Source organism: Nonomuraea sp. JJY05, assembly GCF_043496855.1.
GTDB lineage: Bacteria > Actinomycetota > Actinomycetes > Streptosporangiales > Streptosporangiaceae > Nonomuraea.
In genome coordinates, this window is the sequence record NZ_JBIEIS010000001.1 from 377595 (window position 1) to 433634 (window position 56040).

At 72.5% G+C, this 56040-nt stretch carries 50 protein-coding genes (2 of these 50 running past the window's edge); 30 read left to right on the forward strand and 20 right to left on the reverse strand.

Features of this window, described 5'->3' with window-relative positions:
- The 4 genes in view from ACFKCF_RS01765 to ACFKCF_RS01780 are tightly spaced (at most 49 nt apart) and all read left to right on the forward strand, a layout consistent with a single transcriptional unit that may run on beyond the window.
- Window positions 1-1002, forward strand: the 3' portion of a protein-coding gene (locus tag ACFKCF_RS01765) for an FAD-dependent oxidoreductase (RefSeq protein ID WP_394489861.1). The gene continues 648 nt to the left of window position 1, outside the view; the window shows 1002 of its 1650 coding nt (coding positions 649-1650); its start codon lies off the left edge, out of view; its stop codon occupies window positions 1000-1002.
- The gene (locus tag ACFKCF_RS01770; RefSeq protein ID WP_394489863.1) at window positions 999-2429 is read left to right on the forward strand and encodes an ATP-binding protein; all 1431 of its coding nucleotides are present in this window, start codon (window positions 999-1001) and stop codon (window positions 2427-2429) included. The genes ACFKCF_RS01765 and ACFKCF_RS01770 overlap by 4 nt, the downstream gene beginning before the upstream one ends.
- Before the next feature lie 49 nt (window positions 2430-2478).
- Window positions 2479-4044 (forward strand): AbgT family transporter, encoded by a 1566-nt coding sequence (locus tag ACFKCF_RS01775; protein ID WP_394489865.1) that lies wholly within the window; start codon window positions 2479-2481, stop codon window positions 4042-4044.
- Window positions 4045-4054: 10 nt separating this feature from the next.
- Window positions 4055-5188, forward strand: coding sequence for a M20 family metallopeptidase (locus ACFKCF_RS01780; RefSeq protein WP_394489867.1), 1134 nt, complete (start codon window positions 4055-4057; stop codon window positions 5186-5188).
- Between the two features lie 637 nt (window positions 5189-5825).
- Here ACFKCF_RS01780 and ACFKCF_RS01785 read toward each other — a convergent pair.
- Window positions 5826-6848: an ROK family transcriptional regulator gene (locus ACFKCF_RS01785; protein ID WP_394489869.1), complete on the reverse strand. Its 1023-nt coding sequence runs from the start codon at window positions 6846-6848 to the stop codon at window positions 5826-5828.
- Window positions 6849-6921: 73 nt separating this feature from the next.
- Here ACFKCF_RS01785 and ACFKCF_RS01790 point away from each other — a divergent pair, with 73 nt between their 5' ends.
- The 6 genes from ACFKCF_RS01790 (at window position 6922) to ACFKCF_RS01815 (ending at window position 13362) form a co-directional block, all read left to right on the forward strand.
- The gene (locus ACFKCF_RS01790; protein ID WP_394489871.1) at window positions 6922-8097 is read left to right on the forward strand and encodes an MFS transporter; all 1176 of its coding nucleotides are present in this window, start codon (window positions 6922-6924) and stop codon (window positions 8095-8097) included.
- 156 nt (window positions 8098-8253) lie between these two features.
- Window positions 8254-9171 (forward strand): aminoglycoside phosphotransferase family protein, encoded by a 918-nt coding sequence (locus ACFKCF_RS01795; protein ID WP_394489873.1) that lies wholly within the window; start codon window positions 8254-8256, stop codon window positions 9169-9171.
- A gap of 509 nt (window positions 9172-9680) precedes the next feature.
- Window positions 9681-9824, forward strand: coding sequence for a hypothetical protein (locus ACFKCF_RS01800; protein WP_394489875.1), 144 nt, complete (start codon window positions 9681-9683; stop codon window positions 9822-9824).
- Window positions 9825-9863: 39 nt separating this feature from the next.
- On the forward strand, window positions 9864-10388 hold the full coding sequence (locus ACFKCF_RS01805) for an NUDIX hydrolase (RefSeq protein ID WP_394489877.1): 525 nt from the start codon (window positions 9864-9866) through the stop codon (window positions 10386-10388).
- Window positions 10389-10804: 416 nt separating this feature from the next.
- The gene (locus tag ACFKCF_RS01810; protein ID WP_394489879.1) at window positions 10805-11860 is read left to right on the forward strand and encodes an LLM class flavin-dependent oxidoreductase; all 1056 of its coding nucleotides are present in this window, start codon (window positions 10805-10807) and stop codon (window positions 11858-11860) included.
- Window positions 11861-11877: 17 nt separating this feature from the next.
- Window positions 11878-13362, forward strand: coding sequence for an AMP-binding protein (locus ACFKCF_RS01815; RefSeq protein ID WP_394489881.1), 1485 nt, complete (start codon window positions 11878-11880; stop codon window positions 13360-13362).
- A gap of 281 nt (window positions 13363-13643) precedes the next feature.
- On the opposite strand, the gene ACFKCF_RS01820 is transcribed toward ACFKCF_RS01815, so the two are convergent.
- On the reverse strand, window positions 13644-14186 hold the full coding sequence (locus ACFKCF_RS01820; RefSeq protein WP_394489883.1) for a TetR family transcriptional regulator: 543 nt from the start codon (window positions 14184-14186) through the stop codon (window positions 13644-13646).
- Between ACFKCF_RS01820 and ACFKCF_RS01825 the strand changes: the two genes are divergently transcribed.
- Entirely contained in the window at window positions 14142-14975 is an 834-nt protein-coding gene (locus ACFKCF_RS01825; protein ID WP_394489885.1) for a cytochrome P450, read from the forward strand. The two genes, ACFKCF_RS01820 and ACFKCF_RS01825, sit on opposite strands and share 45 nt — an antisense overlap.
- Before the next feature lie 72 nt (window positions 14976-15047).
- On the opposite strand, the gene ACFKCF_RS01830 is transcribed toward ACFKCF_RS01825, so the two are convergent.
- Window positions 15048-15956, reverse strand: coding sequence for a cyclase family protein (locus tag ACFKCF_RS01830; protein WP_394489887.1), 909 nt, complete (start codon window positions 15954-15956; stop codon window positions 15048-15050).
- A 39-nt stretch (window positions 15957-15995) separates the two neighbouring features.
- Between ACFKCF_RS01830 and ACFKCF_RS01835 the strand changes: the two genes are divergently transcribed.
- Window positions 15996-17153: a serine hydrolase domain-containing protein gene (locus tag ACFKCF_RS01835; protein ID WP_394489889.1), complete on the forward strand. Its 1158-nt coding sequence runs from the start codon at window positions 15996-15998 to the stop codon at window positions 17151-17153.
- Between the two features lie 15 nt (window positions 17154-17168).
- Here the strand turns inward: ACFKCF_RS01835 and ACFKCF_RS01840 are convergent, their stop codons facing one another.
- Both ACFKCF_RS01840 and ACFKCF_RS01845 read right to left on the reverse strand, forming a co-directional pair.
- Window positions 17169-17906, reverse strand: coding sequence for an SDR family NAD(P)-dependent oxidoreductase (locus ACFKCF_RS01840; RefSeq protein WP_394490031.1), 738 nt, complete (start codon window positions 17904-17906; stop codon window positions 17169-17171).
- Window positions 17906-18511, reverse strand: coding sequence for an isochorismatase family cysteine hydrolase (locus ACFKCF_RS01845; protein ID WP_394489891.1), 606 nt, complete (start codon window positions 18509-18511; stop codon window positions 17906-17908). Before ACFKCF_RS01845 ends, ACFKCF_RS01840 begins: the two co-directional genes overlap by 1 nt.
- A gap of 167 nt (window positions 18512-18678) precedes the next feature.
- Between ACFKCF_RS01845 and ACFKCF_RS01850 the strand changes: the two genes are divergently transcribed.
- The 7 genes from ACFKCF_RS01850 to ACFKCF_RS01880 all read left to right on the forward strand — a co-directional run bounded on the left by ACFKCF_RS01850 (window position 18679) and on the right by ACFKCF_RS01880 (window position 27569).
- Window positions 18679-20400 carry a protein kinase gene (locus tag ACFKCF_RS01850; protein ID WP_394489893.1) on the forward strand — a complete coding sequence of 574 codons (1722 nt, stop codon included), beginning with the start codon at window positions 18679-18681 and terminating at the stop codon, window positions 20398-20400.
- A 65-nt stretch (window positions 20401-20465) separates the two neighbouring features.
- Window positions 20466-20828, forward strand: a complete 363-nt coding sequence (locus ACFKCF_RS01855) for a Zn-ribbon domain-containing OB-fold protein (RefSeq protein WP_394489895.1) — start codon at window positions 20466-20468, stop codon at window positions 20826-20828.
- A complete protein-coding gene (locus ACFKCF_RS01860) occupies window positions 20825-21148 on the forward strand; it encodes a VOC family protein (protein WP_394489897.1) in 324 nt (107 codons plus the stop codon). The genes ACFKCF_RS01855 and ACFKCF_RS01860 overlap by 4 nt, the downstream gene beginning before the upstream one ends.
- A gap of 15 nt (window positions 21149-21163) precedes the next feature.
- The gene (locus tag ACFKCF_RS01865; protein WP_394489899.1) at window positions 21164-22672 is read left to right on the forward strand and encodes a class I adenylate-forming enzyme family protein; all 1509 of its coding nucleotides are present in this window, start codon (window positions 21164-21166) and stop codon (window positions 22670-22672) included.
- Complete coding sequence (locus tag ACFKCF_RS01870) at window positions 22669-24684, forward strand: acetate--CoA ligase family protein (protein ID WP_394489901.1); 2016 nt, start codon at window positions 22669-22671, stop codon at window positions 24682-24684. The genes ACFKCF_RS01865 and ACFKCF_RS01870 overlap by 4 nt, the downstream gene beginning before the upstream one ends.
- Complete coding sequence (locus ACFKCF_RS01875) at window positions 24671-25420, forward strand: glucose 1-dehydrogenase (protein ID WP_394489903.1); 750 nt, start codon at window positions 24671-24673, stop codon at window positions 25418-25420. Before ACFKCF_RS01870 ends, ACFKCF_RS01875 begins: the two co-directional genes overlap by 14 nt.
- Window positions 25421-25697: 277 nt before the next feature.
- Window positions 25698-27569: a CHAP domain-containing protein gene (locus ACFKCF_RS01880; RefSeq protein WP_394489905.1), complete on the forward strand. Its 1872-nt coding sequence runs from the start codon at window positions 25698-25700 to the stop codon at window positions 27567-27569.
- Window positions 27570-27600: 31 nt separating this feature from the next.
- On the opposite strand, the gene ACFKCF_RS01885 is transcribed toward ACFKCF_RS01880, so the two are convergent.
- From ACFKCF_RS01885 to ACFKCF_RS01895, 3 genes are read right to left on the reverse strand one after another with little or no spacing between them, the layout of a single operon-like run.
- Complete coding sequence (locus ACFKCF_RS01885) at window positions 27601-28422, reverse strand: TIGR03619 family F420-dependent LLM class oxidoreductase (protein WP_394489907.1); 822 nt, start codon at window positions 28420-28422, stop codon at window positions 27601-27603.
- A complete protein-coding gene (locus ACFKCF_RS01890; protein ID WP_394489909.1) occupies window positions 28419-29393 on the reverse strand; it encodes an acyl-CoA dehydrogenase family protein in 975 nt (324 codons plus the stop codon). The genes ACFKCF_RS01885 and ACFKCF_RS01890 overlap by 4 nt, the downstream gene beginning before the upstream one ends.
- Entirely contained in the window at window positions 29390-30493 is a 1104-nt protein-coding gene (locus tag ACFKCF_RS01895; RefSeq protein ID WP_394489911.1) for an acyl-CoA dehydrogenase family protein, read from the reverse strand. Before ACFKCF_RS01895 ends, ACFKCF_RS01890 begins: the two co-directional genes overlap by 4 nt.
- Before the next feature lie 62 nt (window positions 30494-30555).
- On the opposite strand from ACFKCF_RS01895, the gene ACFKCF_RS01900 reads away from it, so the two are divergent.
- Entirely contained in the window at window positions 30556-31599 is a 1044-nt protein-coding gene (locus tag ACFKCF_RS01900; RefSeq protein WP_394489913.1) for a helix-turn-helix domain-containing protein, read from the forward strand.
- 46 nt (window positions 31600-31645) lie between these two features.
- Here the strand turns inward: ACFKCF_RS01900 and ACFKCF_RS01905 are convergent, their stop codons facing one another.
- A complete protein-coding gene (locus ACFKCF_RS01905) occupies window positions 31646-32611 on the reverse strand; it encodes an alpha/beta hydrolase (RefSeq protein WP_394489915.1) in 966 nt (321 codons plus the stop codon).
- A gap of 85 nt (window positions 32612-32696) precedes the next feature.
- Window positions 32697-33365, reverse strand: a complete 669-nt coding sequence (locus ACFKCF_RS01910; RefSeq protein ID WP_394489917.1) for a type 1 glutamine amidotransferase domain-containing protein — start codon at window positions 33363-33365, stop codon at window positions 32697-32699.
- Window positions 33366-33438: 73 nt separating this feature from the next.
- Here ACFKCF_RS01910 and ACFKCF_RS01915 point away from each other — a divergent pair, with 73 nt between their 5' ends.
- Window positions 33439-34320, forward strand: a complete 882-nt coding sequence (locus ACFKCF_RS01915) for a LysR family transcriptional regulator (protein WP_394489919.1) — start codon at window positions 33439-33441, stop codon at window positions 34318-34320.
- Here ACFKCF_RS01915 and ACFKCF_RS01920 read toward each other — a convergent pair.
- Window positions 34317-35117 carry a helix-turn-helix transcriptional regulator gene (locus ACFKCF_RS01920; protein ID WP_394489921.1) on the reverse strand — a complete coding sequence of 267 codons (801 nt, stop codon included), beginning with the start codon at window positions 35115-35117 and terminating at the stop codon, window positions 34317-34319. The two genes, ACFKCF_RS01915 and ACFKCF_RS01920, sit on opposite strands and share 4 nt — an antisense overlap.
- A 97-nt stretch (window positions 35118-35214) precedes the next feature.
- Here ACFKCF_RS01920 and ACFKCF_RS01925 point away from each other — a divergent pair, with 97 nt between their 5' ends.
- Window positions 35215-35937 (forward strand): dienelactone hydrolase family protein, encoded by a 723-nt coding sequence (locus ACFKCF_RS01925; protein ID WP_394489923.1) that lies wholly within the window; start codon window positions 35215-35217, stop codon window positions 35935-35937.
- Here ACFKCF_RS01925 and ACFKCF_RS01930 read toward each other — a convergent pair.
- The 3 genes from ACFKCF_RS01930 to ACFKCF_RS01940 are packed head-to-tail and all read right to left on the reverse strand — an operon-like array spanning window position 35929 to window position 40560.
- Window positions 35929-36669, reverse strand: coding sequence for an ABC transporter ATP-binding protein (locus tag ACFKCF_RS01930; RefSeq protein WP_394489925.1), 741 nt, complete (start codon window positions 36667-36669; stop codon window positions 35929-35931). The genes ACFKCF_RS01925 and ACFKCF_RS01930 overlap by 9 nt on opposite strands.
- A gap of 1 nt (window position 36670) precedes the next feature.
- Complete coding sequence (locus ACFKCF_RS01935; protein ID WP_394489927.1) at window positions 36671-39325, reverse strand: ATP-binding cassette domain-containing protein; 2655 nt, start codon at window positions 39323-39325, stop codon at window positions 36671-36673.
- A complete protein-coding gene (locus ACFKCF_RS01940) occupies window positions 39322-40560 on the reverse strand; it encodes an ABC transporter substrate-binding protein (protein WP_394489929.1) in 1239 nt (412 codons plus the stop codon). Before ACFKCF_RS01940 ends, ACFKCF_RS01935 begins: the two co-directional genes overlap by 4 nt.
- Before the next feature lie 133 nt (window positions 40561-40693).
- On the opposite strand from ACFKCF_RS01940, the gene ACFKCF_RS01945 reads away from it, so the two are divergent.
- Both ACFKCF_RS01945 and ACFKCF_RS01950 read left to right on the forward strand, forming a co-directional pair.
- Window positions 40694-41782 carry an alcohol dehydrogenase catalytic domain-containing protein gene (locus ACFKCF_RS01945; RefSeq protein WP_394489931.1) on the forward strand — a complete coding sequence of 363 codons (1089 nt, stop codon included), beginning with the start codon at window positions 40694-40696 and terminating at the stop codon, window positions 41780-41782.
- Between the two features lie 42 nt (window positions 41783-41824).
- Entirely contained in the window at window positions 41825-42157 is a 333-nt protein-coding gene (locus tag ACFKCF_RS01950; protein WP_394489933.1) for a hypothetical protein, read from the forward strand.
- A 7-nt stretch (window positions 42158-42164) separates the two neighbouring features.
- Here ACFKCF_RS01950 and ACFKCF_RS01955 read toward each other — a convergent pair whose 3' ends face one another.
- A complete protein-coding gene (locus ACFKCF_RS01955) occupies window positions 42165-44381 on the reverse strand; it encodes an MMPL family transporter (protein WP_394489935.1) in 2217 nt (738 codons plus the stop codon).
- Window positions 44382-44476: 95 nt separating this feature from the next.
- Here ACFKCF_RS01955 and ACFKCF_RS01960 point away from each other — a divergent pair, with 95 nt between their 5' ends.
- Window positions 44477-45001 (forward strand): TetR family transcriptional regulator, encoded by a 525-nt coding sequence (locus tag ACFKCF_RS01960; protein ID WP_394489937.1) that lies wholly within the window; start codon window positions 44477-44479, stop codon window positions 44999-45001.
- On the opposite strand, the gene ACFKCF_RS01965 is transcribed toward ACFKCF_RS01960, so the two are convergent.
- Entirely contained in the window at window positions 44998-46095 is a 1098-nt protein-coding gene (locus ACFKCF_RS01965) for an ROK family transcriptional regulator (RefSeq protein ID WP_394489939.1), read from the reverse strand. The two genes, ACFKCF_RS01960 and ACFKCF_RS01965, sit on opposite strands and share 4 nt — an antisense overlap.
- 99 nt (window positions 46096-46194) lie before the next feature.
- Between ACFKCF_RS01965 and ACFKCF_RS01970 the strand changes: the two genes are divergently transcribed.
- Window positions 46195-47427, forward strand: coding sequence for a Gfo/Idh/MocA family protein (locus tag ACFKCF_RS01970; RefSeq protein WP_394489941.1), 1233 nt, complete (start codon window positions 46195-46197; stop codon window positions 47425-47427).
- A gap of 19 nt (window positions 47428-47446) precedes the next feature.
- Here ACFKCF_RS01970 and ACFKCF_RS01975 read toward each other — a convergent pair whose 3' ends face one another.
- The 3 genes from ACFKCF_RS01975 to ACFKCF_RS01985 form a co-directional block, all read right to left on the reverse strand.
- Window positions 47447-49468, reverse strand: a complete 2022-nt coding sequence (locus ACFKCF_RS01975) for a PASTA domain-containing protein (protein WP_394489943.1) — start codon at window positions 49466-49468, stop codon at window positions 47447-47449.
- Between the two features lie 107 nt (window positions 49469-49575).
- The gene (locus ACFKCF_RS01980) at window positions 49576-51021 is read right to left on the reverse strand and encodes a serine/threonine-protein kinase (protein WP_394489945.1); all 1446 of its coding nucleotides are present in this window, start codon (window positions 51019-51021) and stop codon (window positions 49576-49578) included.
- A gap of 9 nt (window positions 51022-51030) precedes the next feature.
- A complete protein-coding gene (locus tag ACFKCF_RS01985; RefSeq protein ID WP_394489947.1) occupies window positions 51031-51852 on the reverse strand; it encodes a TIGR03619 family F420-dependent LLM class oxidoreductase in 822 nt (273 codons plus the stop codon).
- Window positions 51853-51940: 88 nt separating this feature from the next.
- On the opposite strand from ACFKCF_RS01985, the gene ACFKCF_RS01990 reads away from it, so the two are divergent.
- Window positions 51941-53188, forward strand: coding sequence for an LLM class flavin-dependent oxidoreductase (locus tag ACFKCF_RS01990; protein ID WP_394489949.1), 1248 nt, complete (start codon window positions 51941-51943; stop codon window positions 53186-53188).
- Window positions 53185-54054, forward strand: a complete 870-nt coding sequence (locus ACFKCF_RS01995) for a TIGR03619 family F420-dependent LLM class oxidoreductase (RefSeq protein ID WP_394489951.1) — start codon at window positions 53185-53187, stop codon at window positions 54052-54054. Before ACFKCF_RS01990 ends, ACFKCF_RS01995 begins: the two co-directional genes overlap by 4 nt.
- A 187-nt stretch (window positions 54055-54241) precedes the next feature.
- Here ACFKCF_RS01995 and ACFKCF_RS02000 read toward each other — a convergent pair whose 3' ends face one another.
- Entirely contained in the window at window positions 54242-54706 is a 465-nt protein-coding gene (locus tag ACFKCF_RS02000; RefSeq protein WP_394489953.1) for a MarR family winged helix-turn-helix transcriptional regulator, read from the reverse strand.
- Window positions 54707-54760: 54 nt separating this feature from the next.
- Here ACFKCF_RS02000 and ACFKCF_RS02005 point away from each other — a divergent pair, with 54 nt between their 5' ends.
- Together ACFKCF_RS02005 and ACFKCF_RS02010 are read left to right on the forward strand one after the other, a co-directional pair.
- Window positions 54761-55930: an FAD-dependent oxidoreductase gene (locus ACFKCF_RS02005; protein WP_394489955.1), complete on the forward strand. Its 1170-nt coding sequence runs from the start codon at window positions 54761-54763 to the stop codon at window positions 55928-55930.
- A gap of 41 nt (window positions 55931-55971) precedes the next feature.
- Window positions 55972-56040, forward strand: partial view of a HipA family kinase gene (locus ACFKCF_RS02010; RefSeq protein WP_394489957.1) — the 5' portion only. Its footprint extends 762 nt past the window's final position; only the first 69 of its 831 coding nucleotides appear in the window; the start codon lies at window positions 55972-55974; its stop codon lies beyond the right edge, outside the window.

The following is a 56040-nucleotide window of genomic DNA, read 5'->3' on the forward strand; positions in this document are numbered from 1 at the left end:
CTGTCGACCACGCCGGCCACCGACTTCTACGACCTGATCGTGGTGGGCGGCGGGCCCGCCGGGCTCGGCGCGGCCGTCTACGGCGCCTCCGAGGGGTTGAAGACCGTGCTGGTCGAGGCCTACTCCTCGGGCGGCCAGGCGGGGCAGAGCTCCAGGATCGAGAACTACCTGGGCTTCCCCGACGGCGTCTCCGGGCAGCAGCTCGCGGACCGCGCGCGCAGGCAGGCGCTGAAGTTCGGGGCGGAGCTGCTGACCGCGCGCAAGGTGATCTCGCTGGAGCCGCGCGGGCAGGCTCGGGTGATCGGGTTCAAGGACGGCGGGGAGATCGCCGCGCATGCGGTGATACTCGCGACCGGCGTCACCTACCGCCGGCTGGACGCGCCGGGGCTCGACGAGTTCACCGGCCGGGGCGTCTTCTACGGCGCCGCCCTGACCGAGGCGCCGTCCTGCCAGGACACCGACGTCTTCATCGTCGGCGCGGCCAACTCGGCCGGGCAGGCGGCCGTCTACCTGTCGGGATTCGCGAGCAAGGTCAATTTGTTGGTAAGGGGTGACGGTTTGGAGAAGTCCATGTCGCACTACCTCATCGAGCAGATCGCCGCCATCCCCAACATCGAGGTGCACCTCCAGACGGAGGTCGTCGGTGGCGAAGGCGACGACCACCTGGAGCGGCTGACGCTCTCGACCAAGGGCGAGCAGCGCACGGTCGACGCGCAGTGGCTGTTCGTGTTCATCGGGGCCGAGCCGTACACGTCGTGGCTGGGCGAGACGGTCGAGCGTGACGAGAAGGGGTTCGTGCTGACCGGGCCCGACCTGGTGCAGGGCGGGAAGCGGCCGCGTAACTGGCCGCTGCGGCGCGAGCCGTACTTCCTGGAGACGAACGTGCCCGGGGTGCTGGCCGCGGGTGACGTACGCGCCGACTCGATCAAGAGAGTGGCCTCCGCCGTCGGCGAGGGCGCGATGGCCGTCGCGCTCGTGCATCGCTACCTGGAGAAGCAATGACCAACATCGACATCGATGAACTGCGCAAACTCTTCCTCTTCGAGCGGCTCAACGACGAACAGCTCACCAAGCTGGCCAACAGCGGGGCGGTGCGCACGTTCGGCCAGGACGAGGTGATCCTCCAGCAGGGCGACCCGGCCGAGTGCTTCGCGGTGCTGCTCGAGGGCGAGATCCAGATGATCAGCGAGACGGTCAGCGCCGGGACCGTGGCGATGCCCCGTACGTCGCAGCCCGGCGTCTACGGCGGCGCCACCAGCGCCTACCTCGGTGACCGGGCGCCGCAGACGTACCAGCACACGCTGCGGACGACCGCGCCGACGCGGATGTTCATGCTGCCGGCCAAGAAGTTCGCCTACATCGTGGCCGAGTGGTTCCCGATGGCGATGCACCTGCTCGACGGCATGCTGTCGGGCGGGCGGATGCAGCGGGAGATCATTGACCGGCGCCAGCGGCTCACCGCGCTCGGCACGATCACGGCCGGGCTCACGCACGAGCTGAACAACCCGGCCGCCGCGGCGGTGCGCGCCGCGAGCGAGCTCCGCTCGCTGATCAAGACCTCGCGGCTCCAGCTCGCCCAGCTCGCCGAGGAGGGCATCCCGCCGGAGAAGCTGCGCACGCTGATCGAGTGGCAGGAGTCCTGCACCGCCGCCCTGGGCAAGCTCCCTCAGCGCAGCCCGCTGGAGATGTCCGACGCCGAGGACGAGCTGGGCGACGCGCTGGACGAGCTGGGCGTCGAGGACGCGTGGGACCTGGCTCCCGCGCTGGTCACCGCCGGGTTCACCCCTGAGGCACTGGAGAAGATCCGCGGCAAGGTGGGCGAGGACCGCGCTCCCGCCGCCGTGCAGTGGCTGGCCAAGGCGATCGAGATCTCCCAGATGCTCAACGAGGTGACCGAGGCCACCGAGCGCATCACGTCGCTGATCGGCTCGGCCAAGCAGTACTCGCAGATGGACCGGGCGCCGTTCCAGCAGGCCGACGTGCACGACCTGCTCGACAGCACGGTCGCGATCTTCCGCGGCAAGATCCCCCCGGGCATCACTGTGGTCACCGACTACGACCGCACGCTGCCCCCCATCCCCTGCTACGCGGGCGAGCTCAACCAGGTCTGGACGAACCTCATCCACAACGCGCTCGACGCGATGGGCGAGGAGGGCACGCTCACCATCCGCACGGCGCACGACGAGGACGAGGCCATCGTCGAGATCGGCGACACCGGGCCCGGCGTGCCCGAGGCGATCAAGGACCGGATCTTCGAGCCCTTCTTCACGACGAAGAGCGTGGGTCAGGGCACCGGTCTCGGCCTGGACATCTCGTACCGGATCGTGGCCGGGCGGCACGGCGGGGAGATCAAGGTGCGCTCGGTTCCGGGCGAGACCTGGTTCGAGGTACGGCTGCCGCTCCGGGAGCCCGTCGCCGCCGTCTCTTGACCTGACTCTTGTCAGGATGCTTCCTTACCGCGTGTAATGGTTGACCGAAATGCGGGAAGGAGGCGTGCTCGTGAGCGCGTCCGAGACGGTGTCAGGTTCGCGGTCCCTGAACGCGCTCCTGCGGGTGCTGGGCGGGATCGAGCGGCTGGGCAACAGGCTGCCCCATCCGTTCTGGCTGTTCGTCATCCTGGCCGCGTTACTGGCGCTGGTCAGCTGGGGTCTGGCGGCGGCGGGGGTGTCGGCGGTCAACCCCGCGACGGGCAAGACCGTCGTGGCCAAGAACCTGCTGTCCGCCGACGGCGTCCGGATGATGGTCGGCGACGCGGTCACGAACTACACCTCGTTCCCGCCGCTCGGCACGATCCTGGTCGTCATGCTCGGCGTCGCGGTCGCCGAGCGGTCGGGGCTGCTGGCCGCCGTCCTGCGCTCCGGGGTGTCGCGGGTGTCGCCGAAGTGGGTGACGTTCGCGCTGGCGTTCACGGGCATGGTGGCGCACGTGGCCTCCGACGCCGCGTACGTCGTGCTCATCCCGCTCGGCGCGCTGGCCTTCCGCGCGGTGGGACGCAGCCCGATCCTGGGGATCGTGGTGGCGTTCGTGTCGATCTCGGCGGGCTACGACGCCAGCCCGCTGATCACGCCGACCGACGCCATCCTGTCGGGGCTCACCACGGCCGCCGCGCACACCGTCGATCCCGCCTACACGGTCACGCCGCTGGCCAACTACTTCTTCTCGCTGGCCTCCTCCCTCGTGCTGGCCGCCACGATCACCCTGGTCACCGAGCGCGTGCTGGCGCGCCGGGTCGAGTCGATGCCCATCGACCCCGACACCTCCGAGGACGATCTGGGCACGCTGGAGCTCAGCGCCCCCGAGCGGAAGGGCCTGCGGGCGGCGGCGATCGCGCTCGTGGTGTACGTGGCCGCCGTGGTGGCGGCCGTCCTGCCCGCCGGGTCGCCGCTGCGCGGCAAGGACGGCGGCATCGTGCAGTCACCGCTGCTCACCTCCATCGCGATCTTCCTCGCGCTGGCGTTCCTGGCCGTCGGGTGGGCGTACGGGAGGGCCGCCGGGACGATCAGCGGCAGCCGGGACATCCCCGGCTTCATGGCCCACGGGTTCCGCGAGATGGCGCCGATCCTGGTGCTGTTCTTCGCGATCTCGCAGTTCCTGGCGTACTTCAAGTGGACCGGCATCGGCGAGATCATCGCGATCGACGGCGCCGGCCTGCTGAGGTCGGCCGGGGTGAGCGGGCCCGTGGTGTTCCTGGGCATCCTGGTCGTGGTCACCCTGATCAACCTGCTGGTGACCAGCGGGTCCGCGCAGTGGGCGCTCGTCGGCCCCATCTTCGTGCCGATGCTGATGCTGCTGAGCATCCCGCCCGAATACACCCAGGCCCTCTACCGCATCGCCGACTCGTGCACCAACGCGATCACGCCGATGAGCCCGTACTTCGTGATGGCGCTCGGCTTCCTGCAGCGCTACCGGCGCTCGGCCGGGATCGGCACGCTGGCCTCGATGACCATCCCGCTCTCGTTCACCCTGCTCGTCGTCTGGACGCTGCTGTTCTTCGCGTTCTGGTGGCTCGGCATCCCGCTCGGGCCCGGAGCGCCCACTCCCTAGAAAGGACCTCGTGTTGATCACCGACTGGGCCCGGCAGGCCCTCCCGGCCATGCTCGACGACCTCAAGGCCGCGGTGGAGCTGGAAACCCACAGCTACGACAAGGCCATGCTGGTCAAGGGGCTGCGCGAGATCCGCCGCCGGGCCGTCGAACGCCTCGGGACACCGGACGAGGAGGTCCTGCACGACGGCGGGTCGTACGGCGACATCCTGGAGCTGACCTATCAGGGCACCGCGCCCGGCACCGTGCTCCTGCTCAGCCACTACGACACCGTCTGGCCGACGGGGACGCTGGCCGGATGGCCGTTCGCGGTGGTGGACGGCAAGGCGACGGGGCCCGGCGCGTTCGACATGAAGAGCGGCCTCGTCCAGTCGATCTGGGCCCTGCGCGGGCTGCGCGAGCTCGGACTGCCGCATCCGAGCGTGCGCTACCTCTTCAACGGGGACGAGGAGATCGGCAGCCCCGCCTCACGGGCGCACATCGAGGCGGCCAGCGCGGACACGCTGGCGACCCTGGTCTTCGAGGCCTCCCAGGACGGCGCGCTCAAGACCGCCAGGAAGGGCGTGGGGCTGTTCAACGTGAGCGTGACCGGGGTGGAGGCGCACGCGGGGCTCGACCCGTACGCGGGGGCGAGCGCCATCCACGCCCTGGCCGAGATCGTCACCACCCTGGCCCGGGCCGGCTCCCGCGAGCGCGGCACCACCGTGAACGTCGGCCTGATCAGCGGCGGCACCGGACGCAACGTGACCGCCGGGGACGCGAGCTGCGGCATCGACGTACGCGTCACGGACCCGGCCGAGATGGGACGGATCGACGACGTCTTCGCCGGCCTGAGCGCGTCCGACCCTCGGGTGACCATCTCGGCCACCGGGGAGTGGAACCGCCCGCCCATGGCGCCGAACGCGGCCTCCCAGCGGCTGTTCAAGGAGGCGCAGGAGGTGGCGGCCGGGTTCGGATGGCTGCTGGACGAGGCGTCGGTGGGGGGCGCCAGCGACGGGAACTTCGTCTCGGCGCTGGGCCGGCCGGTGCTGGACGGGATGGGGGCGGTGGGGGACGGGGCGCATGCTCGGCACGAGCACGTGCTGGTGGAGCACATCTCGGAGCGCACGGCACTGACGATGGGCCTGATCACCGCCCTCGCCTGACGCCCCCACGGCTCCCCAACGGGACCCGGCCTCGGAACGGGCCCCCTGCGGCTCCCCAACGGGACCCGGCCCTCGGGACGGGAACCCCCAGCGACTCCCCAACGAGACACGGTCCCGGGACCGGCACCCCCTGCGACTCCCCAAGCGACCCGGCCTCGGGACCGGCACCCCCTGCGACTCCCCAAGCGACCCGGCCTCGGGACGGGCACTCGCTGCGACACCCCAACGGGACATGGCCTCGGGACGAGCACCCCCTGCGACTCCCCGAGGGCACGCAGCCCGCCCATGCAACGGGTCACTGATCCACCGTCACGCGCCCTCGGCCGGGGCCTCCGCCCGGACCTCCAGCGCCCGCTCGACAGCCGCCTTGTCCTGCACCTCAGGATGGGGGCAGCAGCCCCTCCGAGCGGGGCGAAGTCGGCGGGACAGCCCCTGCGAGTGGGGCGCGGCAAGCCCTCCGAGCGGGGCGCGGTCGGCGCGGCAGCCCGTCCGAGTGGGGCGCGGTCGGCGCGGCAGGCCCTGCGAGCGGGGCGCGGTCGGCGCGGTGCGGCAACGGCCCGCGCGGCGAACGCGGCCCAAGCCTGCGCCCGCGGTCCGGCCATCAGGCGGGATCTGGCGGCGGGACGTGGCGGTGGCGTCAGCCGAAGACGCGGTCGCGGGCCAGGTCCAGGGCGGTCAGCACGGCGCCCTGCAGCACCGCGTTGCCTGTGACCGTGCTGGCGCGGACCTCCGTGGGCGCAGGGGCCAGGGCGCGCAGGTGGTCGGCCACCAGCTCGGCCAGCTCGGCTCCACCCTCGTGGCCCGTCGTCCCGCCGAGGACGACGAGGCCCGGGTCGAGGAGGGTGGCGTAGGCAAAGGCACCCTGGGCGATCCGCCGGGCGAGCTCGTCCTGGTCAAGCCCCCGTAGGACCTCGGCGTTCACCAGATCGCAGAACGCCACGCCCCCTACCTCCAGGAACCCGATCTCCCCCGCGCCCCCCGACGCCCCCCGGCGCAGCCGGCCCCCGAGTACGACCGCCGCTCCCACCCCGTCGTCCAGCCAGAGGAGCACGAAGTCCTCGCTCCCGACGGCGGCTCCGGTGCGGAGCTCGGCGATGGCGGCCAGGTTCACCTCGTTCTCCAGGATCACGGGCACGCCCAGGCGCTCGCGTATGGACCCCATCATGCCGCGCCGCCAGCCGGGCACGTCGTTGGGCGACACCAGCTCCCCGTCACGCGGATCGACCAGCCCCGGCGCCCCGACCACGACCGTGTCCAGCGCGCGCCGACCCACCGCCCCCCCGACCACCGTCGCGATGAGGGCCGCCAGGTCGGCTCTCGCGCCGATCGTCGTCGTGGCCTCGCTGACCACCCGCCCGGCGAGGTCGGCGACCGTGACGTTGACGGCGTCGCGCCGTACGTCCACCCCGGCCACGTGGGCCCGGCCCGCCACCAGCCCGTACAGGCGCGCGTTCGGGCCCCGCCGGTCCTCGCCGCTCTCCCCCGTGACCTCGACGAGGCCGCCTGCCATGAGCCGTTCGATCAGGTCGGACACGGTCGGCCTGGACAACCCGGTCAGCGTGCGGAGCTGAGGGGCGGTCAGCGGCCCGTGCTCCAGCAGCAGGTCGAGAGCCAGCCGGTCGTTGATCGCCCGGGCCAGGGCGGGGGTGGCGGTCTTCACGGTCCTCATAATAATCAGGGACCCTGCCTGAAACCTCTTTTCATCAGGAAGCCTGCCTGATAATTTCTTGGCCATGAGCCATCACCGCGCCATTGCCGCCGTCTTCGTCGCGCACGGCGCCGTCGCCGGCAGCCTGTCCACGCGCATCCCCTGGATCCAGGAGCACCTGCACCTCAGCCCCGGCGCCCTCGGCCTCGCACTGCTGTGCCCGTCGATCGGCGCCTTCGTGGGCATGCCGATGGCCGGCCGCCTCGCTTACCGCTTCGGCAACCGCGCCGCCACCCGGGTTCTCCTCGCGCTGTGGTGTGCGGGCCTGGCCCTCCCCGCGCTCTCGCCGTCGCCCGTGTGGCTGTTCGGGGCGTTCCTGCTGTTCGGGGCGGCGGCGGGCATGTGCGACGTCGCAATGAACGCGCACGCCGTCCTCCTCGAACGGCAGCTGGGCCGCTCGATCATGTCGGGACTGCACGGCATGTGGTCCGTCGGCAGCCTGGCCGCCGGCGGACTCGGCGCCCTGGCCGCGCACGCGGGTCTCGACGCCCGGATCCACCTCGGAGCCATGTCGCTCGCGTTACTCGTCCTCGGGGCGGTGGCCGGGCGCGGCCTCCTCCCCGACAGCGGCATGGCGGGTCCCGTCCGCGACGCCGCGCCTGCGCCGCGGCGCTTCGCGCTCCCCACGCGCGCGATCCTGGCGATCGGGCTGGTCGGGTTCTGCGCGACGTTCGCCGAGGGCGCCAGCTCGAACTGGTCCGCCGTCTACCTCACCGCCGTCACCGACGCCGGCCCCGGGCTGGCCGCCGCCGGATACACCGTCTTCATGCTCTGCATGGCGAGCACGCGACTGCTGGGCGACCACGTCATCCGGCGGCTCGGTCCGGCGGCGACCGTCAGGGCGGGCGGTGCCGTGGCGGCGGTCGGCGGTGCCCTCGTGGTCGCCGCCCGCACGCCCGCGCTCGGCATCGCCGGGTTCGCCCTGGTCGGACTGGGGATCGCGGTGATCGTGCCACTCGTGATCGCGGCGGCGGGCAACGCGGGCACGACTCCGGGCGAGGGCGTGGCGGGCGTGGCGACGATCACGTACCTGTCGGGTCTGATCGCCCCCGCCGTGACGGGCTGGGTCGCGGGCGCGCTCGGCTACCCCGCCGCGTTCGCGCTGATCACATGCGTGGTCGTGCTGCTGACGTTGCTCGCCCCGGTCCTGCGCCCCTCCCGCCCCTCCCTCTCAGAAGGAGCCGTCCGTGTCGACGCCTGACCCGTGCGTCCTCGCGCTGCTTACCTTGCTCGCGCCCGTCCTGCACCCCTCCCCCTCACAAGGAGCCGTCCATGCCGACGCCTGACCCATGCGCCCTCGCGCTGCTGACCTTGCTCGCGCCCGTCCTGCGCCCCTCCCCCTCACAAGGAGCCGTCCATGTCGACGCCTGACCCCGACGACCTGCTGATCGACGAGGCCCTCGTGCGCCGCCTGCTGGCGGCCCAGTTCCCCCAGTGGGCCGATCTACCCCTCACCCCCGTGCCGCGGTCCGGGATGGACAACGCGACGTTCCGGCTCGGTACGGACATGTCCATACGACTGCCGCGCTATCGCCGGTGGGTCGGGCAGGTGGACCGCGAGCACGAATGGCTGCCCCGGCTCGCCCCGCACCTGCCGCTGCCGATCTCCGAGCCGCTCGCGAAAGGGGAGCCCGGCGAGGGCTATCCGTTCCCCTGGTCGGTCTACCGGTGGCTACCCGGCGAGACCACGGAAGACCTCGCCGATCCGGTCGAGGCGGCCAAGCAGCTGGCCGGGTTCGTCAGCGCGCTGCAGCGGATCGACGCGACCGGCGGCCCCGGACCTTCGTGGAGCAACGCGTTCCGCGGCGTGCCGATGGGCGACGAGCGCGACTCGGTGGCCGTCGAGGCCCGCGTACGACCCAAGATCGAAGCACTGCGCGGGATCGTGGACACCGGCGCGGTGACGGCCGTGTGGGAGGCGGCCCTGGCGGCCCCGGCCTGGGCCGGCCCGCCGGTGTGGATCCACGGCGACCTCGCGCCCGGGAACCTCCTGACCGTCGAGGGCAGGCTGAGCGCCATCATCGACTTCGGCACGCTCGCGGTCGGCGATCCCGCCGTGGACCTGTTGCCCGCGTGGACATTCCTGCCTCCAGCGGCTCGGGACGTCTACCGGGAGACGCTCGGGGTGGACGACGCGACGTGGGCGCGGGGCCGCGGCTGGGGCCTCGCGTCGTCGCTCCCGGTACCCGACGACCCCTACTACGCCGACCCGGTACGCGTCGAGCGAGCCCTGCGGCAACTCGACGAGATCATCGCGGACTTCCGTTCCACCTGAAACTGCGGCCGGCTTCGATCGAACAGCCGCGGTACCGCCCAACGCCCTGCCTGATCGCATGGTGATGACCACCCGGGCCTGGACCGGGCCGGGCGAGAGGAAGAGACCGTCGTCGCGGTGGGAGGCGGGTCGCGGTGATCGATCCTGCCCTGGGCGGCGCTCCCCCACCGCACAGGGCCCCTGATCCCGCAGACCGACGACGCGCCAGCCACCGAACCGGGCCAACGATCAGCAGAAGGATCAGCGTCTCTGAACGCCGCGCACCTCCACTCTTCGTCAGCAAGGCCGCGACGGGCGGCACACTACGTACAGCCGGGACTCCTGGAATGCCGGCAGGCCGAGGCGCCGCGGCGGCTCGGGGGCCTTACGCCTGCCCAGGGGTACGCCGAGGAGGCGCTGCGTCTGGCGGGCAGCTGCCACCTGCGGGGCAGGCGCACCGGCTGGCGACGCTCGCCCTCATTCTCGCCGCACGAGGAGAGCTCGAACAGGCCATCTCCACCGCTGAGCGCATGCTCGACCGCGCCGCCGGCATGGAATCCGAGCGCCTCGCCGAACGCATCGTGGCAGTGACAACGGCGCTGAGCGCCTACGACACGCAGTTCGTCAAGGCGTTCGTCGCTCGCGCCAGGCAGCAGACGGACACCCCCTTGTAGCGTGGGGCCGATTCAGGCGTCCACCGTGGGAGCAGCCGCATGCGCTGGCAGGTTCACTCCGAAGAGCAGCTCTACACCGACCCATGGCTCGATGTCCGGGTGGCCGATGTGGAGCTTCCCGATGGAAGGCATCTCGATCATCGACTCATCCGCACGGCGCCCGGTGCCGGTGCGGTCGTCATGGATGAGCAGAATCGCGTGCTGCTCATCTGGCGGCACCGCTTCATCACCGACACGTGGGGATGGGAGATCCCCATCGGCAAGGTCGACGAAGGCGAGGAGCCGATCGCGGCCGCCGCCCGGGAGGTCAAGGAAGAGACCGGCTGGCGGCCCGGCCCCTTGCGTCCGTTGCTCTACACGCAGCCGACCAGCGGCATCTCGGACTCCGAACATCACATCTTCCGCGCCGACCGCGCCCAGTACATCGGCCCGCCTACCGAAGCATGGGAGGCTGAGCGCATCAAGTGGGTACCGCTCACGGAGATCCGCCGCCTGATCGACAAGCGCGAACTCGTCAGTGGGACCAGCATGAACGCCCTGCTCTACGCTCTTACAGAGGTGTAGCCGCCCACGATCGCGGTTCCGCCGGCCTCGCGGCCCGTACCTTCGATCGCCTCGCACAGGCGCCTGCCGCACCAATCCGCAGGCTGACCGTCCTCCCTCGGGCGGGGGTTCCAGCGGATCCATCCGGTGACCACGCGACGGGCGGTCGACTGGCGAGCGAAGCGAGCGGGCTTCGGGGTGGGCTCCAGCAGGTCAAGCCGGTAACCGGGCAAGGGATGGGGGCCGGCGAGCGGGGGTTTCGGGGGGGTCGAAGGGGGGCGGAGCCCCTCCTGGGAGGCGCTGTCTGGAGCCCCTTGGCGCGAAGCGCCGCCTTCGTGGAAGGCCATGCGTTTCCCCCGGGCCCTGGGGCGTTCCTGGGTGGCGTGGTACGCTCCCAAGCGAGCGCTTGGTTTAGTTGTCTGCCGAGAGGTCGCCGTATGAAGTTCTCGACCTTCCACCTCTTCCACCGCTTCGACGGCCATAGCTTCAAGGACGTCTATGACTACCATCTGGAGCTCGTCGAGCTGGCCGAGGAGCTGGGGTTCGACGGGGTACGGCTGGCCGAGCACCACTTCCGGGACTACGGCGTCGTCCCCAACCTGTTCACGATGCTGGCCCACGCCGCCGCCCGCACCTCCCGCATCCGGCTCGGCACGGGCATCGTGGTGCTGCCCCTGCACAACCCGGTCCACGTGGCCGAGGAGGCCGCGATGGTGGACGTGCTCTCCGGAGGACGGCTCGACCTGGGGATCGGGCGGGGGTATCAGAGCTTCGAGTTCGAGGGGTTCGGGATAGATCTGGCGGAGGCCCGCGATCGGTTCAACGAGGCGCTGGAGGTGATCGTCGGACTCTGGACGCAGGACTCGTACCAGCATGAGGGGAAGTTCTACAAGACCGGCTCCGAGGTGAGCCTCATCCCTAGGCCGCTGCAGTCGCCGCACCCGCCGCTGCACGTGGCGGCCGTCTCCCCCGAGACCGTGACCATGTACGCCGAGCGCGGGCTGCCCATCCTCGCCGACCCGGCGGCGCCGTTCCGCAAGGTCGTCAAGGCGGCGGAGACCTGGCGGGAGACGGCCGCGCAGGCGGGCCACCCCGAGGGCGTGGAGCTGGTGGTGGCACGCAGCGTGTACGTGGCCCCGACGCTGGAACAGGCGCGCGAGGACCAGGCGCGGTTCGAGGCGTCGTTCGACCGCTCGCGGATCTTCAACGAGCGCAGCGCCCCCATCGACCCCAAGACCGGCCGGGCCGCGCAGGGCTTCGAGTACTACCAGGACCGCTACCTCAAGGGCGGCACGGTGTCGACCGACTTCCGGTGGGAGCAGCTGGACGTGATCGGGGACCCGGAGCGGGTGATCCAGCAGATCTCCCTCCTGCGGGACTCCGGCTTCTCGAACCTCCTGTGCGACTTCGGCAGCACCCGCCCGATGCCGCTGGAGGAGATGAAGCGGATCATGCGCTTCTTCGCCGCCGAAGTCATGCCCGCGTTCCGGTAACTCCTCGGGAGGCTCAGATGATCCACAGCCTGTCCCTGTCAGACCTCCTCGCCGATCACGCCCGCAGCCGTCCCCTGGTCACGGCGGTGGTGGACGGGGAGGTACGGCGTACGTACCCCGAGCTCGACGCCCGGGTGACCCGGCTGGCCGACGCCCTGGCGGGGCGGGGTGTGGCGGCCGGGGAGCGGGTGGTGTGGCTCGGCCAGAACTCCCATGCCGTACTGGAGCTGCTGCTGGCCTGCTCGCGGCTGGGCGCGATCCTCTGCCCGGCCAACTGGCGGCAGTCGGAGGACGAGCTGCGGTTCGTACTGTCCGATCTGACGCCCAAGGTTGTCGTATGGGAGCCTTCGGACGCCACCACGGCCGTGTCCGAGAGCACGTGGGTGCGGGCCGGGGACGAGTACGAGGCGCTCGTGGAGAGCGGATCCCCGAGGGACTTCCCGCAGGTGGACGACGGCGAGCCGGTCCTCGCCCTCTACACCGCCGCCTTCGACGGACGCCCCAACGCGGCCCTGCTCAGCAGCGCCGCCCTGGTCGCCCACAGCGCCTCGCTCCTCGTCGTACGCCAGATGGAGCCCGGCTTCACGTTCCTCAACAACGGCCCGCTCTTCCACGTGGGCACGATGATGTTCTGCCTGGCCACGTTCCAGATCGGCGGCACGAACGTGTTCACGCCCGCCTTCGACGCCGAAGAGGTCTGCCGCCTGATCGACGCCGAGCGGGTGACGCAGGCGTTCCTGTTCGGGCCGATGATCGACGCGGTGACGGCCGCGAACGCCGGTGGCAAGTACGACCTGTCGTCGTTGAGGTTCGTCTCTCATTCGGCCGAGTGGGACAGCATGATCACGGTGGACGACTCTCCATGGTGCCGGTCCAAGATGGGCGGGTACGGGCAGACCGAGGTCGGCGGGATGCTCACGTTCCTCGGGCTGGCCGACGGCGGCTCGGGGTTCGCGGGACGTCCCTCTCCGCTCGTCCAGGTACGCATCCTGGCCCCGGACGGGACCGAGTTGCCGCCCGGCGAGGTGGGCGAGATATGCGCCCGCGGCAAGACCCTCTTTTCCGGATATTTCGCCCGGCCCGACTTAAATGCGGCTAAGTCAGCGTACGGCTGGCACCACACCGGCGACCTCGGCCGCCGCGAACCCGACGGCACCATCACCTTCATCGGCCCCAAGCTCCGGATGATCAAATCGGGCGCCGAGAACATCTACCCGGCCGAGGTGGAACGCGCCCTCAAGTCCCACCCGGCCGTGGCCGACGCCGCCGTCATCGGCGTCCCCGACCCCACCTGGCATCAGGCGGTCAAAGCGGTCGTCGCCCTCAAACCGGACGCCACCGCCACCGCGGACGAGCTCGTCGACCACGTCAGGACGCAGCTGGCGTCGTACAAGAAGCCGAGCCACGTGGCGTTCGTGGACGCGATACCGAAGCGCGGCTTCACGCCCGACTACGACGCCCTGGACTCGGAACACGGCGGCGGCAACTACCCGGGCACCTGAACTCAGACGGGCGCGGCCGACGACCGGCCGACCACCGGCCGCACGGGCGCAGGCGCGTGGGACGGGGGTGGCCCGGTGTGCATGGCCAGGCGAAGGGGCGATGGCTGGGCGAGCGGGCGGGCGTCGGCCGGCGGGTGCGAGGGAACGAAGGAGCGAGCGTTGGCCTGGGCGGGCTTAGCCGTGACCAGGCGCGCATGACCAGACGGGCGTGACCAGGCCGGCTTGAGCGGGCCGCCGTAACCAGGCGGGCGTCTGCGGGCGGGCGTGCCCCGGTGGGTGGGTTACAGGGGGAGGCCTGCTTCCAGGTGGGCCAGGGCCTGGTCGAGTTCGGCTGGGGCGTCCAGGGTCGGGTCCTTCACCAGGTCCAGCCAGACCGCCATGAGCACCCCCACGATCGCCCCCGTGACATTGCGCAGCTCCGGATCGTCCGCCGACCGGCCCTCCCGAGCCGCCAGTTGCTCGTGCATGACCCTGACCACGCCGCTGATGTTGTCCAGGCTGGCCGCCCACAGCTCGGGCACCATGAACATGAGCTTCTCCCGCTCCATGCTCTCGGCGAACTCCTCCGCCGTCTGCCCGGCCAGCACCACCCGCATCGCGGCCCGGACCGCCGGCACGGGCTTGAGGTGGGCGGGGACGGACTGCAGCGCCTCGATGAAGGGCGGGAACTGGTCGACCAGCACCAGCTCCTCTTTTGTGGCGAAGTAGCGGAAGACGGTGCTCGGCGCCACCTCCGCCGCCTCCGCGATCTGCTCGACCGTCGTCGCGGCGTGCGCAGGATGCGCCTGCTGGAGCCGCGCATCGAGCAGATCGCGGCCGAACACCTCGACGCCATGGCGAAGGCGGGCCCGCCGGTCGACCTGGTGACGGCCTACGCCCTGCCGATCCCCTCGCTGGTCATCTGCGAGCTGCTCGGGGTGCCGTACACCGACCACGACTTCTTCCAGGACCGCAGCGCCGCCCTCGTCACCCCCGGCAGGGACGGCGCGCAGGCGACGGCCGACCTCACCGCCTATCTCGGCGAGCTGGTACGCCGCAAGCGGGTCGAGCCGGGCGACGACCTGATCAGCGGCCTGACCGGCGAGCTGACGGACGAGGAGCTGACCTACGTCGCGCTGATCCTGCTCGTGGCGGGCCACGAGACCACCGCGAACATGCTGGCGCTGGGCGTGTTCGCACTGTTGAAGGAGAGCCTGCCGTTCGAGGAGAACGCGGTGGAGGAGCTGCTGCGCTGGCTGTCGATCCTGCACCAGGGAGCGCCGTCCAGGGCCGCGCTGGAGGACGTGGAGGTCGCGGGCGTGCTGGTCAGGAAGGGCGAGACGGTCGCCCTGTCCCTCCCCGTGATCAACCGCGACGACGCGGTGTTCGAAGAGCCGGACGCGCTCAAACCGGACCGGCCGGACGCGCGGCGGCATCTGGCCTTCGGCCACGGCGTGCACCAGTGCCTGGGGCAGCAGCTCGCGAGGAACGAGCTGCGCATCGGCTACCGGGCGCTGTTCGAGCGCTTCCCCGGGCTGCGGCTGGCCGTCCCCGCCGCCGAGGTGCCGCTGAAGCACGACGCCTCGGTGTACGGGGTCAGATGCCTGCCGGTGACGTGGCCGACCACTGGCTGAGACGTTCCAGGGTCTGGCCGGCGCGTTCACCGGGTCGCAGCGGACCGTGGCGCCGATCGCGTGCAAAGGGGATCAGAGGATGGCCAGCGGGGTCACCGGGCTGCCCGTGCCGCCCTCGATCCGGAGCGGCGCCACCACGAACACGAACTCCGCACATCCCCTCTCCCCCAGCTCCTCCAGCCAGAGCATCTCGATCAGGTGGACGCCGTGCCGGTGCAGCAGGATGAGATGCAGGTCGTCGGTGAGGCCCTCGTCGGCGAGGCCGCGGGCGTTGAGCCCGCCGATGGCGGCGTTGTCCGAGGCCACCACCGACACGTCGTGTGCCGCGAGCCAGCGGCCCGCCTCCGCCGACAGCCCGGGCTGGCCCGACCAGTACTCCTCGCGCGAGCGTCCCCACACCGCAGGCCACCCGGTACGGATCACCGCCGCGTCCCCCGGCCGCGGCGTGGCGATCTCGGCCAGCAGCTCCGCCGGGATCCGGAAGTCGGCGGGCAGGTGGTCGAGGCCGAGGTGCCGGGGCACGTCGAACAGCACTCCCCTGGCCACCACGCCGCCCACCTGCTCGATGCCGCACCTGGTCGCCCCGTAGGAGCGGACCCGGGCCGCCGGGTGGCCGTTGTAGAGCTCGTCGCCCGACCACATGTGGCACAGCGCGTCCATGTGGGTGGTGGTGCCGTGATGGCTGACGACCAGCGCGTCGTCGGCCACGTACAGGCCCTCTCCGATCGCGCGGGCGCCGGCCGCGTAGTCGCCGCCGTCCACGGACATGAAGTGCTGCGGCAACGGGCGGCCCGGCAGGTGCGGCACCGTCGTGGGGGCGGGTGAGGAGGTCGCGCCCTTGATCGGCATGGCCAGGCTCAGCACCTCGCCCGTGGTGGCGCTGCGCAGGGCGTCGAGCACCACGGCGGGGGTGAGGAGGTTGAGGGTGCCGCGCTGATCGTCTGGGCCGAATCGTCCCCAGTTGTTAGGCTCGTGAACCAAGTAAGCGCTTCCTTTCTTCTGTTCTCACACGGAGGTGTGATGCACTGCGATCCGCGGTTCTCCCGCGTGCGCGAGGTGTTCGAGCGGCAGCTCGCCGACGGCGCGGAGCTGGGCGCCGCCTTCGCCGTCCACCTGGACGGCGAGCTGGTCGTGGACCTGTGGGGCGGCGTCGCCGACCGGCACACGGGACGGCCGTGGGAGCACGACACGCCCGCCTTCGCCTACTCCTGCACCAAGGCGATCACCGCCACCGTGCTGCTGCAGCTGGCCGAGCGGGGGCTGGTGGACGTCCCGGGGGCCGTCGCGGACGTGTGGCCGGAGTTCGCGGCCCGGGGCAAGGGGACGATCACCGTCGAGCACCTGCTCACGCACCAGAGCGGGCTGCCGGTGGTGGAGGAGCCGGTGCCGGTGGAGGAGTTCGGGGACCTGGCGGCCATCGCCGCCCGGCTCGCCGGTCAGGCGCCGCTGTGGGAGCCGGGGTCGGCGCACGGGTATCACGCGCTGTCGTACGGCTTCCTGGTGGGGGAGGTGATCAGGCGCGTGACGGGCAAGTCGGTCGGCGAGCTGGTGTCCGCCGAGATCGCCGGGCCGCTGGGGCTGGAGCTGTGGGTGGGCGCGCCGGACGCGGTGATCGCCCGTACGGCCCGCCTCAAAGCAGGTGAAAGCCCCCGAACGGGTGCGGGCCCGGCGCCCACCGAGGGACAGTCTGAGACTGTGCCGGCCGAGATGGCCAAGGCCGCGCTCGATCCGCACAGCCTCATGAACCGGGCGCTCGGCAACCCCGGCATGCACCGGCTCAAAGGCGGCGCCAACCACCCCGTCATCCTGCGCGCCGGCTGGCCCGCGGCCGGGGTCGTCACCACGGCCAGGGGGCTGGCCGGGTTCTACCGGTCGCTGGTCGCGGGCGACCTGCTGCGTCCCGAGACGCTGCGGGACGCCGTACGCCCCCGCGTGCACGGCCCCGACCGCGTCCTGTTCCTCGACACCTCGTTCGGCCTCGGCTACATGCGGCCGTCGATGACGTTCCCGATGCCGTCCGAGACCGCGTTCGGCCACTCCGGGCTGGGCGGCTCCCTCGGCATCGGCGACCCGGAGCGCGGTCTGGGCATCGGCTACGTCATGAACAAGATGGCCAACGCCGTCTCCGGCAACCTGCGCGGCCTGCGGCTGGTGCAGGCCGTCTACGACTCGCTCTGACCGCCTCATGATCGCTCAGTGCATGGTCACGCCGCCGCTCACCGACAGCGTCTGCCCGGTGATGTACGCGGCGCGATCCGTACAGAGGTAGGCCACCAGGCCGGCCACGTCGGCGGGCGTGCCGAGGCGGCGCAGCGGGATGCCCCGCGCGATCTTGTCCACCAGCCCCGGCTCGGCCGCCGACACCCGCCGGAGCATCGGCGTGTCGGTGGGACCCGGGCAGACCACGTTCGAGGTGACGTGCGCCCTGGCGGCCTCCCGGGCGAGCGTCTTGGCCAGGCCGAACAGCGCCGCCTTGGTCGCCGCGTACGCGCCCTCGCCGCCCGACCCCGCCCTGGCGCCGTCCGAGGAGATGAACACCAGCCGCCCGCGGCCCCTGGCCGCCATCCCGGGCAGCAGCAGCTTGGTGAGCAGCATCGGCCCGCGCAGGTTGACCTGCCACATGAGGTCCCAGTTCGCCGGGTCGCTCTCGGTGAACGGCTCCACGATCGACACCCCGGCGTTGTGCACCAGGATGTCCACCGGGCCCACCGCGCCGCCGAACTCCTCGACGGACACCGGTGAGGCCAGGTCGACGGCCAGCGCCCGCGCGCCGGGCAGGCCGGAGGCCACCTTCTCCGCGTTCGGCAGGTCCACGTCGGCGACGACGACCTCCGCGCCCAGCGCGGTCAGGTCCGTCGCGATGGCCGCGCCGATCGCGCCCGCTCCCCCGGTGACCACCGCCACGCGCCCGTCCAGGCGCAGCCCGTCCATCACTTCCCCGTCCATTCTCCCAGGGCCTCGACCAGGTCGGCGGTGGTGGCTCGGGTGGCGAGGAGGCTGACCGTGTGTTTCAGTACGGCCTGCGCGTACTCCTCCGGGATGCCCGCCACCGCGTCCCTGACCACGGTCACCCGGTAGCCCAGGTTGACCGCCTCCAGCGCGAGCCCGGGGATGCCCAGGTTGAGCGAGACCCCCAGCGCGACCACGTGGGAGACGCCCAGCGAGCGCAGCGTCATGTCGAGCGAGGTGCCGGTGAACGGGGAGAAGCCGTGGTGGCGGCGGCTCTCCAGGTCGCCGCCGTCCCACAGCTCCGGCAGGACCTCGGTGGCGGCCGTGCCCTCCAGCATGTGGCCGGGGTCCTTGAGCAGGGCGACGATGAACGGGCAGTTGTCCGTGTGGGAGCCGGCCCGGTCGGGGCGGAAGGCCGCCGTGCAGTGGATCACCGGGATGCCGGCCGACCTGGCCGCGTGGAGGAGGCGGGCGGCGTTGGCGACGACGTCGTGCCGCGCGCAGGCCTCCACCAGATCCGGAAATTTCGTGATATCGCCGACGACGCCCCTCTGCATCTCCATCACCAGCACGGCCACGCGCTCCACGGGCGACCTCCGTCGATTTAGCCGAGCGCTTGCTTGGGACGCCTCAGCATATCACCCGCGACACAGGGTTATTTCGCATTAACGCCCGGCGAAATATCTCCAGTCGTGACAACCCGAACCCCGGGTGAGACCGTCGAATCGTTGACGGCTGCTGATGGGGGTTCGACTTGGTCCCTGGTTACCGTGAAGTACGCCAGCTCGGCGCCGGCCGTACCGGCCGCGTGTTCCTCGCCACCTACCAGCAGACGGGCGCCTACGTGGCGATCAAGTACCTGAACGCCACCCTGCGCAGGGACACCGAGTTCATGGACCGCTTCCGGTCGGACACCCACGAACTCGTCGAGATCGACGATCCCAACGTCGTCCGGTTCTACGAGTACATCGAGACCCCCACCAGGGCGGCCGTCGTCATGGAGCTGGTGGACGGCGTGTCGCTGCGCACCCTGCTGGCCGAGCGCCGCGGGATCAGCCCGGAGGCGGCCCTCACCGTGCTGAAGAGCACGCTGCTGGCCCTGGCCGCCGCGCACGAGCGAGGGGTGCCGCACCGCGACGTCAAGCCGGAGAACATCCTGGTCCAAGCCGACGGCACCAGCAAGCTGGCGGACTTCGGCGTGGTGGTGCACGCGGAGGAGCCGGGCGTGCCGGCGGGCAGCCCCGAGTACATGTCGCCCGAGCTCTGGACGCAGGGCAGGGCGGGGCCGCCGGCGGACGTGTACGCGGCGGCGTGCGTGCTGTTCGAGGCGGTCAGGGGGCGGCCTCCGTACCGGGCCGTCAAGGAGGGCGAGGACGGTGCGCTGGACGTCCCGGCCGTGCGGGACAAGCACCTGGTGGAGCCGGTGCCGCTGGAGGTCGCGCCCGACTCGCTGCGCGACCTGCTCAGGCGCGGGATGGCCAAGGACCCGGCGGCCAGGTACGCCTCGGCCAGGCAGTTCGCGGCGGAGCTGGAGGAGGACGCGGTCGCCGGCTACGGCCCGGACTGGGAGAAGCGCGGGCGGCGGCACCTGGGCGAGCTGGCCACGCTGCTGGCCCTGCGCTTCCCGCTGGCCAGGACCGAGCGGACCGCCGGCGTCACGACCACCCTGCGGGACCGGGTGCTGCGGATGCCCCGGCTGCCGCCGCACCTGTGGGTGGCGGGGGCGACGGTGGTCGCCGTGGCGATCTCGCTCATGGTGTCGGGCGGGCGCATGCCTACCGGGCCCGGCACGATCCTGATGCCGCCGCCCAAGACGGCGCAGAGCGAGCCGGAGCCGACGCCCGTGGACGCGGCCACGCCCACCCGGACCCGGACGTCCGCGGCTCCCCGGCGCAGCACGCCCGCGCGTACGGCCTCCCCTCCCCCCAGCCCTCCTCCCACGGTGCGTCAGGGCGGGACCTCGGTGCCGCGCCCCACCGCGGTGCAGGCCGCCGGCATCGAGGGCTGGAACGGCACGGCGGGGGCGATCAAGGTCTCGGCGGACGGCACGGGGCCCGTACGGTTGCGGATCTCGTACACCCGGCGGGAAGGGGAGGGCGGGACGGCCCGGACGGTGCGGCGGGAGACGCGGACCCTGCGGGGGAGCACGGCTTACAGCACTGCTGTCACGCATGATCCTGGGGGTGTTTCCTGCGGGAAGCGGGTTTATATCGGGATCGTGGTGATGACGGAGCCGGCCGCGGGGAACGGGCCGCAGGTGAGCGAGGTCGCCGTCGACGGTCCCGCCTGCCCCACGCCCACGCCGACTTCCCACCCGCCTACGCCGACGCCGAGCGAGGAGCACAGCCGGACGGCCGTCGGGACGCCTGCGCCGTCGGAGGAATCCTTCGCCCGGCCGTCGGACGAGCCCACCGGACGGCCTTCCGAGGAGCCCATGATGCTCCTTTCGACGCCTGCGGAGGAGCCGCCCCTTTAGCGGCGTGGTTCGGCCCTCCGGAGGGGCCTTGTGAGGCAACCAAGCGTGCGCTAGCTTGGCAAGCGATGAGCGGTGACACCTCTGCGTACCGGGCCGCCTGCGAGCGCGGCGAGCTGGTCATTCAGCGCTGTACGTCCTGCGACCGCCGCGTCCACCTCCCCGAGGCGGCCTGCCCCTGGTGCGGTGGCGGAGAGCTCGTCTTCGAGCCGGTCGAGGGCGAGGGCGTCGTGCACACCTTCACCGTCGTGCACCGCTCGTTCGCCCCCGCCTACCGGGGCCGGGAGCCGTACGTGATGGCCTGGGTGGACCTGCCGGCCGGCGTGCGGGCGTTCGGGCACGTGGTGGGATGCGACCCCGGCGAGGTACGCGTCGGCATGCCGGTACGCGTGACGTTCATCGACGAACTCCCCCATTGGAGGCCCGCGTGAAGCTCGGCAACGTGCTCATCCCCGTCGCGAACCTGGACGAGGCGATCGCCTTCTACGGGCTGCCGGTGAAGTTCAGGGACGGCGACAGGTTCGCGGCGCTCGACGGCGGCGGGGTCACCGTGGCGCTGGCCGGGCCCGCCGAGCACGTCACGACCTCGGTCGCGCCGTCGTACAAGGTGGACGACGTGGCGGACGCCGTGCGGGAGCTGACGGCGCGCGGCGGCGAGGTGGTGCGGGAGCCCGAGAAGGGGCCGCATGAGATCCGGGCCGTGCTGCGCGACCCCTCAGGAAACGTCTTCGTGCTCTATCAGCCCCTCTGACTGGAGGCCTCCCCCATGGCGCGATCACCCTACGGCAACTACGGCCACGCGATCCTGACCGCCGGAGCGCTGAGCACGCCCGACCAGGTCGCGCTCACGTACTGCGGCGAGCAGAGCTTCACCTACGACCAGCTCAACAGGAACGTCAACCGCCGCGCCCACGCCCTCCTGGAGAAGGGGGTCGGGCCGGGCCGGCGGGTGGCGGCGCTGCTCAACGAGACGCTGCGGGTGGCCGAGGTCTACCTCGCGCAGGCCAAGATCGGGGCGGTGACGGCGGCGTTGAACCCGTACTGGCCGGTGGAGACGCTGCGTGACGTGGTGGCGGCCTCGGGGTGCACGGCGTTCGTGTACGACGCGACGGTCGAGGGCGTGGTCGGCCAGATCAGGGAGTCGCTCCCCGCCGTGACCACGTGGATCGACGTGCGGGAGCTCGAAGGCGACTCCGAGGAGGAGCCGCCGATCAGCGGCCGGTACGACGACCCGCTGGCGCTCTACTACACCTCGGGCACGACGGGACTCCCGAAGGCGGTCGTGCACACGCACGCGTCGTCGCTGGCCACGGCGCAGATCTGGCTGGACGTGCCGCGCGGCCCCGACTCGGTGTTCGGGACGGGCGCGATCATCTGGGGCATCGGCTTCCCCGCCATCGTCGGGCCCGCCCTGTACGCCGGGATGCGGCTGGTGCTGGAGCAGGACTGGGGCCCGGCGAACTTCCTGCGCGTCGTCCCCCGCGAACGGGTCACGCATCTCTCGCAGATCCCCTCGTTCTACGCGGCCCTGCTCGCCTCCCCCGAGCACGAGGACGTGGACCTGTCGTCCATCCAGGTGATCATGCTGGGCGGCGAGCCGCTGACCGCGACCATGCTCGAACGGATCAAGGCCAGGCTGCCGCAGGCGGGGGTGTACTCGTACTACGGCCAGACCGAGGCCCCGTACACGTGCATGGGCCGGGTGGACGACGGCACGACCCCGCTCGGCTCCTCGGGCCGCGCCCGCACCGGCAACGCGGTGCGGATCACCGACCCGAACGGGGAGCGCGTGGTCGGCGAGGTCGGCGAGATCAACCTGGCCGGGCCGCACCGGATGACCGGCTACGACGGCCTGCCCGAGCGCACGGCCGAGGTGCTGCGCGGCGAGTGGTACGTCGGCGGCGACCTCGGCACGCTCTCCTCCGACGGCGTGCTGCGCGTGCTGGGCAGGCGGGAGGACTCGATACTCAAGGGCGGCGTCTGGACGCAGCCGGTCGTCATCGAGGAGGCGGCCTCGGCGTTGGACGGCGTGGCCGAGGCCGGCGCGGTGGGCGTGCCCGAGGGGGCCTCCGAGCAGGAGGTCCTGCTGGCGGTCGTGCCGCGGGCGGGGCACACGCTGGACGCGTCCAAGCTGGCGCTCGCCCTGGCCGACACCCTGCCCGCCCATCAACGGCCCGACCACATCGTGGTGGCCGACGCGCTGCCGCACTCGCAGGACGCCTCCGGCGGCCCCGGCAAGCTGCTGCGCGGGAAGATCCGCGAGCTGCTCGGGTGAGCGCGTACGAGCACGAGGTCAAGGCGCTGCTCAGCGCGGCCGGGGTGCCGGTGCCGCGCGGGGTGGTGGTGGACGACCTGGACTTCGACCGGGCCGCGGAGCTGGCCGAGCCGCTGGTGCTGAAGGCGTTCGGCCCGGGACTGGTGCACAAGTCGGACGCCGGCGCCGTCGCGCTCGGGCTCTCCAGGAAGGACCTCGCCGCGCGGGCAGCCGACATGCGGGCCAGGCTGGAGGTCGCGGGGTTCCTCGTCGAGGAGCAGGCCGAGGCCGGCGTGGAGCTCATCGTGGGCCTGGTGCGGGACCCCGGGTTCGGGCCGGTGCTCCTGACCGGGCTGGGCGGGGTGTGGACCGAGGCGCTGCGCGACACGGCGCTGCGGCTCTGCCCGATCTCGGAGGAGGACGCGCGGCGCATGCTGGCGTCGCTGCGCGGGTCCTCCATCCTGTACGGGAGCCGCGGCGGCCCGCCGGTGGACGTGGACGCGGTGGTCAAGCTGCTCATGACGGTCGGCGGCCCGGGTGGGCTGTGGGAACGGCTCGACCTGGGTGAGTTCGAGCTGAACCCGGTGATCGCCGGCCCCTCCGGGGTGATCGCGGTCGACGCCCGCCACCTGCCTTCCCCGGGACCGACGGCGGGCGCGTCCGGTGCGGCGACGGACTTCCTGCCGCTCTTCGAACCCAAAGCCGTGGCCGTCGTCGGGGCCTCCACGACCAGGCCGAACTTCGGGAACATGTTCCTCGGCTTCTACCGGGCCGCGGGCGTCCCGCTGGTGGCCGTGCACCCCACGGCGACCGAGGTGGCCGGGGTGCCGGCCGTGCCGTCCCTCGCCGGGGCGGACGTGGACTACGCTCTCGTGGCCGTGCCCGCCGAGCGGTGCGCCGAGGTGGTGCGGCAGGCGCGCGGGGTGCCGTTCGTGCAGGTGATGAGCGGCGGATTCGCCGAGGTCGGCCGGCCGGACCTGGAGGAGGAGCTGGTCCAGGCGGCGCGGGCGGCGGGGACGCGGCTGCTGGGGCCCAACTGCATGGGCGTGTACAGCCCTCGGGGACGGCAGACGTTCGTGGGGGGCGGGCTCGGCCCCGCCGGGCCGGTGGCGCTGATCTCGCAGAGCGGCGGGCTGGCGGGCGAGGTGATCAAGGTCGGGGAGCGGCGCGGGCTGGCCTTCAGCCGGGTCGTCACCGTGGGCAACTCGGCCGACGTGACCCCCGCCGAGCTGCTGCGCTGGCTCGCCCGGGACGAGGAGACGCGGGCCGTCGGGCTGTACCTGGAGGATCCGCGTGACGGGCGCGAGCTGTTCGAGGCGTTGCGGGACGCGGATCTGCCGGTGGTGCTGCTGGTCGGCGGGCGGAGCGGGCAGGGGCAGGAGGCGGCCGCGTCCCACACGGGCGGCATGGTGAGCGACCGGCGGGTGTGGGAGGCGGTGGCCGAGCAGGCGGGCGCGGTGCTGGTCTCCGGTCAGGACGACCTGATCGGGGTGCTGGCGTACTTCCAGGCGCACGGCTCGCGCGACGCCTGCGGCGGCGTGCTGGTGGTGGGGCCGAGCGGGGGCGCGAGCGTGCTGGCGGCGGACGCGTTCGACCTCGCGGGGGTACGGCTGGACCCGCTGCCCCAGGAGGCGCTGGAGGCGCTGCGCGGGCTCGGGGTGGTGGCCTCCGGCAACCCGCTCGAAGTGCCGGTCGGGCCATTGGGGCGGGCCGGGCTCGTGCCCGAGGTGGTCTCCGCGCTGCTGCGCCACCGGCCGTACGGCGACGTGGTCCTGCACGTGAACGTCCAGGCGTTCTTCACGTACGGGGACGCGGCGGAGCCCCTGTACGCGTACGCGCGGGCCGTGGCGCAGGCGCAGGCCGCGCTGCCGGGCACCAGGATCACCCTCGTCACCAGGAACGGCGAGTGCGCGCCCCCGGGCGTCGAGGACGAAGTGAGACGGATCGCGGCGGCGGCGGGGATCCCCGTCTACCGCTCCATGGAGGCGGCGGCGGTGGCCGTCGCGGCTGGAGGGCGTTATGGGGTTGCTTGACGGCAAGGTCGCGTTGATCACCGGCGGGGCTCGCGGGATGGGGGCGGCGCACGTGCGGCTGTTCCTGGAGGAGGGGGCGCGGGTGGTGTTCGGTGACGTGCTGGACGAGGAGGGGAAGGCACTGGCCGAGGAGACGGGGGCCGCGTTCGTCCATCACGACGTGACGAGCGTGGAGGATTGGGAGCGGGCGGTGGCGACGGCCATCGAGCTGCACGGCCGGCTGGACGTGCTGGTCAACAACGCCGGGATCCTGAAATTTCGGCGCATCAGCGATATGTCAACCGAGGACTTCGACCGGGTGATCGGCGTCAACCTCAAGGGCACCTGGCTCGGGATCAAGTCGGTGATCGACCCCATGAAGGCAGCCGGGCGCGGCGCCATCGTGAACATCTCCTCGATCGAGGGCTACGTCGGCGCCGAGGGGTTGTCGGCGTACTCGGCGTCGAAGTTCGGGGTGCGCGGGCTGACCAAGTCGGCGGCGCGGGAGCTGGCCCGGTTCAAGATCCGGGTGAACTCGGTGCATCCCGGCGCGATCAACACCTCGATGGCGATGGATCCCGACCTGATGAACGAGGTCGACGCCGACGCCTTCGTGAAGTCCATGGTCATCAAGCGCTTCGCCAAGCCGGTGGAGGTGTCCCACGTGGTGGCCTTCCTTGCCTCGGACCGGGCCAGCTACTGCACGGGCAGCGAGTTCACGGTGGACGGCGGGCTGCTCACGGGCGCGGGCTACTGACTCGGGGCAAGGCTCTCACCTGGAACAGGGTAGATCTTTTTGGATTAAACCACCTTAGCTTGGACATTTCTGGCAGCATCTTTGACCAGCGGGTTCTTGGTCTAGGAAAGCTTGAACGTCACTTGGTGCTGGCTTGACCTGCCGAGACGGCACGGTAGCCTCGCTCATCACGGAAGACGACAAGCCTCCGGTTTTGTCCCAGTAGTCACGGGGTGTCCCTTTACCCGGGATCTATGCGGGCAAACCGGTCTTGCCCGGAAGGTGTCCCCAGACTTCCATGACGCCAGAGATTCAGAAGTACATCGAGCTGCTGGAGAGTCAGCTCGGGTATGCCGAAAAAGCAGGGGCGTACACCAAGTTCGGTGCCTGGTACGGCAAGAACGTCGAGTTCGACGCCGACTACAGCTCCGCCCCATGGTGCGACATGTACCTCTCGTGGGCTGCCCACAAGCTCGGGTACGAGGATTGGATGGGGCAGTTCGCGTGGACGGTGTCGCACGCGGAGTGGTTCAAGGAGCAGGGGGCGTGGGGCCACAAGCCCAAGCCCGGGGCGTTCGTCTTCTACGACTGGAGCGGCTCCAACAGCATCGACAACATCGACCACGTCGGCATCGTGACGAGGGTCGAGGGCGACACGATCTTCACCATCGAGGGCAACATCGACGGAGGCGTCGCCAAGCGCAAGGAACGTGACACGAGCAAGGTCGTCGGGTACGGCTACCCGGAGCGCATCAAGTCGCGCCTGGACGAGGAGGCGGCCCGGCAGCAGCGCGAGGCCCAGAAGAAGGCCGAGGAGCAGGCCGCGCTGAAGCAGGGGCCGGGCACCGACGTCGGCGTGCTCCAGTCCCCCGGGAACGAGCTGCTCACCTCCCTGATCCCCCGCAGCGAGATCGAGGAGCCCGCCCAGGCCCCCGAGACCGGCAGCTCCCCCGCGAAGAAGGAGCCTCAGGCCGCCCCCTCGCCCGCGCCCGCCACCCCCAAGGCCGTCACCGGCTCCGTCTCGGGCGGCGTGAGCGCCGAGATCCCCAGGCAGCCGAAGAAGGCCAAGCACGCCAAGCCCACGACGGCCGACACCACGGCGGCGACCGCCGAGCCCCTCCCCACGCACGCCGACGCCTCGGCCACCGGCCCGATGCCGGCCATCTCCTCTCCGACGCTGGTCGGCTCGGCCCTGGTGGCGGCCCTGGCACTGCTCGCCGTGGCCAAGACCCGCCGCCTGCGGACCGCCTCGGTCACCGCCGAGGCCACGGCGCCCCGCCCGGCGGCCAGCCGCCGCCGTCGCCGCCGCAAGCTCGAGGCCGAGCCGGTCCGTACGAGCCGCCGGACGGCCGCTCTCCAGCCCATCACCGCCCTGGACACCCTCAAGGCCACCACCGCCCTGGACGCCGCGGCCCTGGAAGCCCTCCAGCCCGCCGGGGCCCAGGACGCGCTCCAGCCGGCCGCGGCCTTGGACGCCCTCCAGCCCGCCGCGGCCCTGGACGCCCTCCAGCCCGCCGCCCGGTCCGCCGGACGCCGGAGGCGCCCGCTCGACACGCGCCCCTTCGACCTCGCCACGGACGCGCCCCGCCGCGCAGCCGCGGACGCCGACCCGTTCGACGCCTTCTTCGGCGCCCGGCCGGTCGAGCCCGCCCGCAGCGGGCCGGTCGAGATCCTGGTGGACACCGGGCCGCTGGAGCGCATCGTGGACACCGGGCCGTTCGAGCGCATCGTCATCCCCCAGGCGACCAGCGCGTTCGACGCCTTCAGCCCGACCGCCGGCCGGGGCGGCGACACGCCCGACATCGGCGCCACGTACCAGGGACGTCGCCGCCGCCTCGGGCGCCTCGCCGACGAGCCCGGCACGGCCGACCTCCCGCCGCGTGGCCGCCGCCACCGCCGTCCGGCGCCCACCCAGGGCGTGCACATCGGCGGCGCGCAGCCGTTCGCGCAGGACGCCCCGCTGGCGGGCCGCCGCCACGCCTCCGCCGGGTCCGCGCAGCCGCACCGGCACGAGGACGATCGCCAGCTGGTCGGCGCGGGCAGCACCGGCAGGGCCGCCTCCGGTCATCCGGCCAGGAGCACCGCCGGCCAGCCCGGCCGCAGCGCCCCGAGTCAGCCCGGCAGGAGCACGTCCGGCCAGCCCCGGAGGCGGGGACGCCACCGCGCGTGAGCGACCCTCAAGAGGCGCGCGTGAGCGACCCTCAGGAGGCGTCCCCCACCCCGTAGTCGGCGGCGAAGGCGGCCAGCCGGGACACCGCGTCCCGGCTGCGGCCCCAGGGCCGTACGATCAGCCGCTCCACGCCCAGCGCCGCCCAGGCGGGCACCTCGTCGGGCGAGGCCAGCGCGTACGCGTGCGCGGTCACCGGCACCCCCGCCCCCAGCCGGTCGAGCTGCGGCTTGATGGACTCAAGGGTGTGCGGCATGCTGATCCACCCGTCGCACAGCCGCGCGGCCCGGCGCAGCGCGGCGGCCGACTCCCCGCCCGCGAGCACCGGCAGCCGCCGCTGCACCGGCTTGGGCTCGAACGCGACCTCGGGAAAGGAGTAGAACCTCCCGGAATGGGTGACCACCGGCTCGCTCCAGAGCCGCCTGACCACCTCGATCGCCTCGTCCAGCCGGGCCCCCCTGGTGCGGAACTCGACACCGGCCGCCTCCCACTCGCCCCGGTACCAGCCCGCGCCGACCCCGCAGATCGCCCGTCCCGACGAGACGACGTCCAGGGTGGCGAACGCGCGGGCGGAGACGAAGGGGTGGCGCAGCGCGAGGAGCTGCACCGCCGTACCGAGCCTGACGCGGGAGGTGAAGGCGGCGAGCCAGCACAGGTACGCGGGCGCGTCGAACAGCGGCGTGCCCGGCTTGATCCCCGGGTCGGACGTGCCCGGGTAGTGGGCGAGCGACAGGTCGGTGGCGAAGACGAGGTGCTCGGGCAGCCACACCGACTCGAACCCCAGCTCGTCCGCCGCCACCGCCACGTCCTTCCACGCGGCCGGATGCACCAGACCGAGCGGCACCCCGAACTTCACGGCCACCTCCGCGGGTCGCCGCCCAGGAGGGCGGTGCGGACGCGTTCCCGGTGCGCCGCCGTGGTGCCGTACGCGGCCGACAACGACCAGGCCCGCGCGAGCCAGAACCGCAGGTCCAGCTCCTCGGTGTAGCCGATCGCCCCGTGAACCTGCAGCGCCACCCGGGCCGCGAGCACGGCGGCCTCGCCGGCGGCGGCCTTGGCGGCGCTCACGTCCCGTTCGGCGCTCTCTACGGCCCGGTCCACCGACAGGGCCGCCCGGTGCACCAGCGGCGCGGCGAACTCCACCGCCACGGCCGCGTCGGCGAGCTGGTGCTTGACCGCCTGGAACGACCCGATCGCCGCGCCGAACTGCGTCCGGACCCGCGCGTAGGCGACGGTGACCGCAAGCAGCTCCCTGGCGACCCCGATGAGCTGCGCCGCCGTCGCCACCGTGGCCCGCCGCAGGGCCGGCGCGGCCTTCGACGAGTCCGAGCCGCCCAGCTCCTCGGACTCCTCGAAGGCCACCTCGAACACGGGACGGCACGGGTCAGTCCCGGTCCTGGGCACCAGGCGTACGGACTCCCTGGCGACCAGGCGCCACCCGTCGTCCCGGGCCACCAGCAACAGGTCGGCCAGGTCGGCGTCCGGCGCGTACGCCTGCCCCGGCGGCAGCACGGCGACGCGCAGGGCGCCGGAGGCCAGCTTGGGGTGGTCCGGCAGCAGGTACGGCGCCACCACGGCGGTCTCGACGACGGGCCCCGGCAGGCACGCCCGCCCGGTCTCCTCCAGCGCGGGCAGGACGTCGGCCAGCCCGAGCCCCAGCCCGTCGGACTCGGGAGGCACCAGCAGGCCGAAGAACCCCAGCGCGGCCAGTTGCTCCCAGCCCGCGCGCCGCTCGGACCGCAGCGCGGCCGGTGGGCAGTGCGCCCGCAGCACGTCCCGCACCGTGGCGGCCAGCGCGAGCTGCTCGTCGGTGAATCCGAAGTTCATCGTGGCAGCCCCAGGACCCGCTCGGCGATGATGTTGCGCTGGATCTCGTTCGTGCCCGCGTAGATGGGCCCGGCCAGCGAGAACAGGAAACCGTCCAGCCAGCCCTCCTCCCCCGCCCGGTCGCCCAGCAGTTCCATGGCGAGGGCGTGCATGCGCAGGTCCAGCTCGGACCAGAACACCTTCCCCATGCTGGCGGCGGACCCGATCTCCTCCCCCGCCATGAGCCGCCGCGCCGTCGCGAACGTGTGCAGCCGGTACGCCTCCGCCTCGACCCAGCACCTGGCGGCCCGGTCGGCCGCCACGGGGTCGCCCGAGGAGCGGGCCAGCTCGACCAGCCGGTCGGCCGTGGCCAGGAAGCGGCCGGGGCTGCGCAGGGTGAGGCCGCGTTCGGAGGACGTGGTGGCCATCGCCACCCGCCAGCCCTCGCCGACCTCGCCGAGCACCATCGAATCGGCCGTGAACACCCCGTCGAAGTGCAGCTCCGCGAACCCCGGCAGCCCGTCGAGCTGCGCGATCGGCCGCACGGCGACCTCCGAGAGGGGGAAGAGGAAGTACGTCAGCCCCTTGTGCCGCGTCCCCGACGTGCGGAACAGGCCGAACCCGTGCGTGGCGTAGGCGGCCCGCGAGCTCCACGTCTTGTGCCCGTACAGGCGCCAGCCGCCGGGCACCGGCTCGGCGCGGGAGGTGAGGGCGGCCAGGTCGCTGCCCGCCTCCGGCTCCGACCAGGCCTGGGCCCACACGTCGTCGCCTCTGGCCATCCTCGGGAGCCAGCGCCTGCGCTGCTCGGGCGTGCCGAAGCGCATCAGCGAGGGGCCCAGCAGGAAGATGCCGTTCTGGGTGAGCCGAGCGGGGGCTCCGGCGGCCCAGTACTCCTCCTCGAAGATCAGCCACTCGATCAGGGAGGCGCCGCGCCCGCCGTACTCCTCGGGCCAGGAGACGACGGACAGCCGCAGGTCCGCCAGCAGCGCCTCCCAGGCGCGGTGTGCGGCGAAGCCCTCGGGGGTGTCCATGGACGGCAGCGATCCCGGCACGTGCGCGCGCAGCCAGTCGCGAACCTCGGCACGGAAGCCCTGCTCGGCCGGGGAGAAGACGAGATCCACATAACCAACCTAGCGCACGCTTGGTAACCCGAACAGCGGTTCATGGACATAGTCTGTTGGCCATGCAGGGACTGCTGCTGAAGCTGTCCACGCTCGACGCCGACGCGGAGAGCGCGGTGCGGGTGATCGCCTACTTCGACTCGCTGCTTCGCGACCACGTGAGCGTGCCCACGCTGCTCGCGGCCACGGCGCGGCTGGCGCAGTGCCCGGTCGGGCTGCTCGACGCGGCCACCGGCCGCCGCACCCGCACCTCGCCCCGCGGCGCCGTGGACACGCCCGCCGAGGCGCCAGCCCAGGTCAGAGAGCTGAGCGACGGGCTCGGGGCGGTCTGGATGGAGCGCGAGGGGCCGGCGCACGGGCTCGACGAGATCGTCCTCGAACGGTACGCGGTGGCGGCCGAGGTGACCCTGGAACGCGCGGCCGCGCTGGCGCGGTCGGGGCAGGACCCCGCGCTGGTGGAGCTGGTGCTGTCGGCCGAGACCGACGAGGCCGAACGCGCCCGCGCCCTGCGCCTGCTCGGCTTCGCCCCCTCCGCCCCGCTGCAGGCCCTGGCGATCGCCCTGCCGGACCGGGGGCTGGCCGCCGGCCTGCGCGCCATGGGTCACCAGGTGCGCGCCACCAGGATCGGCGACACGGAGGCGGTCCTGGTGGCGACCACCCTGCCCCGCGACCTTCCCGAGGGGTCGCGGGTGGGCATCGGACCCGAGCTGCCGGGCGCGCGGGCGGCCGAGTCGTGGGCCGGCGCGCGGACCGCGCTCCGCTTCACCGGCCCGCACGATCGCGTGATGCGCTGGTCGGAGCTGGGCGCCCTGGCTCTGTTCGCCGACCTGCCGGAGCCGGCGGTCGCGGGGCTGGCCGACGTCCGGGCGATGGAGCGGCTCGGCGAGGAGTCGCTGGCGGCGGTGCGGGCGCTGTGCCTGGCGGGCTCGGTCCGCGGCGCGGCCGCCACCGTGCACCTGCACCACAGCTCGATGGCCGCGCGCATCGCCCGGGCCGAGTCCGTGCTGGGCTTCTCGCTCGCCGACGCGGCCGGCCGCCTGCGCGCCCACCTGGCCCTCGCCCTGGTACGGCTGCGCGCCAACCTCAGGTCCGGCACGCCCGCTTGATCCCCTAGAGCCCACTGTTGAGCCCCTAGAGCCCGCGGTTGAGCCCTTAGAGCCCGTACGCCCGCTTGAGCGCCGCCAGCCGGGCCGCCCGCGCCCGCTTGGAGAGCTCGGCGTCCGGGACCATCCCGTCGAAGCCGTGGAAGGCCCCCGGGTAGAGGTGGAGCTCGGTGGACACGCCCGCCTGCGACAGCCGCAGCGCGTAGTCGACGTCCTCGTCCCTGAACACCTCCAGCTCACCGACGTCGATGAACGCCGGCGGCAGCCCGGCCAGATCCGTGGCCCTGGCGGGGGCCGCGTACGGGGGCACGTCGTCGGTGCCGATCCGGTCGCCCAGCAGGGCGGTCCAGCCGAAGAGGTTCGCGCTCCGGTCCCAGACCACGGCCTCGGTGAACTCGTGGCTGGACGGGGTGATGTTGCGGTCGTCCAGCATCGGGCAGACGAGCAGCTGGAACGCCACGTCGGGGCCGCCCCGGTCGCGGGCCAGCAGCACGGTCGCGGCGGCCAGCCCACCGCCCGCGCTGGCGCCGCCGACCACGATCCTGGCCGGGTCGATGCCCAGCTCGCCGGCCGCCTTGGCGGTCCACACCAGCCCGGCGTAGCAGTCCTCGACCGGCGCTGGATGGGGATTCTCGGGCGCCAGCCGGTAGTCGACGGAGACCGCCACGCACCCGAGCTCCTCGACGTAGCCGATCATCATCGCCTCGTCGATCTCGGGCGTGCCGATGATCATCCCCCCGCCGTGGATCCAGTACAGACCCGGCCGCCCCTCGGCGTCGCCCGCCGGGCGGTAGATCCGTACCCGCACGTCGGGAGCGCCGTCGGGGCCCGGCACGTGCCGGTCCTCGATCACCACGTCGGTGTCGGCCGGCGGCGCGGCGGCGAGGAACGCGTTGATCTGCGCCCGGTGCCCGGGCAACTCCTCGGGCGTCAGGTTCGCCGTGTCGAACGCCGGGAGCGGAGTCCGCTCGAGAAAGGCGCGGATCTCAGGGTCGAGGTTGGGGTGGAATGCCATCTGTTATCCCTTCCATGGGGCCACTCCTCGATGGTCAGAGCCCGCGCCGCGGCAAACAACCGCCATCCGGCGGCGATTCCGCTTCTCAGCCCCGCCGTTCGGCGAGGACGTCGAGGACGCGCTCCGCGAGAGGCGCTGCGCTGGCCGGGTTCTGGCCGGTGGCGAGCCTGCCGTCCACCACGACCTGAGCCTGCCAGTTGGCGCCCGGCTCGTGCGCGGCGCCACGCTCGACCAGTTTGTCCGCCAGCAGGAACGGCACCACGTCGGCCACGCCGCGCAGCCGCTCCTCCTCGTTGGTGAAGGCCGCCACCCGCTTGCCCGCCACCAGGTACGAGCCGTCGGAGAGGGTCAGGTTCACCAGCGCGGACGGGCCGTGGCAGACCGCCGCCACCACTCCGCCCCGCTCGTACACCTCGCGGCCGACGCGGATGACGTCCGGGTCGTCGGGGAAGTCCCACATGGTGCCGTGGCCTCCGGCGTAGAGCACGGCGTCGTAGCGGGAGGCGTCGACGTCCGCGAGGCGGTCGGTGTCCCGCTGCCCGAGCTCGGCGAGGAAGGCCACCTGGGTCTGGTCGCCCGCGTCGAACCCGTCCTGGGGCGGCCGCCCGCCCCGCACGCTGGCGACGTCCACCTCGTAGCGGGCCTTGCGGAAGATCTCCCAGGGGTGGGCCGCCTCCGGCACGTAGTATCCGGTCCGCTCCACGCCGCCGAGGTCGTCATGGCTGGTCAGAGCTATCAGAATGCGCTTGTTCATGTCTCACATCGTCGCCCTGGCCCGCCATAAGTAACAAATAACGAAATATCGCCTTAGGTATCAGAATATTGATATGTCGCCAATCTCGCTCGACCTGCTGCGGACGTTCCTCGCGGTGCACAGGACCGGCTCCATCACGGCCGCCGCGCAGACCCTCGGCCTGTCGCAGCCGGCCGTGACGGCGCAGGTCAAGTCGCTGGAGTCGGTGCTGGACCGGCCGCTGTTCGACCGGCTGCCGCGCGGGGTGGCGCCCACGCCCGCCGCCGACGAGCTGGCCCGCCGGGTGGCGCCCTCGCTGGACGCCCTGGACGGGGTGGTCGAGTCGGAGCTGCCCTCGGACGCGGCCGTGCACCTGGGCGGGCCCGCCGAGTTCCTGTGCGAGGAGGTGCTGCCGATGCTCGCCCCGCTGGTGAGCGCCGGGCTGCGGCTGCGCACGACGCTCGGGCTGTCCGACGACCTCCTGACGGACCTCGCGGCCGGGCGCCTGGACCTGGTGATCTCCACGATCCGGCCCCGGGTGCGCGGCGTGCACGCGGACCCCCTCTACGACGAGGAGTTCCTGCTGGTCGCCGCCCCGTCTCTGGCCCTCGCCGAGGTGGGGCCGAGGGAGCTGGCGGCCGTGCCGCTGGTCGCCTACGCCGAGGACCTGCCCATCGTGCGCCGCTACTGGCGCTCCGTGTTCGGCAGGCGGCCCGCGATGGCGGCGCAGGTCGTCATCCCCGACCTGCGCGGCGTGCTCAGCGCCGTCAGGGCCGGGATGGGCGTCTCCGTGCTGCCCGCCTACCTGTGCCGCCGCGACCTGGCGGCGGGCACGCTGGTCACGCTGGCCGATCCCGACGAGGCCCCGATCAACACCGGCTACCTGGCCGTCCGCTCGGGCGCGCTGGCGAAACCTGCGGTGGCCAGGGTCCGCGCGCACCTCATCGACGCGTTCCGCACCGCCCCCACCTACTAGGCGGACCAGGAGGCGAGCAACCGCAGCGACTCCTCGTTGGCGCCGCCCGGCTCGGGGTGGAGCAGGCTCAGCCGCTGCCCCGATCCGCCCGGCAGGTCGAACGTCTCGTAACGCAGCGCCAGCTCACCCACCACCGGATGCGTGAACCGCTTGACCCCGTTGGTGCGCTCCTTGACGACGCGACCGGCCCAGAGGGTGCGGAAGCTCCGGCTGTGCACCGACAGCTCGCCGATCAGGGCGGTCAGCGCCGGGTCGTCGGGGTGGCGGCCGGTGGCGAGGCGGAGCTGCCCGACCGTGGCCCGGAGCACCTCCTCGCGGTCGGCGTACAGGTCGGGCTCGGTGAGGAAGTTGTACCGGGCCAGGTTGGCGCCGGGGCGGCAGAGGCCCGGGAAGAGCGCGTCGGCCAGCCGGTTCCAGGCAAGCAGGTCGAGCCGGTGGTCGAAGATCATCGCCGGGATGTCCGTCATCCGGTCGATGAGCTCCACCAGCTCCCGCCGCACCCCGCCGGACGGCCGCGCCCTGCGCGGCCGCGGCGCGGCCAGGTCGAACAGGTGCGTCCGCTCGGCCTCGCTCAGGTCCAGCGCCCTGGCCAGCGACTCCATCACGGACGCGGACGGCTGGGCGGTCCGCCCCTGTTCGAGGCGTACGAGGTATTCGACGCTGATGCCCGCCAGCTCGGCCAGCTCCTCGCGGCGCAGCCCGCGCACCCGGCGGCGCGGCCCGCTCGCCAGGCCCACGTCCTCGGGCAGGACCTCGTTCCTGCGGGCCTGGAGAAAAGCCCCGAGTTCCCGGTTCATGGGTACAAGTCTGCCCCTGGATGGCTCTGCCGGGACACGCCGAGCCTGACCCTCCGAGTACCTGGATAGCCGGAATCACGATGGGCATGCTGGCCTCATGTGCCATTCCACCGACAGCAGGCCGCCCGCACCGCCGATCCAGGGCGAGGTGGCCTCTCATGAGCAGATGGAGCTGACTGCCGCCGACGGCAACCGTCTGCTCGCCTACCGGGCCGAGCCCGCCGAGCCGAACGGGCGCAGCGTGGTGATCCTGCCCGACGTGCGCGGGCTGCACCCGTACTACCGCGACCTCGCGGTGCGCTTCGCCGAGGCGGGCTTCCGTGCGATCGCGATCGACTACTTCGGCCGCACGGCGGGTCTCGGCGAGCGGGACGACGACTTCGACTTCATGAAGCACGTCCAGCAGCTCAAGGCCGAGCACGTCAGGGCCGACGCCAGGGCGGCCACCGAGCAGCTCGACGGGCCGGTCTTCACGGTCGGCTTCTGCATGGGCGGCGCCCACTCGTGGCGGCAGGCGTACGAGGGCAACGGCCTGGCCGGCGGCATCGGCTTCTACGGCGCGCTGCGCGCCATCGAGGAGCCGCAGGCCGGGCCCGGCGCGCCCCTGCTGATGCTGCTCGCGGGAGCGGACACGGCGACCACGCCCGAGCAGTTCGAGGCGTTCGAGGCGGCGCTCGACCGGGTCGGCACGGAGCACGAGAAGGTCGTCTACGAGGGCGCGCCCCACTCGTTCTTCGACCGCACGTACGCCGAGTGGGCGGACGCGTGCCAGGACTCCTGGCGCCGCATCCTGTCGTTCACCGAGTGCCACTCAGCCTAGGTAGGCGGCCCTGACGACCGGATCCTCCCGGATCTCGGCCGGCGCGCCGGCGGCGATCACCTTGCCGAGGTCGAGCACGACGATCCGGTCACAGGTGTCCATGACGAAGCCCATGTCGTGCTCGACCAGCAGCACGGTCGTGTCCAGCGCCTTGACGACCTCCCCCAGGCGTGCCGTCTGGGAGGCGTCCAGGCCCGAGGTGGGCTCGTCCAGCAGCAGGAGGCGGGGGCGGTCGGCCAGGGCCCTGGCCAGCTCGACGAGCCGGCGCTGCCCGACGGGGAGCGCGGCGGCGTACGCGTCGCGCAGCGGGGTGAGCCCGCACAGCTCCAGCACCTCGGCCACGCGCTCGCCGCGCTCGCGCTCCAGCCGCCGGCGGGCGGGCCAGCCGACCAGGTCGGCGGCGAGCCCGCCACCGCCGCCGTGCCAGTCGAGCGCGGCCAGTACGTTGCCGGCCACGGTGAGCCGGCCGAAGACCTGGGTCCGCTGGAACGTGCGCCGCATCCCGGCCCTGGCCCGCCGGACCGGGGACACGCCGGTCAGATCCCGCCCCGCCAGGCTGACCCGGCCCTCGCCGGGCCGGCGCAGCCCCGACACCACGTCGAACAGCGTCGTCTTCCCGGCCCCGTTCGGCCCGATCACGCCGCACACCTGACCCGCCGCGACGTCGAACGACACCCGGTCCAGCGCCCTGACCCCGCCGAACGCCACCGACACGCCCTCCACGGCCAGCATGTCACCGCACCCCCAGGTAGGCGGCGGTCAGCCGCTCGCCGTCCACTTCCGAGCGCGGCCCCATCCAGGTGACGCGCCCCAGCCGCATGAACGCCACCCGGTCGGCGACGGCCAGCGCCTCGGTGGCCTTCTCCTCGACCAGCAACAGCGCGACGCCACGAGAGCGCAGCTCGGCGAACACGTCGAACACCTGCCGCACCATCATCGGCGCCAGCCCCAGCGACGGCTCGTCGGCGATGAGCACCCGCGGCGGCCGCACCAGCGCGGGCGCGAGCGTGAGCAGTTGCTGCTCGCCGCCGGACAGGGCGCCGGCGAGCACGGCGCGGCGCTCGGCGAGCTGCGGCAGGCGCTCGTAGACGAGGGCCGGGTCGGGCAGCCAGGTCCGCAGGTTCTCCTCCACCGTGAGCCCGGGGAACACGCCCCGGCCCTCGGGCGCGAGCAGGATGCCCGCGCGGGCCCTGCGGTGCGCGGGCCAGGCGGTGACGTCCTCGCCGTCCAGCAGGATCCGGCCGCTGGTGACGGCCAGGTCGCCGGCGGCCACCGCGCAGGTCGTGGACTTGCCCGCCCCGTTGGCGCCGAGCAGCGCGACCACCTCGCCGGGCCGGACGGCCAGGTCCACGCCGCGCAGCACCGTGCTGTCCGCGTAACCGGCGACCACGCCCTCCAGCCTGAACAGCGGCCCGTCCACCTGGACCGGCGGCGGAACCGGCACCGCGACCGGAACCGGCACCGCCGGGGCCCGTTCTGACGGGGTCCCTTCTGACGGGGCCCCTTCTGACGGGGCGCGGCGGTGGCGGAGCTCGGCGAGCTGGGTGAGCACCCCGTCGGGATGCTTGGCCAGGATCACGCCGCCGGCCCCGAACAGGATCGCCCCGACGTGCGCGGACACGCCCCAGGTGGCGAGCAGTTCGGGCACGGCCACCGCGATCAGGCCGCCGAGCACCGCGCCGCCGACGCGGCGCACGCCCTGGAGCACCACCACGGCCAGCCACACGAACCCGGAGAACGCCGGCAGGTCGGTGGCGGTGATCGAGCCCTTGGAGACGGCGAACAGCACGCCGCCCAGCCCGGCGATCGCCGACGCCAGCGCGAAGAGCACGATCTTGGTACGGGGCGCCGACAGCCCGGACGTCATGGCGGCGGCGGGGGCCGACCTGACCGCGAGGATCGCCCGCCCGGAGGCCGACCTTTCGAGGTTGCGTACGAGCAGGGCGACCGCCCCGATCAGCAGGAGCAGCACCAGCACCCGCACCCGCGGATCCGAGGTGTCGGCGAAGCCGAGCCCCAGCGCGGGCACCGGCCACCCGATGGTCCCGTTGCTGAACGCGTCCACCTGGAACAGCACCTGGTCGGCCAGGAGCGCCATGGCCAGCGTGGCCAGCGTCAGCACCCGCCCGCCCAGCCGCAGGGCGGGCAGCGCCACCAGCATCCCGACGGCGGCGGCCGCCAGCACGCCCAGCACGATCGCCACGAAGAACGGCAGCCCGGACGAGAACGCCCATCCGCAGGTCAGCGCCGCCATCGAGGCGAAGGCGGCCTGGGCGAGGTTGACCATGCCGCCGATGCCGGTCACCACCACGAACGAGCAGAAGATCAGCGCCAGCACCAGCCCATGCGCGGCCACGCCCACGTAGTACTCGGACGCGAGGAAGGTGAACCCGACCAGCGCGGCCAGCCCGAGCGCCCACGGCATCCTGCGGCGCCAGGGCGGCAGCCCCGCCAGGTGGTCGGGCGGGGGCGCGTCCTCGGCCGCGCTGCCCGCCACCCGCTCGCGCGACCTGTTCAGCAGGACGAGCCCGGCGAACAGCAGGATCACCGGCACGGCCGTGCGCAGCCCCGTGACCTCTTCGAGGAAGTCGGTGTATCCGGCGACCAGGTTCTGGACCACGCCGAGCGCCAGCCCGGCCGCGAACGTCCACGGGATCGAGCGCAGCCGCCCGAACACCGCCGCCGTCGCCGAGGCAAACAGCAGCACCGTGTACGCAGTCGCGTCCAGCCCGAGCACGGACACGGCCAGCACCCCGGCGAGCCCGGCGAGTCCCGAGCCGAGCATCCAGGCCAGCGCCGAGGTGGCGTCCGCGTCGATGCCCCGGAGCGTGGCCAGCCGGCGCCGGTCCACGGCCGCCCGCATGCGCAGCCCGTACGGCGAGTGCCGCATGAACGCCCACAGCCCGGCCGCCGCCACTGCCGAGAAGCCGAACGTGATGAGCTGGTCGGTGTCCAGCCGGGCCCCGAGCACCTCGAAGGAGAGCGCCGGATGCGGGCCGACGCCGCGCGGCAGCGAGGTCGCGTCCGCGCTCGGCAGCCCGGCCAGGTCCACGACCAGCAGGCCCAGCGCGGGCAGCGCGATCGTCAGGCCGATCGTGGCGACGATCTGCGCGGTCTCGCCCGCCTGCGCGAGCCCGCCGAACATGGTCTTGTGCAGCACGTATCCGAGCGCGGGCGCGAACAGGACCACCGACACCAGGGCCGACAGCCACGCGGGCAGCCCGGCCGCCTGGTTGAGCTCGTAGAACAGCAGGGCGGACAGGAATCCGACGGCGCCGTGGGCGAAGTTGAACACCCCGGTCGCCGCGTACGACAGCGTCAGGCCCGACCCCATGACCGCGAAGATCGCCCCGGTGACCAGGCCGCTGAGCACGTATCCAAGGATCATTTGAGCGGCACGTTGTCGAAGCACTTCATGCTCTTGGCCACCTGGAAGGCGCCTTTCTCCAGCTTGACCAGGGCGCCGCAGCCGTTCGGCTCGCTGTGGTCCTTGGGGTACTGGATCCTGCCGAACCCGGCGTTCTCGTAAAGGTAGTCGCCGTTGCCGGTCGCCAGGAACTTCTCGCGGGTGAGGTCCTTGCCGGCCTTGCCGAGCATGTCGAGGAAGATGTCGGCGGACCAGTAGCCGATCGCCATGTGCTGGGTGGGTACGGCGCCCGGCGCGACCTTCTCGACGTCCTGCTTGAAGCGGGCGATCTCGGGGGCGGTGGACTCGAACGGCTCGAACATCGGCGCCGCGATCACGCCCTCCAGGGCCTGCGCGCTGGCCTGGTCCTTGAGGATGGCGGCGTCGTAGCTGGTCGCGTCGGTGAGCACGCCCTTGTAGCCGGCCCGCTTGAGCGCCGAGTACAGGCCGACGTTGAACTTGGTGCCCGCGATCACGGAGACCACGACGTCGGGGGCCTTGCCGCCGTTCGAGGTCATGATCTTGTTGACGTACGGGAGCCAGTCAGGGGGTGGCGCGGCGGCCGGGAGGCCGGAGTTCACGCCGACCAGCTTGAATCCGGCGGCGGTGAACGACTGGGAGATGGTGGTGCCGCCGTACTTGCTGCCGCTGGAGTCGGAGGTCTGGACGTACACGCTCTTGCCCTCGGCGCCGCCGAGCAGGTCGGCCAGCTGCCGGCCCCACCATGTCTGGGAGCCCGCGCCCTGCTTGGGGGCCAGGCAGCCGTTGTAGCCGAAGCCGGTCTTCGTGCCGCACCACTGCGGGCCGGTCGCCCAGCCGAACCAGGGCACGCCCTGCTGTTCGAGGAAGGCGGCGCCGCCGAAGTTCGGGGCGTGCACGGGGACGAGGGCGAAGACCTGGTCCTTCTGCACGAGCTTCTTGGCGGCCGCGTCGCCCTTGGCCGCGTCCTGGCCGTCGTCCTCCGCGCCGATGAACTCGATCTTCCGCCCGTTCACGCCGCCCTCGGCGTTGGCCCGCTCGAACCTGGCCTTCGCCCCGATCTCGGCGTCCTTGGTCGAGTAGCCGCTGGCGCTGGTCTTGGTCAGCACGCCGCCGACCTTGATCGTCGTGTCGGTCACCCCGGGCGCCGCCGAACCGGCCGCGCTCTTCTGCTGGGCCGCGCACCCGGAGACGAGCAGCGTTGTTGCCGTGAGTGCCGCCGCGACCCGCCGTACCATCCTGGCCTCCCGCAAATTGGCCTAGCGCTCGCTTGGTTTTGCGCCGAGCGTAAATTCGCCCAGGAAGAGTGTCAACGGGGTCGCCCGAGCAACCGCTTGCTCGCAATCGCGCGACCGGGTTACCGTGTGGCGCATGCTGATGCGCGCGGCCGTCCTGACCGGCTTCCACGCCCCCATGGAGATCCGCGAGGTGGAGATCGCCGACCCGGGTCCGGGCGAGGTCCGCGTGCGGATCAAGGCGTCGGGCGTGTGCGGCTCCGACCTCAAGGCCATCGACGGCAAGAGCCCGGTGGTCAGCAGGCTGCCGTTCATCCTCGGGCACGAGAGCGCCGGGGTGGTGGAGAGCGTCGGCGCGGGCGTCACCGGCGTCCGGCCCGGCGACCACGTCATCATCTCGATGAACGGCCCCTGCGGGCGGTGCCGCAACTGCGGGGCGGGCCGGTTCCACCTGTGCTCGGGCCCCGTCAGGCTGCAGACGATCATGGGCGGCGCACCCAGGATCACCCTGGACGGGCAGGAGACGCGCCGGTTCATCGGCATCGGCTCCTTCGCCGAGTACGCGGTCGTCACCGAGGCCATGTGCGTGAAGATCTCGAAAGACGCGGCCCTCGATGCCATGTGCCTGCTGGCCTGCGGAGTGGTCACCGGCATCGGCGCGGTCATGAACGTCGCCAAGGTCCAGCCCGGCGCCCACGTCCTCGTCGTCGGCTGCGGCGGCGTCGGCCTCAACGTCATCCAGGGCGCGGTGCTCGCGGGCGCCACCACGATCATCGCCGCCGACGTGGCCGAGCAGAAGCTCAAGCTGGCCGAGCGCTTCGGCGCCACCCACACGATCGTGGCCGACGACCTGCCCCGGCAGGTGGACGAGCTGGTGAAGGGCGGCGTCGATCACGCCTTCGACGCGACGGGCGCACCCGGCGTCCTGGCCAGGGCCTTCGCCGCGACCCAGTCCGGCGGCACCACGGTCATGGTCGGCAGCCCGCCCCAGGGCCAGGCCGTGGAGGTGGATCCCGGCCTGCTGTTCGCCTCCCGCCGCCTCATGGGCACCCAGGGCGGCGACGCCGCGCCCCAGCGCGACCTGCCCATGCTGGCCGAGCAGTATCTGCGGGGCCGCCTCGACCTCGACGGCCTCATCTCCGAACGCCTGCCGCTCGACCGGATCAACGACGCCGTGGCCCACGTGCGGGAGGGCTCGGTGGCGCGTACCGTCATCACCTTCTGAAATACGAACACCCGGCGTCACGCCACTCTTACCCTGAGTGTCATGACCGAGAGAAGACTCAGGGTGCGCCTCCGGCGAGCCACCATGGCCACGGTTCTCACGGCCGTGGCCATGACCGGCCCGGCGCCCGCCGGGGCCAAGGGCGTGTACGACTTCGCCGCCGTCGGCGTGGCCATCTGGAGCGAGCCGCGACGCGACGCCGTCCTCGTCGGCTTCGGCTACCCGGGCCAGGGCTTCGAGTCGGACTGGTCGGAGGAGCGCGGCCACTACCAGTGCGACGACTACTTCGACAGCATCCTGTGGCACCACGGCCGCAACGCGGCCACCGGCATCGTCGGCTGGGTCCCCGCCTGCAACCTCGCCGACACGGACTGAGAGGCGGCTAGACCCCCAGCTTGACCGGCTCGGGCCGCTCGGGCGCGCGGAGCTCCTCCTCCTCGTGCCCCTCCACCGAGAGGTTCGGCAGGAGGCGGTCCAGCCAGCGCGGGCACCACCAGTTGAGCCGCCCCAGCAGCACCATCGTCGCCGGCACCAGGAACCCCCTGATGATCGTGGCGTCCACCGCGATGGCCACCGCCAGCCCCACCCCGAACGTCTTCACCATGGGGTCCGGGTACGCGATGAACGCCACGAACACGGCCACCATGATCAGGGCGGCCGACGTGATGACCCGGCCCGTCGAGCCGAGCCCCTCCGCCACCGCCCGCGCGTTGTCCCGGTGCCGCAGGTACGCCTGCCGCACCGCCGTCAGCAGGAACACCTCGTAGTCCATCGACAGCCCGAACAGCACCGCGAACAGCATCAGCGGCACGTAGCTCTCGATCGGCACCGAGAAGAAGAGCGTCTCCAGGTATGAGGAGCTGGCCGGGGCGTCCATGCCCACCAGGCGGCTGCCCAGGCCGATCGAGAACACCAGGGCGAGCGCGCCGAAGGCGGCGCCGAGCGAGATCAGGTTCATCACGGCGGCCTTGACCGCGACGACGGGCGCGCGGAAGGCGAGCAGCAGGAGCAGGGCGCTCAGCAACACCACCACGCCGATGACCAGCGGGGTGCGCTCGGACATCCGGGTGCCCGCGTCGGTCATGGCCGCCACCTTGCCGCCGACGTGCACGCTCACCCCGGGCAGCGAGACGGCCCTGATGTCCTTGACCACGCCGGACGCCCGCGGGTCGCTGGGCTTGTACTCGGTGACGACCTGGAGCAGCACGGAGCGGCCCGAGGAGTTGACCTTGGGGGTGGCCACGTGCGCGACGCCGTCGACGTCGCCGACCTCTCGGGAGAGCCGGCCGACGACCGGGTCCTTCTCCCCGGCCACCTTGGCGGGCAGTTCGGCGACCACGAGCAGCGGGCCGTTGATGCCGGGGCCGAAGCCGTCGGCCATCAGCTCGTAGGCCCGTCTGGGCTCCGAGCCCTTGACGCCGTACCCGTCGTCGAGCGGCCCGAGCTTCAGCGCCAGCGCCGGGGCGGCCAGCAGGCCCAGCGCCAGCACGCTGCCGAACAGCACCTGCCACGGCCGGCGCGCCACCCACGACCCCAGGCCGGCCCATCCGGAGCCGGACGAACCGCCGCCGCGCAGGAACGGCACCTTGAGCGCGTCGATCCGGTGGCCGAGCACTCCCAGCAGGGCCGGGACGAGGGTGACCGAGGTCAGCACGGCGGTGACGACCGAGATGCCGGTGATCCAGCCGAGCGTCGCCAGCAGCGGGAAGCCGCCCAGCATGAGCGCGCTCAGGGCGATCATCACCGTGCCGCCCGCGAACACCACGGCCCCGCCCGAGCTCGCCACGGTCCGCCGTACGGACTCCACCACCGGCACCCCGTCGGCCAGCAGCCGCCGGTGCCGGGACAGCAGGAACAGCGCGTAGTCGATGCCCACGCCCAGCCCGATCATCGTGGCCATGATGCCCGCCTGCTTGGGCACGTCGAGCACGTGTCCGAGCAGCCCGATCACGCCGAGCCCCGTGGCGACGCTGACCAGGGCCGTGAAGATCGGCACCAGCGCGGCCGCCAGCGTCCCGAACGCGAACACCAGCACCAGCAGCGCGCACACCACGCCGATGATCTCGCTGGGCCCGGTCTTGATGTCCTTGTCGGCGGGGGTGGAGCTGTCGGCCGCCACCACCTCGATCCCGGCGGCCCGCACCGGGTCGGCCGCCTTCGACAGCGCCCGCGTGTTCTCGGCGACCTTGGTGCCGTCGTGGCCCTGCAGGCGGACGGCGATGAGCCCGATCTGCAGGTTCGCGGAGATGCCGCCGCGCCTGAACGGGGTGTCCACCCCGACGACGTGCGGCATCGTGCGCAGGCGCGCCAGGACGTCCTCGACGGCCTTCTTGCGCGGCTTCTCGACGAGCGGCCCACCGGCGGAGTAGAGGACGAGCTGCACCGTCCCGCCGGTGTCGTATCCCGGCCCGAAGCCGGTCTTCATCAGGTCGTGCGCCCGCTGCGCGTCGGTGCCGGGAATCGTCACGTCGTTGCTGACCGGGCTGCCGAGCACGAGGCTCCCGCCCATCAGCGCGGCCGCCACGACCACCCATAACGCCAGCACCAACCGCCCGTGCCGCGCGCACCAGCCGCCCAGCCGCCCAAGAAACCGCGTCATCGCCCAAGTCCCTCTCGACGGCCGTCCTGTACGCTCGTACAGGACTACGATAAAGCAGGAAATATCCGGAGGGGGATGCATCGCATGGAAATGAGATGATGACCACACCCGACGACACCCGGACCCGGATCCTGGCCGCGGCCAGAGAGCTGTTCGCCGAGCGCGGTTACGCGGGCACCTCGCTGGCCGACATCGCCGCGGCCGTGGGACTGACCAAGACCGCCGTCGCCTACCACTTCCACCCGAAAGACCGCCTGGCCTCCGAGCTGCTCGCCCCGGCGGGAGACGACATGCTGGCGCTGCTCGGGACCGACTTCCCCAGCAGGGAGGCGTTCGTCGACGCGCTGGTGACCTTCGCGGTGCGCTACCGCTCGGTGATCCGCCTGTTCATGGAGGACCTGGCCGCCGAGGACCCCGGCTCGCCGGAGTCGGAGCGCGCGACGGTCAGGACGTTCAGGGACGAGATCTACGGCAGGCTCGTGGGCGACGCCCCCGACCCGGAGACCAGGCTGAAGAGCTGGGCCCTGCTCGGCGCGCTGCAGTGGGGCGCGGTCAGGACCATGGACCTGCCGGAGGAGCAGGTCCGCGAGGTGCTGCTGGAGGCCTGCCGGGCTTTCTAGAGACCCAGCACCTCCCGTTCGACGTGGTCGAGCGCGAGGCGTACGGCGCCCAGCGCCACACCCTCGTCCCCGAACGTGGAGGCCACCACCTCCGGCACGCTCACGCACAGCTCGGCCAGGTGCCGGCGGAGCGGTTCGAGCAGCACGTCGCCCGTCTGCGAGTGACCGCCTCCCAGCACCAGCAGGTCGGGGTCGATGGCCAGCGCGAGCGCCGCGGCGCCGATCGCGAGGTTCTCGGCGTAGCGGTCGACCCGCCGCGCCGCGTCGCGGTCGCCCGCCAGCGCCGCCTCGAACACCTCGGCCGCCGAGGCGTCCTTGACCAGCTCGCGGGCCGCGTCCTCCCAGCCGACCTGGCGCAGCGTGCCGATCTCGCCCGCGGCGCCGTTGCGGCCCGGGTGCAGCCGCCCACCGATGAGGATGCCCGCGCCCGCCCGGTGGCCGACGAGCACGTACACGACGTCGGAGGCGTGCTGCGCGCTGCCGCGCCAGTGCTCGGCGAGCGCGGCGAGGTTGGCGTCGTTGGCTGCCAGCGCCGTGCAGCCGAACCAGCGCCCGGCCAGCTCCGCCAGGTCCACGCCCGTCCAGCCGGGCAGCGTGATCGACAGGGTCACCCGGCCGGTGCGGTCCACGATGCCCGAGGTGCCCGCCGCGACCGCCCAGACCCGCTTGCGCGCGACGCCCGCGCTGTCCACGCACTTCAGCGACGTACGCCGGGCCGCCTCCAGCCGCTCGTGGGCCGCGGCGTCGCCGGAGACGCCGGCCCGCTCCCAGGCGATCACCTCGCCGTTGAGATCGGCCAGCGCGGCCACGATCCCGTCGCCCCCGACCTCCACACCCACCACGTAACCGGCGTCCGCGCGGAACCCGAAGCGCCGGGCGGGCCGCCCCATCACGCCCTCGTCGGGCGGCACCTCCGTGACGTGGCCGCGCTCGCCCAGCTCGTCGAGCACCGCCTCCACCGTCTGCCTGGACAGGCCGGTGATGCGGCCGAGCTGGGTCAGCGTGGCCACGCCCTCGCGGCGCAGGGCCCTGAGCGTGACCTGGGTGTTCAGCTTGCGCAGCAGGGACGCGTCACCTGGGCGGAGCTCGGTCAACTTATGAGACCCTTTCCCATAACCCCCATTGACGAACACCAGCCAGGATCCTAGCATCGGCCAGACATACGTGAACTGGTTACATATGTTGGAGGCGTCATGGTCACGCTCGCCGTCGTCGGCGCGGGGTCGCGGGGGACCTCCTACGCCCGCCACGCCGCCGGGAGTGGCCGGGCGCGGGTGGTGGCGGTGGCCGATCCGCTGGAGACCCGCCGCGCCAGGTTCCCGGAGGCCGAGCAGTACGCGGACTGGCGCGAGCTGGCCGCGCTCCCCCGCCAGGCGGACGCGGTGATCGTCTCGACCCAGGACAGGGACCACGTCGAGCCCGCGGTGCGCTTCGCCGAGCTGGGCTACGACATCCTGCTGGAGAAGCCGATGGCGGTCTCCGAGGACGACTGCCGGCGCATCGTCGAGGCCGCCGGACGGTCCGACGCCGTCTTCGCCGTCTGCCACGTGCTCCGGTACACGCCGTACACGCGGGCGCTGAAGGCGCTGCTGGACGAGGGCAGGATCGGCGAGATCGTCAGCATCCAGCACCTGGAGCCGGTCGGGTGGTGGCACCAGGCGCACTCGTACGTGCGGGGCAACTGGCGCCGCTCCGACGAGTCCACGTTCATGCTGCTGGCCAAGTCGAGCCACGACCTCGACTGGCTGGTGCACCTCACCGGCAAGCAGGTCACGCGCGTGTCGTCGTTCGGCGGGCTCATGCACTTCCGCCCGGAGAACCGCCCGGAGGGCGCCGCCGACCGCTGCCTGGACTGCGCGGTCGAGCCGACGTGCCCGTACTCGGCCAAGCGCGTCTACCTGCCGCTGGCCGGGCGCGCGGAGTGGCCGGTGTCGGTGCTCACCGACGACGTCTCCGAGGCCGGCGTGCTGGAGGCGCTGAGGACGGGCCCGTACGGCAGGTGCGTGTACGCCTGCGACAACGACGTGGTCGACCACCAGGTCGTGAACATGGAGTTCGAGGGCGGCACGACCGCGTCGTTCACCATGACCGGCTTCACGCCCGCGCTCCACCGGCAGACCCGGATCTTCGGCACCCGCGGCTGGATCGAGGGCGACGGCGACCGCCTGATCCTGTTCGACTTCGTCACCGGCCGCGAGGAGACCGTCGACACCCGGCCCACGGGGGACTCGACGGCCCGGGGCGGCCACGGGGGCGGTGACGAGGCGCTGGTCGAGGCGTTCCTGACCGCGGTCGCCACCGGAGACCGCTCCTCGATCCTCTCCTCGCCGGGCGAGAGCCTGCACAGTCATCTCATCGCCTGGGCCGCCGAGAGGTCGCGGCTGCACGGCGAGACCGTCACCCTGGACGGAACCGTTCCTGCGTGAGTGGTGACCTCGCGGAGGTTCACTCGCCGGAGGTCGGGCCGGTGGTGGGGGTCTCCCCCGGCTCACCCGGGTCCGGGCCCGACTGGGCGGCCAGGCCGAAGGTGATCTCGACCGCGCTTCCCGGCTTGGCGCAGGTGCCGGGCTGGAGGCTCTGGTCGAGGACCGTGCCCACCCGCGACTCGTCGTCCACGACCTGACCCTTCGTCCGCACCGTGAACCCGGCCGCGATCAGCGCCGCCCGCCCGTCCTCCAGCGCCTGGCCGACGGCCGACGGGACCGTGGTGCCGTTGCGCGCGACCGTGAGCGCCACCGAGGTGCCGCCCGTGACGCGCCGGCCCGCCTTGGGCTGCGTGGAGAGCACCTGCCCGTCCGGCCGGTCGGTGCAGGAACGGGTGACCGCGCCCGCCGCGAGGCCCGCGTCGGTGAGTGCGCTCTCCGCGGCCTTGCGCTGCAGGCCCGTGACCGCGGGCACCGCCAATCCGGCCGACACCTCCAGCGAGACCTTGCTGCCCCTGGTCACCAGCAGGCCCGGGGCGGGCTGGGCGCCGAGGACCTGGCCGATCCTCTTCGGCGAGTCGAGCTGGGTGACGGTGCCGAGCACCAGCCCGGCCTGTTTGATCGCTTTCGTGGCCGCGCCCTTGTCCATTCCCGCCAGGGCCGGGACCGGGACCGTGGCCGGGCGCACCACCGGCGGCTGCGCCGTGGGCCCACGGGCCTCCAGCGTCCCCGTGGTCTTGAGCGGGACCTTCTGCGCGGTCGTCTTGTCCGCCGGAGGCCGGGACTTCACCGGATCCGACTTCGGGGGGACCGACGGGCCGGCCCCCTGCGGCGCCTGGGGCCGGGCGCCGCTGTCGGCCGTGGGTATGTGGGCGGTCAGCAGCACGGCGGCCGTCACCAGCAGGGCCGCGCAGACCGCGATGGCGGCCCTCGGCCAGGCGACCTTGGACCTCGCCGCCGGTGATGGACCGTTCCCCGGGCCGGAGCCGGCGGGTAACGACGCGGGCGCGGACACGCTCTCTTCCGTGGGTGTGGACGCGCCGGCCCTTTCCGTGGGCGCGGACGCCCCGGCCCTTTCCGCGGGCGTGGACGAGCCGGCGCGGGAGCCGGGCAGCAGGTAGCCACCGGATCTCCCCGTGGCCTCCGGCTCGGCCATCGGCGGCCGCTCCGACGAGCGCTGCTCGGGCACCAGCGGCGGGACCCGCAGGATGTGGGCTGGCGGCGAGCTCAGCACCTCCGGCGGCACCTCCGACTCCCCCAGCAGCTCGAACAGCAGGTCCCTGCTGGTGGGCCGGTTTCGCGCGTCCTTGTCCAGGCACGCCTCCACGAGGGCCCGCAGCCGCCCGTCCAGGCGTCCCAGCTCGGGCGGCGCGGTCAGGATGCGGTGCAGCACCGGCGCGACCGAGTCCTGCCCGAACGGCGCCGTGGCGTTGGCCGCGAAGCACATGGTCGCGCCCCACGAGAACACGTCCGCGGCCCCCGTTACGGCTGACGCCGTGATCTGCTCGGGCGCCATGTAGGCGGGCGTGCCCACCCCGCGCCCGCTCACCGTGGCCGCCGCGTCCAGCGCCTTGGCCAGGCCGAAGTCGATGACGCGCGGCCCGTCGGAGCCGAGCAGCACGTTCTGCGGCTTGAAGTCGCGGTGCACGATCCCGGCCCGGTGGATGGCCGTGAGCGCCGTCACCGTGCTGACCGCCAGCCGCTCCAGCGCCCCGCCCCGCCGCGGCCCGGTGAGCGCGACCTCCCGGTGCAGCGACGGCCCGTCGACGTATTCGCTGACGATGTACGGACGCCCCTCGTCGAACCCGGCGTCGATCACCTGGGCGGTGCAGAACCTCGCCACGTGCTTGGCCAGCTCGACCTCCCGCAGGAACGCCGCCCGCTCGTCGCCCACGGGTCCGTGCAGCAGCTTGACCGCGTAGGTCTCCCCGCTCCTCCAGCCGAGGAAGACCGCGCCTTGTCCACCTTCACCCAGTCGCCCGGACAGCTCGTACTGCCCGAGTCGCTGTGGGTCCCCCGTTCTGAGCGGCTGCGCCGTCGGCACGGGCGTCTCCCCTCGCCGCCACCCTCGCCTGCTCTCTACTGAAAGCAACGGGCCGCCCCGAGTCAACGGTGGTCAGGGCAATCGCCGCCTGACCGTGACACAGCTGGTCAGGATGCCCGGGTGACCGTGCCCGAATAGGTCACCTCGTCCTTACCTTCGCGCGTCACCTTGATGTCCATCTGGTTCGATGCCGACCTCGGGATCATCCGCAATGTCCCGGGATAGCACTCGTTGCCGGTGACCCGGTCGAGGGTGAAGACCGTCCCGCTCCCGGTCCGCGAGAGCCGTCCCGAGCAGTGCAGGTCGGCGCCCCACAGCATGGTCCCGCCGTCGCCGTCGGAGCCCAGGCGCAGCTCGACGGGGAAGACCCGCTGCGCGGTGGAGTGCTCGGCCGAGCCCGTCCACGTGCCCTCCAGGCCCGGCCCCTGGGCCCCGCGCAGCCAGAACACGAATCCGGCCACCGCCATGGCCACGCCCGCGGCGGCCACGACGACCTGCCAGATCTTCACCCGCCTGCGAGGCAGGGGCTCGGGAGCGGTGTCGCGGTTGACGGCGGGGAAGCTCGTGGTGGGGTCGGGGTCGTGGATGCGCCCCGGCTCGCCCTCGCGCGGCGCGGTCTCCATCACCAGCCGGAGCCCGGCGGTGCTCAGCTCGCGATCGGCGAGCGTGCTGCCGGATCCGACGGCGGACGAGGCCCGCGCGGACGGGCCGACGGCGGCCTGGGCGCCCGAGGACAGCACGTCGCCGCCCGCGACCGCCTGTCCCAGCAGCCGCCGCAGCACCTCCTCCGCGTCCGGCCGCTCTTCCGGCTCCGGCGCCAGGCAGGCCTCCACGATCTCCCGCAGCCGCCCGGTGAGCGGCCCGAGGTCCGCCTTCCCGTACAGGATCCTGGCCAGGACCTCCTGGTAGGTGTCCGCCGTGTACGCGTGCCGCGCCGTGGCCGTGTAGGCGACCGTCAGCCCCCACGCCCACAGGTCGGCGGACGGCCCGGCGGGCTCGCCCTTGATGCGCTCGGGCGACAGGTACGCCGGGGTGCCGACGGGCGTCGCGCTGGTGGTGGCCGCGGTGTCCATGAGCCGGGACACTCCGAAGTCGATCACCCGCGGCCCGTCGAGCCCGAGCAGCACGTTGCCCGGCTTGAAGTCCCGGTGGACCACCCCGGCCCGGTGGATGGCCCCGAGCGCGGTGGCGGTGCCGATGGCCAGGCGTTCGAGCGACCCGCCCAGGCGCGGCCCCTTGGCGACCACGTGCTCCAGGAGCGAGGGGCCCTCGACGTACTCGCTGACCAGATAGGGCCGGTCGCCCTCGAGACTGGCGTCGAGCAGCTGCGCCGTGCAGAACGCGGCCACCCTGCGGACCGCCTCGACCTCTCCCAGGAACCTGCGCCGCACGTCCGGGTCGCCGGACAGGCTCGCGTGCAGCAGCTTGATCGCGACGTGGGCGCCCTGCTCGGAGTGGCCGAGGTAGACGACGCCCTGTCCGCCCTGGCCGAGCCTGCGCAACAGGCGGTACGATCCCAGCTGTCGCGGATCATCGGCTCGGAGTGCGGACATATTTCCTGATTATGCCGGGGAATCGATCAGTCGCGCATAATCATCAAGGATCGGCAGCACCGTTTCCGCAGGCGCGCTGGGCAGAGTGGCCACCGCCTCCTCGATGCCGAGCCCGGCGTAATAGTCGAGCTTCTCCCTGGTCGGCAGCGTCCCGAACGGGATCACCTTGGCCATCGGCCGCCCGGCCTTCTCGCACGCCTCGCGCAGCATCGGCAGCGCGGCCCTGATCCCCTTGCCGCCGATCGGCATCCAGCCCTCGGCGTACTCGGCGACGTGGGCGAAGAGCTTCGGCCCCGCCGCGCCGCCCACGTACACCGGCGGCTCCTGGAGGGGCTTGGGCCAGCACCAGGACGGCTCGAACCCGTCGAACGAGGCCACCTCGTCCCGCCACAGCGCCTGCATGGCGAGCATGTTCCGCCTGACCACCTCGCGGCGGCGCGCGTACGGGACGCCGTGGTTCTCGATCTCCTCGACGTTCCAGCCGAAGCCGACCCCGACCACGACGCGCCCGCCCGAGAGGTGGTCGAGCGTGGCGATCGCCTTCGCGGTCACGATGGGGTCGCGCTGGGCGGCGAGCAGGATGCCGGTGCCAACGCGCAGCCGGCGCGTCGCGGCGGCGGCGAAGGACAGGGCGACGAGCGGGTCGAGCGTGCGCTTGTACTCCTCGGGCAGCACGTCCTGCCCCGCCGCGGGAGGGGTGCGGCGCGAGACCGGGATGTGGGTGTGCTCGGGCACGTAGAGGGAGTCGAAGCCGCGCTCCTCCGCCGCCCTGGCGAGGTCCTGGACCGGCATGGTCAGGTCCGTGGCGAACATCGTGACCCCGAGTCTCATGGGACCTCCTCCTAGTTAACCAAGCGATTGCTCGGTTAAGATTTCCAGAGTACCTTGCAGAAGACCATTCCGCGGAAAGAGGTCCCCGGTGAAGTTTTCTATCTTCCTGAATCCGCAGATTCCCGGCTCCGGGTACGCGGCCGAGGAGAACGCCAAGGCCAAACGCCCGATCGGGCGCGACACGGAGTCGTACCAGAAGCTGCTGCACGAGGTGCGGGAGATAGCCGTGCACGCCGACCAGCTCGGGTTCGACGCGCTCATGATGACCGAGCATCACTTCCACTCGGAGGGCATGGAGTTCTCGGTCAACCCGCTGATGGTCCTCACCGACCTCGCCGCCAGGACCGAGCGGATCCTGCTCGCGCCGCTCGGCCTGGTGCTGCCCGCCTGGGACCCGATCAGGGCCGCGGAGGACGTGGCGCTGCTCGACCAGTTCTGCAAGGGACGGCTGCGGCTGGGCGTGGCGCGCGGCTACCAGAACCGGTGGATGAACGTGCTGGGCCAGCGCTGGCACGCCGCCGCCGCGCGCTCCGACGGGTCGGCCTCCGACACGCGGAACTTCGACGTCTTCGGCGAGGTGCTGAAGATCATGAAGCTGGCGTGGACGCAGGAGACGTTGCGCTACAAGTCGGACGTGCTGGACTACCAGGTGCCGTATCCGTACGAGGGCATCGAGGGATGGCCCGCGCTGGAGTGGACCCAGACGTTCGGCGCGCCGGGCGAGATCTCCGAGGACGGCAAGGTGCAGGCCGTCTCCGTCTGTCCCAGGCCGTACCAGAACCCCCACCCCGAGCTGTGGCAGCCGTTCACGATCTCGGACCGCTCGGTCATCAGGGCCGCCCAGGAGGACATCCTGCCGTGGATGTTCACCCCCAACCCCGACGACCACGCCGCCAAGGCCAAGCTCTACCAGGAGGAGTCGGCCAAGCAGGGCCGCCACTACAAGCTGGGCGAGCACACCGGCATCCTCAAGATCGTCGGCATCGCGGACACCACCGAGGAGGCCATCAACACCTTCGGCCGCAGCATCCCCAAGGACTTCGCCGCCTTCTTCGGCCCGTTCGGCTACCTGGAGGTGCTGCGCAAGAAGGAGGACGAGAAGCACAAGCCCATCTCCCCCGAGAAGGGCGACGCCAAGCGGATGAACGACGTGGAGATGGCGCTGTTCGGCACGCCGGACGACGTCAAGCGCGGGATCCAGCGGATGCTCGACCGCATGCCCGACCTGGAGTGGTTCGGGCTCTACATGCAGGGACAGCAGGGCGTGCTGCCGCTGGACACGGTCAAGCGGAACCTGGAGCTGTTCGCCACCAAAGTCATCCCGGAGTTCCAATGAGATTCTGGCTGGGGGCCTCGTTCGTCGACACCGACCAGTTCCTGGAGCTGGCGAAGGCGGCCGAGCGGTGCGGGTTCGACACGCTCACGCTGTCGGACCACCTGTTCTACGCCGACTTCGCCTCGCCGTACCCGTACTCGCGGTCGGGCCGGCCGCGCTGGGACGCGCGTACGCACTGGCCGGACGTGTGGGTGACGATCGGCGCCATGGCGGCGGTGACCACGACCCTGCGCTTCTCCCCCAACGTCTACATCGCGCCCGCCCGCGACCTGTTCACCGTGGCCAAGCAGGTGTCCACGGCCGCGGTGCTGTCGAACGACCGGGTGACCTTCGGGGTCGGGGTGGGCTGGTGCAAGGAGGAGTTCGTCGGCACCGGGCAGGATTTCCACACGCGGGGACGGCGGCTGGACGCGATGCTCCCGACGCTGCGCTCGCTCTGGGCCGGTGAGACGGTCGCCCTGGACGGCCTGCCCGAGCTGTCGATCTCACCCACCCCCGACCGGCCGATCCCCGTCTACGTGGGCGGCGACAGCGACGCCGCCCTGCGCCGGGCCGCCCGGCTGGGTGACGGCTGGATCGGGAACCGGATCTACACGGAGGAGCAGTTCGACGTGGTGCTGGCCACCCTCCGCGGCCACCTCGAGGAGAGCGGCCGGAGCGAACCCTTGGACATCATCGCGCCGCTCGCGGTGATGCCGGACGCCGACACCTACCGCCGCTTCGCCGCCAAGGGCGTCACCGGCACCATGGCGGCGCCGTGGTGGCTGGCCACCCCCGAGGAGAAGGCCAGGTACGGCGAGGGGACGCTGGACCTCAAGATCGCCACCATGGAGCGCTTCGCCGAGGAGGTCATCGCCAAGATGTGACGTCAGCGAGGCCGCAGGCCCAGCTCCTCCAGGGCGGCCCGCATGAACGCCGGCCGCCGCTCGCTGACCCGCCGCACCACCGGGCCCACCACCGGGCCCACGGCCGGGTCGTCGGCCTCGCTGATCAGCCGGAACGAGGCGGCGGCGTCATGCCCGTCGCCATCCGCGCCCGCGCCACCCGGCCTTTCTAGGCGCCCGGCCCCTCCGCGGCGAGGTTCTCCAGTATCCGCCGCAGCATGTCCGTGACCTGCCCGACCTCCTCCGGCGAGAACCCCTCGAACACCTGGCGGCTGATCCTCCCGAAGATCGGCGGCAGGCTGGGCACCAGCGCCCGCCCCTCGTCCGTCAGCTCGATGACGATCGAGCGCCGGTCCTCGGGATGCCGCTCCCGCCGCAGCAGCCCCTTGGCCTCCAGCCGGTCGAGCAGCCTGGTCATCCCGGCCGTGTCCGTGCCGAGCCGGCGTTTCAGCAGGCTGGGCGTGCCGCCGCCGCGCGAGGCGTGCAGCAGCAGCGCGGCCTGCTGCGCCGTGAGCCCGAGGGGCGCCAGGCGCCGCTCGGTCTCGGTGTTGAGCTCCCTGCCCACCTGCACGAGCAGCGACCCTCCCCCCAGCACCAGCTCGAACGTCGCCTGCGGCGCACGGTTCTCGTTCATCCCCCGAGAATAGCCTGCGTAGACATTTGCTGTCGTGACAGTTACATTCGAGACATGACCGACCGACACGTCTTGATCGTGGGAGGCGGAATCGCCGGATCGTGCCTCGCCCAGGGCCTGCGCCGCACGGGCCTCGCCGTCACCCTCTTCGAACGCGACCCCTTGGCCGCCCACCGCCCCCAGGGCTACCGCATCAGCCTCAAGGGCACCGGCTTACGGGCGCTGCGGGCCTGCCTGCCGGACCGCCTGTTCGACCTGGCCGTGGCGACCTCCATCCGCCCGGCCACCCGCATGATCTTCATGGACGCCGGCCTGAGGCCCAAGTTCGCCAAGGACATCCCCCAGCAGCTGCCGGGCGTCGACGGCCTGGGCGTCAACCGGCTCACGCTCCGCGAGATCCTCATGGCCGAGCCGGCGGGCCCGGTCCGGTTCGGCATGGACTACCAGCGCTACGAACGGCTGGACGGCGGCCGCGTGCGCGCCCACTTCGCGGACGGCCGCCACGTGGACGGCGACCTGCTCGTGGGGGCGGAGGGCGTGGGCTCGCGGGTGCGGGCGCAGCTCCTGCCCGGCGCCGTGGTGGACGAGCTCGGCTGGACGCTGTACGGCCGGACGTGGATCACGCCCGAACTGCTGGCCGCCACGCCACCCGAGCTGACCGACTCCTTCAACCGGATCACCGCCGCCGACGGCACGGCCGTCAGCATCGCCACCTGCCGCCCGCACACCCCCGTGCCCGAGGCCGTGGCCCGCCACGCTCCCGGCACGCACCTGACGGACGTCCCCGGCTACCTCTCATGGACGATGAGCGTGTCCGGCCCCCGGCCCGACGGCGTGCCACCGGCCGGGCTGCACTGGCTGGCCATGGACACGGTGCGGGACTGGCACGAGGGCGTGCGGCACATCGTGCGCGAGGCGGACCCGGAGGCCACGTTCGTGCTGCAGGTCCACTCGGCGCGGCGGGTGCAGCCCTGGGACGAGCCCGCGGTCACGCTGGTGGGCGACGCCGTGCACAGCATGAGCCCCGGCCGGGGCGAGGGCGCCGACGCGAGCCTGCGGGACGCCCACCTGCTCAGCGAGCTGCTCGCGGCGGCCGCCGCCGAGGGGCAGCCCCTCGCCGGCGCCAAGGCCGGCTACGAGCGCCGCATGCTCGACTACGCCTTCACCGCCGTCGACGCCTCCCGCGACCACCCCTTCGCCCCCTTCCGCCGCCCGGCCGGCTGAGCGATCCCGCCACGCGCCGTCCCGGGAGGGAGAGGGGCCGGATGAGCGATAGCCTTCGTCCTGTGCTGGAAAGGATCTCAGCCACCCGTTACGTGACCCCGCTGCGAGAG

Excerpts from the sequence above, each read along its gene's own strand:
- ACFKCF_RS01770 (WP_394489863.1), top strand. The coding sequence starts at position 999 with ATGACCAACATCGACATCGATGAACTGCGCAAACTCTTCCTCTTCGAG.
- ACFKCF_RS01775 (WP_394489865.1), top strand. The coding sequence starts at position 2,479 with ATGCGGGAAGGAGGCGTGCTCGTGAGCGCGTCCGAGACGGTGTCAGGT.
- ACFKCF_RS01790 (WP_394489871.1), top strand. The coding sequence starts at position 6,922 with ATGAGCCATCACCGCGCCATTGCCGCCGTCTTCGTCGCGCACGGCGCC.
- ACFKCF_RS01795 (WP_394489873.1), top strand. The coding sequence starts at position 8,254 with ATGTCGACGCCTGACCCCGACGACCTGCTGATCGACGAGGCCCTCGTG.
- ACFKCF_RS01800 (WP_394489875.1), top strand. The coding sequence starts at position 9,681 with ATGCTCGACCGCGCCGCCGGCATGGAATCCGAGCGCCTCGCCGAACGC.
- ACFKCF_RS01805 (WP_394489877.1), top strand. The coding sequence starts at position 9,864 with ATGCGCTGGCAGGTTCACTCCGAAGAGCAGCTCTACACCGACCCATGG.
- ACFKCF_RS01810 (WP_394489879.1), top strand. The coding sequence starts at position 10,805 with ATGAAGTTCTCGACCTTCCACCTCTTCCACCGCTTCGACGGCCATAGC.
- ACFKCF_RS01815 (WP_394489881.1), top strand. The coding sequence starts at position 11,878 with ATGATCCACAGCCTGTCCCTGTCAGACCTCCTCGCCGATCACGCCCGC.
- ACFKCF_RS01825 (WP_394489885.1), top strand. The coding sequence starts at position 14,142 with ATGCGCCTGCTGGAGCCGCGCATCGAGCAGATCGCGGCCGAACACCTC.
- ACFKCF_RS01835 (WP_394489889.1), top strand. The coding sequence starts at position 15,996 with ATGCACTGCGATCCGCGGTTCTCCCGCGTGCGCGAGGTGTTCGAGCGG.
- ACFKCF_RS01840 (WP_394490031.1), bottom strand. The coding sequence starts at position 17,906 with ATGGACGGGCTGCGCCTGGACGGGCGCGTGGCGGTGGTCACCGGGGGA.
- ACFKCF_RS01855 (WP_394489895.1), top strand. The coding sequence starts at position 20,466 with ATGAGCGGTGACACCTCTGCGTACCGGGCCGCCTGCGAGCGCGGCGAG.
- ACFKCF_RS01865 (WP_394489899.1), top strand. The coding sequence starts at position 21,164 with ATGGCGCGATCACCCTACGGCAACTACGGCCACGCGATCCTGACCGCC.
- ACFKCF_RS01875 (WP_394489903.1), top strand. The coding sequence starts at position 24,671 with ATGGGGTTGCTTGACGGCAAGGTCGCGTTGATCACCGGCGGGGCTCGC.
- ACFKCF_RS01880 (WP_394489905.1), top strand. The coding sequence starts at position 25,698 with ATGACGCCAGAGATTCAGAAGTACATCGAGCTGCTGGAGAGTCAGCTC.
- ACFKCF_RS01890 (WP_394489909.1), bottom strand. The coding sequence starts at position 29,393 with ATGAACTTCGGATTCACCGACGAGCAGCTCGCGCTGGCCGCCACGGTG.
- ACFKCF_RS01900 (WP_394489913.1), top strand. The coding sequence starts at position 30,556 with ATGCAGGGACTGCTGCTGAAGCTGTCCACGCTCGACGCCGACGCGGAG.
- ACFKCF_RS01905 (WP_394489915.1), bottom strand. The coding sequence starts at position 32,611 with ATGGCATTCCACCCCAACCTCGACCCTGAGATCCGCGCCTTTCTCGAG.
- ACFKCF_RS01910 (WP_394489917.1), bottom strand. The coding sequence starts at position 33,365 with ATGAACAAGCGCATTCTGATAGCTCTGACCAGCCATGACGACCTCGGC.
- ACFKCF_RS01915 (WP_394489919.1), top strand. The coding sequence starts at position 33,439 with ATGTCGCCAATCTCGCTCGACCTGCTGCGGACGTTCCTCGCGGTGCAC.
- ACFKCF_RS01920 (WP_394489921.1), bottom strand. The coding sequence starts at position 35,117 with ATGAACCGGGAACTCGGGGCTTTTCTCCAGGCCCGCAGGAACGAGGTC.
- ACFKCF_RS01925 (WP_394489923.1), top strand. The coding sequence starts at position 35,215 with ATGTGCCATTCCACCGACAGCAGGCCGCCCGCACCGCCGATCCAGGGC.
- ACFKCF_RS01930 (WP_394489925.1), bottom strand. The coding sequence starts at position 36,669 with ATGCTGGCCGTGGAGGGCGTGTCGGTGGCGTTCGGCGGGGTCAGGGCG.
- ACFKCF_RS01935 (WP_394489927.1), bottom strand. The coding sequence starts at position 39,325 with ATGATCCTTGGATACGTGCTCAGCGGCCTGGTCACCGGGGCGATCTTC.
- ACFKCF_RS01940 (WP_394489929.1), bottom strand. The coding sequence starts at position 40,560 with ATGGTACGGCGGGTCGCGGCGGCACTCACGGCAACAACGCTGCTCGTC.
- ACFKCF_RS01945 (WP_394489931.1), top strand. The coding sequence starts at position 40,694 with ATGCTGATGCGCGCGGCCGTCCTGACCGGCTTCCACGCCCCCATGGAG.
- ACFKCF_RS01950 (WP_394489933.1), top strand. The coding sequence starts at position 41,825 with ATGACCGAGAGAAGACTCAGGGTGCGCCTCCGGCGAGCCACCATGGCC.
- ACFKCF_RS01955 (WP_394489935.1), bottom strand. The coding sequence starts at position 44,381 with ATGACGCGGTTTCTTGGGCGGCTGGGCGGCTGGTGCGCGCGGCACGGG.
- ACFKCF_RS01960 (WP_394489937.1), top strand. The coding sequence starts at position 44,477 with ATGATGACCACACCCGACGACACCCGGACCCGGATCCTGGCCGCGGCC.
- ACFKCF_RS01970 (WP_394489941.1), top strand. The coding sequence starts at position 46,195 with ATGGTCACGCTCGCCGTCGTCGGCGCGGGGTCGCGGGGGACCTCCTAC.
- ACFKCF_RS01980 (WP_394489945.1), bottom strand. The coding sequence starts at position 51,021 with ATGTCCGCACTCCGAGCCGATGATCCGCGACAGCTGGGATCGTACCGC.
- ACFKCF_RS01985 (WP_394489947.1), bottom strand. The coding sequence starts at position 51,852 with ATGAGACTCGGGGTCACGATGTTCGCCACGGACCTGACCATGCCGGTC.
- ACFKCF_RS01995 (WP_394489951.1), top strand. The coding sequence starts at position 53,185 with ATGAGATTCTGGCTGGGGGCCTCGTTCGTCGACACCGACCAGTTCCTG.
- ACFKCF_RS02000 (WP_394489953.1), bottom strand. The coding sequence starts at position 54,706 with ATGAACGAGAACCGTGCGCCGCAGGCGACGTTCGAGCTGGTGCTGGGG.
- ACFKCF_RS02005 (WP_394489955.1), top strand. The coding sequence starts at position 54,761 with ATGACCGACCGACACGTCTTGATCGTGGGAGGCGGAATCGCCGGATCG.